This window comes from Micromonospora sp. NPDC049051 (assembly GCF_043197575.1).
In the GTDB taxonomy this organism is placed as follows: domain Bacteria; phylum Actinomycetota; class Actinomycetes; order Mycobacteriales; family Micromonosporaceae; genus Micromonospora.
In genome coordinates this window covers 695,005-752,270 of the sequence record NZ_JBICTL010000004.1, presented here as the reverse complement: position 1 = coordinate 752,270, position 57,266 = coordinate 695,005, and the positions used below count along the sequence as shown (strand labels likewise).

Here is a 57,266-nt window from a genome sequence, read left to right as displayed (position 1 = left end):
GCTGGCCGAGCGCGTTGACCACGCGGCCGAGGAAGGCGTCGCCGACCGGCACGGAGAGCACCCGGCCGGTGCGCTTGACGCGCTGGCCCTCTTCGAGCTTGGCGGAGTCACCGAGAACGACGACACCGATCTCCCGGACGTCGAGGTTCAGCGCCACACCCAGGGTGCCGTCCTCGAACTCCAGGAGCTCGTTGGTCATGGTCGAGGGGAGACCCTCGACGTGGGCGATGCCGTCGCCGGTGTCGGCGACGGTACCGACCTCCTCGCGGGAGAGTTCGGACGAGTAGGAGGAGACGTAGCGCTCCAGGGCGCCGCGGATCTCCTCCGTCGAGATGGTCAGCTCGGCCATCCTCTGCTTCCTTAAGTATCAGGGGCCCGGGATACCTAGTACCGACCGGTCCGAATGGCGTCTATCAGGGCGCTGGGCGGCGGTGCCGCCTCAGCGCTTCGCGAGCGCGTTACGGCTCTCGTTGAGGCGGCGCAGAACGGTGCCGTCGTACAGGTCGGAGCCGACCCGTACGCTCACGCCACCGAGAACCGAGGGGTCCACCGTCTGCTTGACGGAAACCTCTCGACCGTATATCGCGGAGAGGCTGGCACCCAACCGGCGCTCGTCCTCTTCACTCAACGGGGCCGCGGCGGTCACGTACGCCACCTGCCGGTCCCGCCGGTCGGCGGCGAGCTCGACCAGCCGGGTGAGCGCCCCGTTGAAGGAGCGTCCCCCGAACCCGCTCAACGCCACCTCGACGAGGCTGACGGTGACCGGGCGGGCCTTTCCGGCGAGCAGTTCGCGGACCAGGCCGGCCCGCTGCCCGATCGGGGCGATCGGGTCGGCCAGCGCGTTGGAGAGCGCGGGCTGACCGGCGACCACCTGACCGAAGCGGAACAGCTCGTCCTCGACCTCACCGAGGTCGCCGGCGGAGTCGGCGCTGGCCAGCAGCGCCTCCACGCCGATCCGCTCGGCGCCGTCGAGCAGCTCCGACGGCACCGACCAGCGGCCGGACACCAGCGCGGTGACCAGGTCCAGCGCCTCGGCGCCGACCTTGCCACGCAGCAGCTCACCGAGCAGGGCCGCGCGGTCCGCGCCCGAGCGGGCCGGGTCGGAGAGCGCCCGGCGCAGCCGCGGCTCGCGCCGCAGCAGGTCGGCGACGGAGAGGATGTCGGCGGCGGTGGTGGCCACCGCCGACGGCTCCGCGCCGCGGACGTACGCGTCGAGGCGCTCGGCCGCGACCTTGTACGACTCCCGGCTGGCGGCCTGCATCAGCGGGCCCCCGCGCTCTCGAGGTTGCTCAGGAACCGGTCGACGGTGCCCTTGCGACGCGCCTCGTCGGCGAGGGACTCCCCGACGATCTTGCTGGCCAGGTCGACCGCGATCGTGCCGACCTCCGTACGCAGCTCGCGCACGATGGTGGCCCGCTCGGCGGCGAGCTGCTCCTTGCCGGCCGCGATGATCCGGTCGGACTCCTCCCGCGCCTTGGCGAGGATGTCCTGGCGGATGCCCTCGGCGTCGGCCCGGGCGTCGTCCCGGATCCGGGCCGCCTCGGTACGCACCTCGGCGAGCTGGGCGCGGTACTGCTCAAGCACCTGGTTCGCCTCGGCCTGGGCGGCCTCGGCCCGCTTGAGCCCACCCTCGATCGCGTCGACCCGCGCCTGGTACATCGCCTCCATGCGGGGCATGACGAACTTCAGCAGGACGAAGCAGAGCAGGGCGAAGGCGATGGTCCCGACGACCATCTCCTGCCAGATGGGCAGGATCGGGTTGTGCTCCACACCTTCTGCGGCGATGAACATGTCAGACCTCCGGGTCGGGAGAGAACTCTCGTCAGCCGCCGACGGCGAAGGCGAGCACCAGGCCGAACAGCGCGAGGGCCTCGACCAGGGCGAAGCCCAGGATCAGCCAGGTGCGGTTGTAGCCGGCGGACTCCGGCTGACGCGCGCTCGACTGGATGTAGGCCGCGAAGACCAGGGCGACACCGATACCGGGGCCGATGGCGGCGAGGCCGTAGCCGATGGTGTTGACGCTACCGCCGATCTCGGCAAGAACAGTCATTGCGGGTATTCCTCCTGTTCGACGCGTGAGGACTCACGCGTACGCGGGTCGGTACCAGAAGCTTGGTCGGACCGGGTGGCCCGCCGAGCCCGATCAGTGCTCGTCGGCGAGCGAACTTCCGATGTAGTTCGCGCTCAGCGTGACGAAGACGTAGGCCTGCAGGACGGCGACCAGCACCTCGAAGAAGGCCATCACGATCGCCATCAGGAAGGAGAAGACCGAGGTCACCTGGATGAACAGGCTGCTCGAGTTGAGCATCACGAAGCCGCCGATGGTGAAGACCAGCAGCAGCAGGTGGCCGGCGAACAGGTTGGCGAAGAGCCGCAGCGCCAGCGTGACGGGCCGGACGATGAACGTCTGCATGAACTCGATCGGGATCAGCAGAATGTGCATGGGCCACGGCACGTTCGGGATGATCAGGCTCATCTTGAGGTACTTGCCGAGGCCGTGCTTGCGGGCGCCGATGTAGAGGTACATCACGTAGGAGATCGCCGCGAGGACGATCGGGAAGGCGATGTGCGAGTTCGGCGAGATCTGCAACCCGGGCACGATGGCGAAGAGGTTGGTCAGCACGATGAAGCTGAACAGCACCGTGAAGTAGGGCGCGAAGCGGATGCCGGCGTTGCCCATCTGCTCGCGGGCGATGTTGTCCCGGACCAGGCCGTAGACCGACTCCGCGTACCACTGGGCCTTGCTGGGGACCAGCTTGGGCTTCCGGTAGGCCAGCATGAAGAAGATGATCAGCAGCGCCACCGCGAGCCAGACCATGATCCCGAACTTGGTGACCCAGGGGCCAGCCACGTCCGGCGGGTAGAAATCTCCGACGCTGGGGGGCCAGGGAAGCCCCTCTGCGGCGACGAGCTGTCCACTCACCGTGTCATCCTCCGCACTCGACAGACCCGCGCGTGCTGGCACTCAAGCACTGAGCCTCTTCATGATCAGGTAAATCGCTCCGGCCGCGCCGAAGATCATGCCGAGGGCGACCCCGACACCGGTTCGCAGATCGAGGAGTCGCTCCGCCAACCATCCGAGGAAACCCCACACCACGATGCCGGCGAGTAGGTAGCCCAGGACGGCCCCTGCCGCGCCTTCCGACGATGGGTCGTCGGACCTGCGGGGGTGTGGGTCTTCGGCCATGACGTGGCGAACAATATCAGCAGGGACGCGCGGGAGTGTGCGGCACCCCCCACACTGCATCGCAGCGTGCGGGCCGTGGGTGCGGGCGCGAAAGTCGTTGGTCAGGTTACTCCCGTGCGGCCCGCCACGGCAGCCCGAAATGCCGGGCGTGAATCCGACAGCTCGCTCACTCACCACGTCGATGGAAGGTGGGCAGGGGCGAACGCAGGGCCCACGCCAGGTGGGCCCCCGTCCAGACCACCACGGCGGCGATGATCGCGACCCCCATGTCCGGCAGGCCGGGCCAGCCGGTCGCCGCCACGGCGGCCATCGCCACGCCGAGCACCACGATCTTCGTGGCGTAGGTGACCAGTCCCACCGACATGATCATCCGCGGGTTGACGGCGTCGGCCCAGGCCACCGAGACGCCGGAGACCAGGTAGCTGACGATGACCAGCGCGATGCCGGCGGCCACGCCGGCCGCGCCGGTGGCCCCGCGCAGCACCGCCGCGACCGGCACCGCGACCAGCGCGAGCACCGCGCACGCCAGCAGCGGCAGGCGCAGGTGCGGCAGCCGGGACCGGATGGCGCCCGGCTCGCCCGCGCGCGGCTCGCTCATCGGGGGTACGCCGGGAAGGCGGCGACCAGCTCGGCGACCTCGCCCGCGATCCCGGCGAGGGTGTCGGCGCCCCCCGGGGCGGCCGGATCGGCGCGTACGGCGCGGGCGATCAGCGAGGCGACCTGGCGCATCTCCGGCTCGCGCATGCCCTGCGTGGTCACGCTCGGGGTGCCGACCCGGATGCCCGAGGCCACCATCGGCTTCTGCGGGTCGTACGGGATGGCGTTCTTGTTCAGGGTGATGGTGGCGGCGTCGCAGCGCGCCTCGGCGTCCGCGCCGCTCACCCCGACCTCGCGCAGGTCGAGCAGGGCGAGGTGGGTGTCGGTGCCCCCGGAGACGGGACGCATCCCCTCGTCGGCCAGCCCGGCGGCGAGCGCCCGCGCGTTGGCCACCACCCGCTCGGCGTACGTCCGGAACTCGGGCTGGGCGGCCTCGCGCAGCGCGACCGCCTTGGCGGCGACGACGTGCATCAGCGGGCCGCCCTGCGTGAACGGGAAGACCGCCTTGTCGACGCGCTGGGCGAGCGACTCCCGGCAGAGGATCATGCCGCCGCGCGGCCCGCGCAGCACCTTGTGCGTGGTGAAGCAGACGACGTCGGCGTGCGGCACCGGCGACGGCACGGCCTTCCCCGCGACCAGCCCGATGAAGTGCGCGGCGTCGACCATCAGGTACGCCCCGACCTCGTCGGCGATCTCGCGGAACCGCGCGAAGTCGATCAGACGCGGGTACGCGGTCGCCCCGCAGATGATCATCTTGGGCCGGTGGGCGAGGGCGAGATCCCGCACCTCGTCGTAGTCGATCAGCTCGGTGTCCGGCCGGACGGTGTAGCCGACGGTGTGGAACCACCTGCCGGAGAAGTTCACCCGGCTGCCGTGGGTGAGGTGGCCGCCGTGCGGCAGGTCCATGGCGAGCACCGTGTCCCCCGGCTGGACCAGCGCGGCGTACGCGGCCAGGTTGGCGCTCGCGCCCGAGTGCGGCTGGAGGTTGGCGTGCTCGGCGCCGAACAGCTCCTTCGCCCGCGCGATGCCGATCTCCTCGGCCCGGTCGACCTCGGCACAGCCGCCGTAGTAGCGCCGGCCCGGGTAGCCCTCGGCGTACTTGTTGGTCAGCGTCGAGCCGAGCGCGGCCAGCACCGCCGGCGAGGTGAGGTTCTCGCTCGCGATCAGTTGCAGTCCGCCCCGGAGCCGGTCCAGCTCGCCGAGCACCACCCCGGCGATCTCCGGGTCGGTCGCACGGAGCTGGTCGAAGTCCGGCCCCCAGAAGGTGCTCGTCTCAGTAGCCACAGCGCCAAAGTCTATTGGGCCGCACACTGGAGGCCGTGAGATGCCTGGTCACCGGAGCGACGGGTTACATCGGCGGGCGGCTCGCGCCCCGGCTGCTGGCCGAGGGGCACCAGGTGCGCTGCCTGGCCCGCCACGCGGGCCGGCTGCGGGACGTGCCGTGGGCCGCGCGGGCCGAGATCGCCGAGGGCGACCTGCGCCGGCCGGAGACCCTGCCGGCCGCGTTCGCCGGCGTGGACGTCGCGTACTACCTGGTGCACTCGCTCGGCCAGGCCGGTTTCGAGGCCGCCGACCGGGAGGCTGCCATCCGGTTCGCCGACGCCGCGCGGGCCGCCGGCGTACGCCGGATCGTCTACCTCGGCGGACCGGAGCCGGCGGCGGACCGGCAGGTCCCGTCGGCGCACCTGCGCTCGCGGGCCGAGGTGGGGCGGATCCTGCTCGACAGCGGGGTGCCGACGGCCGTGCTGCGGGCCGCGGTGATCATCGGCTCCGGGTCCGCCTCGTTCGAGATGCTGCGCTACCTGACCGAGCGGCTGCCGGCCATGGTCACCCCGCGCTGGGTACGCAACCGGATCCAGCCGATCGCCGTCCGGGACGTGCTGCGCTACCTGGTCGGCTGCGCGAGCCTGCCGCCGGAGGTCAACCGCGCCTTCGACGTCGGCGGGCCGGACGTGCTCACCTTCGAGGACATGATGCAGCGGTACGCGCGGGTGGCCGGGCTGCGCCGACGCGTCGTCCTGCCGGTACGACCGCTGACACCGTCGCTCTCCTCGTACTGGGTGGGGCTCGTCACGCCGGTGCCGAACGCGATCGCCCGGCCCCTGGTGGAAAGCCTGGTCCACGAGGCCGTCGCCCACGAGCACGACATCGCGGAGTACGTCCCCGACCCGCCCGACGGGCTGACCGGCTTCGACGAGGCGGTCGCGGCGGCCCTGACGAAGGTCCGCGACGGCGAGGTGGAGACGCGCTGGTCGAACGCGAGCGGCCCCGACGCGCCCGCCGAGCCGCTGCCCAGCGACCCTCGGTGGTCCGGCGGGACCGCCTACACCGACGTACGCGAGCGGGCGGTGCACGCCCCGCCGGAGGAGCTGTGGCGGGTCGTCGAGGGCGTCGGCGGCGAACACGGCTGGTACTCGTTCCCGCTGGCCTGGTCGGCGCGGGGCTGGCTGGACCGGCTGATCGGCGGGGTGGGGCTGCGCCGGGGCCGGCGCGACCCGCACCGCCTCCAGGTCGGCGAGGCGCTGGACTTCTGGCGGGTCGAGGAGATCGTGCCCGGCGAACTGCTGCGGCTGCGCGCCGAGATGCGGCTGCCGGGCCGTGCCTGGCTGGAGATGCGCGTGGTCCGGGTGGACGGGGAGCGCAGCCGCTACCAGCAGCGGGCGGTGTTCCTGCCCCGCGGGCTGTCCGGGCACGCGTACTGGGGCGGGGTGGCGCCCTTCCACGCGGTGGTGTTCGGCGGGATGGCCCGCAACATCGCCCGCCAGGCCGAGCAGGCCGCCCGCCGGCCCGCCACCCCGGCCCCGCGCCGCTGAGCCGGCCCGCTCCGGCAGCCGGCCCGGTTCACCTGCCGGGGGTTCAGCCGCCGGCCCTACTCACTCGCCGGGACCGGCTCCCGGTAGCCGGGCCGGCTCCGGTTGCCGGCCGATTTCAGTTGCCGGCCGGGTTCGGTTGCCGGGCCGGGTTCAGTTGCCGGTCCGGGTGCCGCTGAACCGGAAGGCCGTGGTCTCGCTGGGCGGCACGAAGTCGCGCACCGGCTCGTCGCGCAGCGCGAAGGCGAGCACCTCACCCACCGCCTCGACCAGCTTCCCCTGCACCCGCTGGCCGACCGCGTCACGCGGATCGTCGGGGTTGGCGGCGATCGAGGCGACCGCCAGCTGCGGGGTGAAGGCGACCACGGTCTCCGTCGCGTACCCGTCCGAGCTGCCCGTCTTGCCCGCCACCGGCCGGCCCACCTGCCGGCGCAGCCCCTCGGCGGTGCCGCGGTCGCACTCCCGGTACATCGACTGGTCGCCGACGGGGCAGCGGGCCGCGTCGGCCGCCGCCCGGGCCACGTCCACGTCCACCGCCTGCCGGCAGTCCGGCCGCCCGGCGGCCACCGGACGGTCGGCCGCGTCGGTGATCGACACGACCGGCAGCGGCGCGCACCACGATCCCTCGGCCGCCACGGCGGCGTACGCGCCGGCCAGGTCGAGCGGGGTCGTGGCGGAGACGCCGAGGGTGAACGGCCCCCACTCGCGTGCGCCGTGGCGGGCCAGCTGCGCGTCGTCCTGGGAGCGGAAGACGATGCCGAGCCGCTCGGCCATCTCCACCACCCGGTCCGCGCCGACCCGCTCGGTCAGCCAGGCGAAGTACGTGTTGACCGACTCGCCGAAGGCGGTCCACATGGTGTGCTCGCCGTCCATCGACTCGCTGGCGTTCCTCGGGCACCAGTACCCGTCGCAGCTCGCCGACCCGGACGCCGAGTAGTTGGTCACGATCCGGTCCGGCGCGTCGAACTCCGTGCTCAGCGGCAGCCCGGACTCCAGTGCGGCCAGCATCGTGAAGAGCTTGAACGTGGAACCGGCCTGGTAACCCTCGATCGCCCCGCCCCCGGCGACCAGCTGGTTGACCGTGTTCGGGTGGTTCTTCTGCCCAGCGGGGTTGTCGGCCACGCCGTAGTTCCGGTTCACCGCCAACGCGAGCACCCGGCCGGTGCCGGGCTGGACCACCGCCGTCGGGGCGGCCCAGCGGTCCTCGACCGAGTAGATCCGGCGGACCTGCTCGGTGGTGGCGCGCTGCACGGCCGGGTCGAGCGAGGAGACGATGGAGAAGCCGCCCCGGCGCAGCAGGAGCTGCCGCTCGTCGACCGTCGCGCCGAACGCCGGCTGGGCGTTCCACCAACGGGTGAACCAGTCGCAGAAGAAGCCCCAGTCGCTGTGCTCCGCCGGCACCCCCGAGCAGTCGTTCGGCGTCTGGCTGGGGCGCAGCTTCAGCTGCTCGGCCTTGGCGCGCTCCGCCGCCTCGGCCGGGACCTGCCCGGACTCCACCAGCCGGTCGAGCACGTACGTCCGGCGGGCGAGCGCCGCGTCGGCGTCGCCGTTGATCGGGTCGTCGGTGTGCGGGGAGCGGACCAGACCGGCCAGCAGTGCCGCCTCGGCCAGGGTGAGCTCCGCCGGCGGCTTCGAGAAGTAGCGCCTGCTCGCGGCGGCCACCCCGTACGCGCCCGCGCCGAAGTAGGCGATGTTGAGGTAGCGGGCGAGGATCTCGTCCTTGGTCAGCTCCCGCTCCAGGGCCAGCGCGTACCGCATCTCCTGGATCTTGCGCGCGGTGGTCAGCTCGGTGGCGGCGGTGCGCTGCCGCTCGCTCAGCCGGGGGTCGTTGCTGAGCACGTTGCGGACGTACTGCATGGTCAGCGTGGACGCGCCCTGCCGGGTCTCCCCGGAGCCCTGGTTGACGGTGAAGGCCCGCACCACGCCGCGCAGGTCGACGCCGCTGTGCTCGTGGAACCGGGCGTCCTCGGCGGCGATGACCGCCTGTGCCATCACCGGCGCCACCTCGGCCAGCGGCACGTCCACCCGGTCCTCCTGGTAGAAGGAGGTGATCAGGGTGGTGCCGTCGTTGGCGTAGAGGTTCGAGCGCTGGGGTGTGGGCGGCGTGCGCAGCGTGTTCGGCAGCTCCGAGTACGGCGCGGCGAGCGTGGAGAACCCGATCCCGAAGACCAGCGCGGCCGGTAGCGCCGCGACCGCGAGCGCCAGCCCCGCCAGCACTCCGGCGAGCAGCACGGTGAACAGTTTGTCGAGGCGTGCCCGGGTCATCAGCTCTCCCCGCAGGAGCCGGTCAGGACCCACCCAGAATGACCCGAAATCTCCTCTCGACCGCCCTTTTCCCCCAAACCCGCAGGAAGCTCACGCGCGGGGGTACCTCGGGTGGGTTACGGCAGGAGCGCGGCGGCGAGGGGGTGCACGGTCTCCTCGATCTCGTCGGCGACCCGGCCGAAGCACTGGTCGCCGCGCCCCCACGGGTCGTCGAGATCGTCGGTGGGCAGCGAGGTGGTGCCCAGGCGGGCGGCGTGGGCGGCCGCCACCACGGCCACGCCGCGCGCGTACACCGCCTCGGGGGTCGCCTCGGCCGGCGGCAGCCCGGCGGCGTCCACCCCGGCGAGCAGCCGGCCGAACTCGCCCAGCACGAACGTGCGCGCCGCGGCGTCGGGGCGCAGCGCCACCACGTACTCCTGCTGGTCGGCGGTGGCGGTGAGCACGAGGTCGGCGGCGTCGATGTGGTCCGAACGCAGCTTGCGCGCGGCGAAGCCGGCCACGCTGCCGCCCCGGGAGAGCACCTGGCGCGACGCCGGCGGGTTCATCTCCTCGCCGGCGTGCCAGCCGCCGGTGCCGGCGCTGTGGCTGTGCAGCAGCTCGTCGGCACGCTCCGGGTCGACGTCGCGGCGGGCCAACCGTTCGCGGACGGCGAGGGCCAGCAGCCGCTCGGCCATCGGGGACCGGCAGATGTTGCCCATGCACACGTGCAGCACGGTGAACGGAGGCACTCAGACCCCCTGGTCGGCGAGGATGTCGGGCACCACGTCGCGGAGCTTCTCCAGCCCGACGGCGCCCTGGCGCAGGACGCGGGGCACCTCGCCGGTCAGGTCCACGATGGTGCTCGGCACCGGATCCGGGCAGGGCCCCGCCTCCAGATAGGCCCGCACCGAGTAGGCGAGCTGGTCGCGGGCCCCCTCGGCGGTGAGGGCCGCCGGCTGGCCGGTCTTGTTGGCCGAGGCGACCGTCATCGGACCCGTCTCGCGCAGCACCTCCAGCGCCACCGGGTGCAGCGGCATCCGTACCGCCACCGTCCCCGAGACGTCGCCGATGTCCCAGCGCAGGCTGGGCGCGTGCGCCACGATGATCGTCAGCGCCCCCGGCCAGAACGCCTCGACGAGGTCCCGGGCCGTCTGGGGCAGCGAGTAGACCAGGCCGTCGAGGGCGTGCCGGGAGCCGATCAGCACGGGCGGCGGTGCCTGAGGGCCGCCCTTGGCGTCCATCAGCGCCTTGACCGCGTACGGGGTGAACGCGTCCGCCCCGATCCCGTAGACCGTGTCGGTCGGCAGCACGACCAGCTCGCCGTTCTTGACGGCTTCAATGGCGGCGGCGATGCCGCGGTCCCGGTCGGCGGGCGACCGGCAGTCGTAGAGCATCACGAGGAGTCAGTCTGCCACGTCGCGCCGGTGGCGGCGTGCCGGCCGTCCGACCGACGGGACGCGGTCGCGAAGCGGGGCCGCCCGGTCAGGTCCGGATGGTCGGCGACCGCCTCGAACCGCCCGTCCCCGGCGAGCAGGTCGGGCACCGCCGTGCCGTGCGAGTCGTCGTGCTCGATGCCGAGCACCCCGCCCGGGCGCAGCAGCGCCGCCGCCCGGGCGATCACCGGGCGGATCACCGCCAGTCCGTCCGCGCCGCCGAAGACCGCGTTCGCCGGGTCGTGCCGGCCGACCTCCGGCGGTACGGCGACGTCCGACGGCACGTACGGCGGGTTGCAGAGCAGCACGTCGACCCGGCCCACCAGGTCGGCGAGCAGGTCGGCGGCGGTGACGTCCGCCGCCACCACCTCGATCGGCCGGTCCCCCGCGGCGGCCCGGTCCGCCGCGTTGCGCCGCAGCCAGGGCAGCGCCGCCGCCGACCGTTCCACCGCGACCACCCGGGCGGCCGGCAGCTCCTGGGCGACCGAGAGGGCGATCGCCCCCGAGCCGCTGCACAGGTCCACCACCAGCCCGGCGCCCATCCGCCGACCCTGGTCGATCCCCCAGCCGGCGAGCAGCTCGGTCTCCGGCCGGGGCACGAAGACGCCCGGCCCGACGGCCAGCTCCAGGTGCCGGAAGCCGGCGCTGCCCGTGAGGTGCTGCAACGGTTCCCGTCCGGCCCGCCGCGCGACCAGCTCGTCGAACCGGGCGAGCTGCTCGGCGGTGAGGTCGTCGGCCAGCGCCAGCCGCCCCCGGGGCACCGCCAGCACGTACGCGGCCAACTGTTCCGCCTCGGCCCGCGCCGAGGCGATCCCGGCGTCGGCGAGGGTGCGGGACGCGCGGGCCAGGGCCACGGAAGGGCGTTGCCGTCTCGTCCCTTCGGACGGGTGTTGCGGCACTGTGGTCACGAGATAATCATGGGGCGTCGCGCTGGACATCACGAGCGGATGCGTCCGGACGCACACCGACAGGAGGTCGCGGTGGGTTGGCTCGACCGGGTCACCGACCAGGTTGACGCCCTGACGCGGGCGCGCACCCTCCAGGAGACCAGCCGGTCCGCCGAGGCGTACGCGATCCTCGACCGGGTCGTCGCCACCACCACCGACCCGTACGCGCGGGCCGACGCCCTGGTGCAGCGCCTCTGCGCCGTGATCAACCTGGGGCGTACGGCGGAGTACACCCGGGCCGTCGAGGAGGCCTCCACCGCCGTCCGCGACCTCGCCGAGCCCTACCTGCTCGGGCACCTCAACGCGCTGGCCGCCCTCGCCGCGCACCACCAGGGCGCGCTGGACCGCTGCGTCACCCACCTGGTGAAGGCCGCGCGGGCGCTGGGCGCCGTGGAGGACCCCGACCGCGACACCGCCTGGGGCTGGCACGACCTGGCGATGGCCTACTCGTACCTCAGCTTCCACGGCTACGCCCTCGGCGCGATCGAGCGCGCCCGGCAGCTCGGCGGCACCGCCGGCATCCCCGAGGAGACCTTCGCCGCCCCCGGCATCCGGCTGCGCAACGCCGTGGCGCTGGACCACAACGGCGACAGCGACGGCTGCCTGCGGGTGCTGCGGGACGTCGCCGCCGACCTCGACCGCTTCCTGCGCAGCGGGCGGGCCGGGAGACTGCGCCCGAGCAGCCTCGCCGCGTACGGCTACGCCGCCGCCCGGCGCTCCGCCCTCGGCGACCGGCTGGACGTCGACACGGACGCCGCCCCGGCCCGGCTGCTCGGCCACGGCGGCGACAGCGCCCGCGCCCGCGACATGCGCCAGCTCGGCCAGGTCTGCCTGGCGGTCGCCGAGGCACGGCCGATCGAGGCCGTCACCCGGCTGGACACCGTCGTGGTCTCCACCGAGACGCTGGGCGCGGCCGAACCGGCCCGGCTACGCAGCATCGCCCTGGCCCGCGCCGGCGACCACGCCGGGGCGCACCGGGCCGACCGGCTGGCGTTCCGGCTGGCCGCCCAGCGCAACGACCGGCTCCGCGACGTCTACATCGACGGCATCGCCGCCCGCATCGACCACGAGGAGATGCGCCGCGAGGCGGCCCGCTTCGAGGGCGAGGCGCTGACCGACCCGCTGACCGGGCTGCCCAACCGGCGGCGGTTGGAGCGCTACATCGCCACCGTCGTCGCCCAGGGCGACCGGGTGGTGATCGGCGTCTGCGACCTGGACGGCTTCAAGGCCGTCAACACACGGCACGGGCACCACTCCGGCGACCTGGTGCTCCAGCGCGTCGCCGGGGTGATCAACCGGGTGATGCGCCGGGGCGACTTCGTGGCCCGCTACGGCGGGGACGAGTTCGTGGTGGTGCTCCCCGGCGCCGGGATGGCCGAGGCGGCCGAGGTGGGCCGCCGGATCGACGCCGCGGTGCGCACCGAGGACTGGGAGTCGCTGGTGCCCGGCACCCCGGTCGGGGTCAGCGTCGGCTTCGCCGAGGTGGGCGCCGCCGGGCCCGGCCTGCGCGACGCCCTCGGCGCCGCCTTCGAGGCCGCCGACCGCGAGATGCTGCGCGCGAAGCACCGCCCACCCGCGTCCTGACCCCGTGCGGGGTCAGCGGCGGGTCAGCTCGGTGTCGCCGGCGAGGCGGGCGGCACGGTCGGCCTCCGCGAGGGCGTCGAGGACCCCGTCCAGGTCGCCCGCGAGCGCCAGGTCCAGGTTGTACGCGGTGTAGCCGATCCGGTGGTCGGTGATCCGGTTCTGCGGGAAGTTGTAGGTGCGGATCCGCTCGGAGCGGTCCACGGTGCGCACCTGCGCCTTGCGGGCGTCCGAGGCGGCCGCGTCGGCCTGCTCCTGGGCCGCCGCCAGCAGTCGGGCACGCAGGATCCGCATCGCCTGCTCCCGGTTCTGCAACTGGGACTTCTCGTTCTGGCAGGAGACCACGATGCCGGTCGGTACGTGCGTGATGCGTACCGCCGAGTCGGTGGTGTTGACCGACTGCCCACCCGGCCCCGACGAGCGGAACACGTCGATCCGCAGCTCGTTCTGGTCGATGGTGACGTCGACGTCCTCGGCCTCGGGCAGCACCAGCACGCCGGCGGCGCTCGTGTGGATGCGGCCCTGCGACTCGGTGACCGGTACGCGCTGCACCCGGTGCACGCCGCCCTCCCACTTGAGCCGCGACCAGACGCCGTTGCCGCCCTCCGGCACGCCCTTGGCCTTGATCGCCAGCGAGACGTCCTTCACCCCGCCCAGGTCCGAGTCCTGGGCGTCGAGCACCTCCGTGAGCCAGCCGCGCCGCTCGGCGTAGCGGGTGTACATCCGCAGCAGGTCACCGGCGAACAGGGCGGACTCCTCGCCGCCCTCACCCGCCTTGATCTCGACGATCACGTCCTTGGCGTCGTGCGGGTCGCGCGGGATCAGCAGCTCCGCCAGCCGCTGCTCCAGCGCCGGCAGCGCCCCCGCGATCGACTCCGCCTCGGCGGCGAAGGACGCGTCCTCGGCGGCCAACTCCCGGGCGGCGGCGAGGTCGGCGCGGGCCTGCTCCAGCTCCCCGGCCGCCTTGTGCAGCGGAACCAGCTCGGCGTACCGGCGGCCGACCCGGCGGGCGGTGCCCTGGTCGGCGTGGATGGCCGGATCCGCCAGCCGCTTCTCCAACTCGGCGTACTCGTCGAGGAGGGCGGCCAGACGCTCGCTGCTCATGCGGGGGAGGCTCCTTCGGCGACGAGGGCGGTGTCAGGGGCAACACGGACGGCGCCCGCGCCCGGCACGAAACCGGACGCGGGCGCCGAACGAGGAGCTACTTGGCCTTCTTCGCCTGAACCTTGGCGTACTTCTGCTGGAACTTCGCCACCCGGCCCGCGGTGTCCAGGACGCGCTGCTTGCCGGTGTAGAACGGGTGGCAGGCGCTGCAGGTCTCGACGTGGATCGAGCCACCCTTGGCGGTGCTGCGGGTGGTGAACGTGTTGCCGCAGGAGCAGCTGACCTCGGTGGTCACGTACTCCGGGTGGATGTTGGACTTCATCTCGCCTCGGTCCTCTCGTGGGTGGTCGCCGGGTCGCCGTCGGTGTCCGTCGCGGGTACGACGGGCTCGGGCGTGAACCGGAACCGGTGGCCGATTGACCAGTGTGCCATGGGCGCGCGCCGCCCCGGCAGTCGGGCCGCACGGCTGGTCCGGCATCGACAACGCGCGCCGTACCTGCCGCATTCCCGGCCCGCCGCCGGGCATTCACCCCGGTACGGCCGCCGCCCGGTCGTGCCCCGCGCGTGGCACGGTGCCGGAGGCGACGGGGAACGCTGAGGACGTAACGACACGGAGGAGCCGATGGCCCGCCTGATCGCCACCCGGGGACTGCCCGCCTCCGGCAAGACCACGTTCGCCCGTACGCTCCAGCCGTCCGTGGTCCGGGTCAACCGGGACGACCTGCGCCGGATGCTGCACGGCGAGCGGCTGTTCACCCAGCGGGCGGAGTGGCAGGTCACCGTCGTGCAGCGGGCCCAGGTCGAGGCGCTGCTGCGGGCCCGGGCCGACGTCTGCGTCGACGACACCAACCTGCGGTCGCGGACCCTGCGCGACTGGGCCGACCTGGCCGCCCGGCACGGTGCCGAGTTCGAGGTGCACGACTTCACCGACGTGCCGCTGGCGGAGTGCCTGCGCCGCGACGCCGCCCGCCCCGAGGCCGACCGGGTCGGCGAGGCGTGGATCCGCCGGCTGCACGAGCGCTACCTCGAGGGTCGTACGCTGCCGCTGCCCGTGCCGCAGGCCCGGCCGGGGCGGCCCGCCACGGTGCACGCCCCGTCGGCCGAGCCGCCGGAGATCGTCCTGGTCGACATCGACGGCACGGTCGCGCTGACCGTCTCGCGCAGCCCGTACGACATGACCCGAGTCGCCGAGGACGAGCCGAACCCGGCGGTGATCGCGGCGGTCCGGGCGATGCACGCCGCCGGGTACGGGGTGGTGTTCTGCTCGGGCCGGGACGCCACCGCCCGCGCCGCCACCGAGGCGTGGCTGGCCCGGCACGTCCGGATCCCCTACCTCGGCCTGCACCTGCGCGCCGTCGGCGACAGCCGGAAGGACTCCGTGGTCAAGCGGGAGATCTACGAACGCGAGATCGCCGGCCGCTACCGGGTGGTCGGCGTCTTCGACGACCGGCAGCAGGTGGTGCGGATGTGGCGCGCCCTCGGCCTCACCGTCTTCCAGGTCGCCGAGGGCGACTTCTGAGGTCGGCACCGGTCGACCCGGTCGGCACCGCTCACCACCGAGGCCCGCACCGGCAACCGGTACGGGCCTCGGGGCGGCGGTGTCAGGCGGCGGGAGCCGCGGCGGCTGCCGCCAGGGTGACCGTCGCCTCGGCGTGCGCGCCGTTGACCGCCACGGCCAGCTTGACCTGCGCGCCGGAACGCAGGGCGGTGAGCTTGCCGGTGGCCGGGTCGAAGTAGGCCACGTGCCAGGGCCGCAGCCCGAGGATCGAGCCGACGTGCACGTTCGGCGAGGCGGACCAGTCCGCGCTCACCGGCGCCGCCACCGGCACCGTACGCCCGCCGGGCTGGGTCACCGCGGCGGCGACCGTCGCCGGGGCGCCGACCGCGACGCTGGCCGGGGCGGTCAGCGTGAGCGCGTCGACGTGCGCGTGGGTCTCGGCGGCGACCCAGCGCGGGCCCTCGACGAAGGGGTTGATGCGGGCCAGCTCCGCCTCGGCCGAGGTCACCGGGTCCACCCCGAACTCCGTCCACCCGGTGAAGCCGCCCTGGTCGGCGGGGGTGGAGGGGTTCTTGCCCGCGTTGCCGTTGATCAGGTACGGCACCCCGTCGACCCGGTCGGCGTGGAAGGTGCCGACGTGCCCGCCGACGAAGGCCGCGCCCTTGCCGGTGCGGTGCTGGAAGTCGGCCAGCCACTGCTCCAGCAGCGCCGCCTCCTTCCGGTCACCGAGCTGGCTGGCCTTGGCCGGGCTCGGGTCGCGCGGCGGGTGGTGGTGCAGCACGACCACCGAGCCGACGGCCGGGTCGCCGGCCGCCGAGTCGAGCGCCTCGCGCAGCATCCGCACCTGGTCGAAGCCGCCGCCGCGCAGGGAGCCGGTCGACGAGTTCAGCGTGACGAACCGGGTGCCCCTGTGGTCGAAGGTCCGCTCGGTGGCGCCGAAGGCGGCCCGGAAGTTGGCGATCGGGGCGCCCATGATCTCGTGGTTGCCGGGCACGTAGTAGTAGGGCAGGTCCCCGCCCAACTCCTCGTCCAGGATCCGCTTGGCCAGCGCGAAGTCGGCCGGGTACGCGGTGTCCACGAAGTCGCCGTTGATCACCAGGAAGTCCGGCTTCGCGGCCTTGACCTCGCGGAGCGTACGGCGGGCCTGGGCGACCAGGTCACTGTCCGGGTTCGCCGCGACAAACTGCGCGTCGGACATGACGGCGAAGCGCCAGGGCGCACCGTCCACCGTGCCGTCGCGCAGCACCACCCGGTCGGTACGCGGCTTCTCGGCCGGCACGTCGACCGTCGGCGGCACCTTCGCCACCAGGTCGTCGATGACCACCTCGCTGCGGTACTGGGCGGCGGCGTTGGTCTCCGCCACGTAGAACCGGCGGATCCGCACCGGGTACTGCACCCCGGCGGGCACGGCCAACTCGACGTACTTCCAGCCCGTCCAGGTGATCAGCGGGCCGCGCAGGACGTGCTGGGTGTCCTGCGCGTCGTGCAGGTGCAGGCTGGGCCACTCCCCCGTGCCGTTGCCGTGGATCCACATGCCGAACGCCTGCGGCTGGCCGGGCACCTCGATCCAGGCGGGCGGGTCCGCGTACGCGGCCCGGGTGCCGGTGGACTGGCTGAAGTCGTACGTCATCTTCAGGCCCGTGCCGGTGCGGCCCGGCGCGGGCGCGACGGCGCCGCTGGCGCGTGCCTGGCTGAACTTCCAGGCCGCCGCGTCGTCGAAGGTGGCCACCGGCACGTCGGTCAGCCCGACGGTGACCGGCAGGACGGTGCTGTTCAGGCCGACGTGGACGGTGACCAGCGCCGAGCCGGTGTCCCGCAGCGCGGTGACGGCGAGGTTGCCGTCGGCCGTCGGGGCGATCTTCAGCAGGTCCTTGTCGTAGTCGAGCTTCAGGTCGTCCGGCTCGATGGGGGCGGTGTTGCCCTCGGCGTCGTAGCCGACCACGCCGAACAGCGCGCTGCCCTGCGCGCCCGTCAGGCCGACCCTGTCCACCGTGGAGTCGATGCGGGCCAGCGGCCCCAGCACGGTCAGGTCGAGGGTGCCACGGGCCTCGTCCCGCGAGGCGGTGACCGTGGTCTTCCCGGGCAACAGGGCGCGGAAGCGGCCCTTGCTGTCGACGACGCCGTGCACCGCCGGGTTGGCCCGCCACGTCGGCGCGCCGGCCGCCGGGCCGTACGTCTCGTCGTAGCCGGCGGCGGTGAGCCGCCGGGTCAGGCCGGGGAAGACGCGGTCGGGACGGCCGCCGCGTACCGGCGCGACGCCGGGGGCGGTGGTCGGGTCGCTGGCGGTCTCCAGCCAGTACCCGGCGAGCCGGCCGCTGCCCTCGGGCGCGAAGATGGCCAGGCCGTTGGGCACGGCGCGCTCGCTGCCGTCGGACGGGCTGTTCTCCACCTGCACGGCCGCCGCGCCCGGCTCCCGGGCGAGCAGCGTCGAGGAGCCGCCGCCGTCGAGGTTGAGCGCGTGGTGCGCGCCGAGTTCGGCCATCATGCGACCCATCTCGGTCAGGGTGACGCCACGGCTGTCGACCTGCCGGCCGTCCACCGTCAACATGATCATCCGGCGGCCGTCGGCGGAGAAGCCGACCGCCGTGCGCGGGGCCAGCGACGGGTCGGCGATGCTCTGCACCACGCCGTCGCGGACCAGCACGTGGCTGCCGCCGATCGCCGCGTGCAGCGCGCTGCCGTCGGCCGGCTTGGGCTGGTAGGCGACCGTCACGGAGTCGCCGGGGCGCAGACCGGCGAGGGCGTCCGCACCGGCGTCGCGACCGAGCAGCACGGTGGTGCCGGCCGGGATCGGCCCGCTTCCGGCCGTGCCGCCGACGGTGGCGACGCGGCCGTCGACCACCGTGACCTCCGTGACGCGGTTGGCGCCGGTGACCGCGCGCTCCCGGGTGTACGACCCCCAGAGCGCGGTGAACACACCGATGCCGTTCGCCTGGATCATGTTGTTGAACTGGGTCAACGTCACCGGACCGGTGGGCAGCGTCGCGGTGCCGTCGAAGTTCACCTCGATGACCCGGCCGAGCCCCTCGGTGGTGATCGCGACGGCGTTGCGGTGCCCGCTGACCGCGGACTGGACCAGCTGGCCGTTGCGGATGCCCACACCCTGGGCGGCGCCGGAGTTGTTGATGTCGAAGAAGTCGCCGTTCACGGCGGCGACCGCCCGAGCGGCGTCGACGGCCCCGCGCAACGGTTCCGCCCGGCTGACCGCGCCGGAGTTGACGTAGTCCACGGTGAGCCCGCCGGCGAGGTCGGCGGTGAGCGCGTCCGCGCGCAGCCACCCGTCGGCGTCGTACCGGTCGAAGGAGGTCAGTTCGAGGCCCGGGGCGACCGGGCGGGTGGTCTTCGCGGTCTCCAGCCCGCCGGCCGGCTCCACGCCGGTAGCGGCCGTGGCGGCGGACGTGCTCGCGGCCGGGTCGCCGGCGAGCGTCACGGAGCCCGTGGAGTACGAGGAGGCACGGGGTGCGTCCTCGGCGGCGGTCAGGGAGGGGTCGGTGGCCGGGGCGGGCGCACCGGCGGTCGCCGGCAAGGTGCCGGCCATGGTGAGCAGCGGCGTCAGCAGCAGGACGCCTGCGAGCCGGGCGGATCGTCTGCGGGTACGCATGGGCGACAGTCAACCGGACGGTGAATAGAAGTTTCAATAGCTGCCGGCCAAAGCGAAGGAAAACTCCGCCCGTTCCCCGCCCCGCACCGATGCGGGCTCGCGCCGACGGGTGCCCCCGTTCGGGATTCGCGGCGGGCGCGCCGGGCTCCACGTCGGGATACACGCCGGGCTCCGTGTCGGGTTTCGCGCCGCATCCAGGCGCCACCCGCATCTACACACGGTTACGGCGCCCGTGTGTCGCCGACCTACCCCATCTCCTCGCTCCGTCCCCTTTGCTCTGCAGCCATATCCGCAACGGACACGTTGGGTAAGTGGTGCGCACGTGGCTGCAGAGCAAAGGGCGCCGGGGGGAACTGGGCGGCGGGATCAGGCCCCACGAAGAAATGCCTGTTCAGAAAGCTTCGGTAGCGACGAGATCGACAGAGGGACCTTGCGCGCGCCCGAATCACGTCACGAAGAGTGACATCGGAGGCGTAGCGAACATCGGTGACACACCGTAGCCGGTTGCGCGGGACAGGGAGGCGGGCTCGGCACAACGGCGCGGAATGAGCCGGCGGCGCGAAGTGAGCCGGCGACGTGGATGTGCCGGCGGAGCGAAACGGGCTGGCGGCGCACCATGGGCCGGCGACATGGAAGGTGCCCGCGACGCGGGACGTGCCCGGATGGTGGAGGTCGGTCGGCCCCAGCGCATCGCCAGAGCGGGGTCGGAGAAGCGGGAAGGGCACGACCGCGTGGCCGTGCCCTTCCCGATCGTCTCACCCGGCGGAGGTCACTCCCCCGGCGTCGACTTGGCGATCTGCATCAGGAACTCGATGTTGGTGCGGGTCTGCTTGAGCTTGTCCAGCAGCAGGTCCAGCGCCGCCTGCGAGTCCAGCGAGTGCAGGACCTTCCGGAGCTTGTGGATGATGGCCAGCTCCTCCGGCGCGAGCAGGATCTCCTCCTTGCGCGTGCCGGACGGGTGGATGTCGATGGCCGGGAAGATGCGCTTGTCAGCGATCTTCCGGTCCAGCTTCAGCTCCGCGTTGCCGGTGCCCTTGAACTCCTCGAAGATGACCGTGTCCGCCATGGATCCGGTCTCCACCAGCGCGGTGGCGAGGATGGTCAGCGAGCCGCCGTTCTCGATGTTGCGGGCCGCGCCCAGGAAGCGCTTCGGCGGGTAGAGCGCGGTGGAGTCGATACCACCCGACATGATCCGGCCGCTGGCCGGCGCCGCCAGGTTGTACGACCGACCGAGGCGGGTCACCGAGTCGAGCAGTACGACCACGTCGTGGCCCAGCTCGACCAGGCGCTTCGCCCGCTCGATCGCCAGCTCGGCCACGGTGGTGTGGTCCTGCGGCGGACGGTCGAACGTCGCCGCGATGACCTCACCCTTCACCGACCGCTGCATGTCGGTGACCTCTTCGGGCCGCTCGTCGACCAGCACCACCATCAGGTGGCACTCCGGGTTGTTGTGCGTGATCGCGTTCGCGATGGCCTGGAGCACCATCGTCTTACCCGCCTTCGGCGGCGACACGATCAGCGCGCGCTGGCCCTTGCCGAGCGGCATGACCAGGTCGATGACCCGGGTGGTGAGGATGTGCGGCTCGGTCTCCAGCCGCAGCCGCTCCTGCGGATAGAGCGGCGTGAGCTTGTAGAACTCCGGCCGGCGCTTCGCCTCGTCCGGCTCCATCCCGTTGATGGTGTCCAGCCGCACCAGCGGGTTGTACTTGTCCCGCCGCTGCTCGCCGTCGCGCGAGGCGCGCACCGCACCGGTGATGGCGTCGCCGCGCCGCAGACCGTACTTCTTGATCTGGGACATGGAGACGTAGACGTCGTTCGGGCCGGCCAGGTAGCCGGTGGTCCGGACGAACGCGTAGTTGTCGAGCACGTCGATGATGCCGGCCACGGGGACGAGCACGTCGTCCTCGCCGACCTGCGGCTCGCGCCCGCCGTCCCGCCCGCCGTCGCCGCCCTCGGCGCGGTCGCCGCGGCCACGGCGGCGGTCCCGGAAACGGCTGCGCCGGCCGCGCCGGCCGCCGCCCTCGTCGTCGTCACCGTCGTTGTCACGCTCGACGCGCTGGCCCCGGTCACCACGCTCGTTGCGGTCGCGGTCACCACGCTCGGCACGCTCGCCCCGCTCGTTGCGGTCGTTACGGTCGCCGCGATCGGCGCGCTCGTTGCGGTCAGCACGGTCACCCCGCTCGGCGCGGTCGCCGCGCTCGGCACGCTCGCCCCGCTCGGCACGCTCGCCCCGCTCGGCACGCTCACCGCGCTCGGCACGCTCACCGCGCTCGGCACGCTCACCGCGCTCGGCACGGTCGGCCCGCTCGGCGCGCTCGGCACGCTCAGCACGGTCGCCGCGCTCACGGCCACGGCCCTCGCCCCGGTCGGCGCGCTCGCCGGCCTCGGCCTCGCCCGTACGCGTCTCCGCCGCAGGGGCCTCCGCCGGACGGGCCTCCGCGGCCCGCGCCTCGGCGGTGGCGGCGCGGCTGCGCCTGGTCCGGGGGCGCGGCTCGGCCTCGACCGCCGCCGGCTCCGCCGGAGCCTGCTCCGCGGCGCGCCGCTCGGGCGCCTGCCGCTCCGTGGCGCCCCGGGCCTCGGCGGGCGCCTCCTCACGGGCAGGAGCGGCAGCGGCGGTGGCCGCGACCTCGGCCCGCGGTCGAGGGGTCCCGGCGGCGCCGCCGCCCTGCCGCTCGGAGATGGCGCTGATCAGCTCGCCCTTGCGCATGCGGGCCGTGCCCGAGATGCCGAGCGAGGCGGCCAGGCTCTGCAGCTCCGGCAGCAGCATCGCTGACAGGCCGGTGCCGCTACGCCGACGACGGGCAGGGGCCGCAGCGGTGGTGGCATCGCCAGCGACGTTGGAAACATCCGACGTCACGTCGGTGGTGTCGCTCAATGGATTCCTTCCCTCGATAGGCCGGGACTGCCCGGAGTCGAAAAACAAGGTGGCCGGGCGGCCTCGGTGCACCCGCCTCGCATGGACGCGTCGCGGGAGTCTGTGACACAGCAGCCGGTCGGTTTCCCGACTCACCAAACGTCGGTGAGCAGGTCTCGCCGCCTGCGGCGACCTGTGGAGACTGCGGTGCGGCGTGGGCCTAGGCAGGGGTGACGGGCTGACCGCCGACAGCTTCGGGGGTGCGCCGACCCGCAGGGAGATCGCATGCTTCGCGGCTGTGCTAAGTCTAGAGCGTAATCAACTCTTCCGACCTGCGGCAACAGGGTCCCGCTCTGCGTGTCCCAGTCTACCCCGGGCAACCTGTGCTCCGCGCCCGTCTGGATCCAACCGCCAGACCTGCCATCCTGTTCCGATGGCGAAGCCCTCAGGTGGCTCCGTCAGGGCCAGCACGGTCGGGCCCGCACCGCTGACCACAGCGGCCACACCGGCCTCACGCAGCACTTTCACCAGCTCCGCGCTGCCCGGCATGCCGTCGGCGCGGTAGTCCTGGTGCAGCCGGTCGACCGTGGCGGGCAGCAGCAGCCCCGGCTCGGCGGTCAGCGCGTGCACCAGCAGGGCGGCCCGGCCGGCGTTGAGCGCGGCGTCGCCGTGGGGCACGGTGGCCGGCAGCGCGGCCCGCGCCGTCGCCGTCAGACCGCGCTCCTCCGGCACGAAGACCGTCGGTCGTACGCCGTCGGCGACCGGCAGCGACACCGCCCGGGCTCCGGACGGTTCCGTCCAGGCCAGGGTGAAACCGCCGAGCAGGCACGGGGCCACGTTGTCGGGATGACCCTCGATGTCGGCGGCGAGGCGCAGCGCGGCGTCGTCGTCGAGGCGGGCCGCCCCGTCGGTGACCAGCGCGCGGGCCAGCAGCACGCCGGCGACGATCGCCGCGGACGAGGAACCCAGCCCACGGGCCTGCGGGATGCGGTTGACGCACTCCACCGCCAACCCGGGCGGCTGCCCGCCCAGCACGTCGAACGCCGCCCGCATGGCGCGTACGACCAGGTGCCGGTCGTCGGTCGGCAACTCGCCGGCTCCCTGCCCGGCCACGGTCACCGTGACTCCCTCCGCCGTCACCTCGGCGGCCACGTCGTCGTGGAGCGACAGGGCGAGCCCCAGGGCGTCGAACCCCGGCCCCAGATTGGCGCTGGTGGCGGGGACACGGACCCGGACCGGGCCGGAGGTGAAGTTCGTCGGCACCGGCTCATGGTAGGGCCGCGTACCGACGAGACGGGTCTCCGTCCGCCGGATGGGACGGGCCGGACCGGCGTGCAGCACGCTCGTGGGTGGCCCACCGTTCCGTTAGCCTGTCCCGACCTACGGCGGGCGGAGGCAGGGATGCACAACTTCGAATACGTGGCGACGACGATCGCCTTCAGGATGCCCACGGTGCTCGTGCTGCTGGCCGGCCTCGTACTGGCCGCGGCGGCCGGGCGACGACTGACCCGTGGGCCCCGGTTGCTGGCGTTGTTCGGGCTCGGGGTGCTGCTGCTCGGCGAGGTGCTCAGCACCGCCTGGATCGTGCTGCTGCCCCGCGTGTTCACCTCCGACTGGGGGCGGTCGAACTTCCAGCTGGTGAACCTGGCCAACAGCGGGTTGCTGGCCCTGGCGTACGCGCTCGGGTTGGGTCTGCTGATCGCGGCGCTGCTGGCCGGGCGGCGGCCCGGCGGCGCGGCGGCCGGGCCCTTCGGCGGCGCCGCACAGGCCGGGCCCCTCGGCGGCGGCGCGCCCGTGTCGAACGGTTGGTCGGCCCCGGCGACCGGCCCGGGATGGCGGCCGGCGGGCGGCGCCGACGTGCCGGCGCAGCGGGACGAGCGCTCCGTGCCGGACGCGCCGACGGGCACCGGGACGGACCAGCCCTGACGGGCGGGCCGGTCAGGAGGCGGCGCTCGGGGCCGGCTGCCCGGCCGGCTCCGTGAGCGAGAGCCGGCGGGTGGCGATCCGCCAGCCGACCGCGTAGAGCACCGTGACGAGACCGCAGCTGGCCAGCACCACCCGCTCGTCCACCGTGTCCACCACGGCGGCAACCGCGAGCTGGCTGACGGAGATGGCGAGGGTCGCCAGCATCATGTCGGTGGCGAAGATGCGGCCCCGCAGCCGGTCCGGCACCTCGCCCTGAAGGGCGAAGTTCGACATCACCCAGTTGCTGCCGCCCGCGAAGTGGGCGACGAAGACCAGGGCCAGCACCAACGGAAACCAGCGGGCGACCGAGGTGCCGAGGTAGGCCAGCCCGTAGAGGGACATGGACAGCGCCAGCCCGGGCAGCAGCCAGGCCCGGTTGGTGAGCACCCGGCGCATCAGGATCGGCCCGACGAGCGCCCCCGCCCCACGGACCGCGAAGAGCAGCCCGGCGCCGACAGGACCCACGCCGTACACCGCCGCGAGCAGCGGGAACACCGTCAGCACGCCGTTGCCGAGGCCGACCGCCGACTTCACGGTGACCAGCGCCAGCACCCTCGGCCGGTGCGCGATGTAGCCGAGGGCCTCGCGGATCGCCGGCCAGGTCCGCTGCGCCGGCAGGTCCGCGTCGCGGTGCGCCTGCAACGGCCGGCGGATGAACGCGGCCAGGCCCGCGGCGGCCACCAGGCCCACCGCCGCCACCCAGAAGCAGGCGTACGGGCCGACGGCGGCGCTCAACACGCCGCCCAGGGAGGCGCCGACGACGGTCATGGTGCCCCAGGCCGAACCCGCGACGGCGTTGCCGGCGGCCAGTTCGTCGGGGTCGAGCACGTTGGGCAGCGCCGCCTGGGCCGCCGGCGAGTAGAAGGCCTTCGCGACGGCCACCACCCCGATGCCGACCATCGCCAACCAGGCGGTCCCGGCGCTGCGCACCCCGAGCAGCAGCAGTACGCCGAGCAGGGCCGCCACGTTCGACACGATCATGATCTTGCGCCGGTCGAACCGGTCGGCCACGGTGCCCGTGTACGGCAGCAGCAACGCCACGATTCCGGTGTCCACGGCGAGCACCAACGCGCCCCACACACCGCTGCCGGTCAGCTCCGGCAACAGCACCAGCAGCGGCACCATGACGAACCAGTCGGCGCCGAAGACCACCAGCTCGGCGAGGAAGAGATTGCGGAAGCTCCGGTTTCGGACGAGAACCGAGACGGTGGACGGCACGTCCGGCACCCTACCGGGCGGCGTACCGCGGGCCCGCCGGACGGCGGGTACCTGTCCACAACGCGAACGCCCCCGGCGGGCAGTACCCGTCGGGGGCGTTCGCGGACGCGTCGCTACTCGGTCGGTGGCAGCGGGGACTGGCGGCTCTTCGGCAGCCGCAGCACCTCGAACTGGTCGGTGCCGTCCACCAGCGCGCCCGACGGCGTGGGCCGGGACGCCTCGGCGTCGGCGGCCTCCGCGCCGGCGCTGGACGGGGCAGGCGTGGCCGCCACCGGGACCGGCTCGGCGGCGGGCTCACCGCCTACGGTCGGCTCGCCGTCACCCTCCCGGTCGGCCGGGGCCGCCCCGCCGGACCGGCGGGCCCGCCGGGACCGGAACGACTCCTTGGTGTTCTCCGCCATCGCGTAGAGCGTCGGCACCAGGATCAGGGTGAGCAGCGTCGAGCTGAGCAGGCCGCCGATCACCACGATGGCCAGCGGCTTGGAGATGAAGCCGCCCTCCCCGGTGAGGCCGAGGGCCATCGGCAACAGGGCGAAGATGGTGGCTACGGCGGTCATCAGGATCGGCCGCAGCCGGCGCCGGCCGCCCTCGACCACCGCCTCCTGCACCCCCATGCCCTGGGCCCGGTACTGGTTGACCAGATCCAGCAGCACGATCGCGTTGGTCACCACGATGCCGACCAGCATGAGCACGCCGATCAGCGCCGGCACACCCATCGGGGTGCCGGTGGCCAGCAGCAGGCCGATCGCGCCGGTCGCCGCGAACGGGATGGAGATCAGCAGGATCAGCGCCTGGACCAGGCTCCGGAACGTCGCCACCATGATCAGGAAGACGATCGCGATGGCGGCGAGCACGGCCAGGCCCAGATCGGCGAAGGCCTCCTCCTGGTCCGCGCTGACCCCACCGATCTCGAAGCTCGCCCCCTGCACGTCGATGGCGTCCAGCTTCTTCTGCAACTCCTGCGTGATGGCGCCGAGGTTCGAGCCGGTGGCCGTACCGGTGACGGAGACGCTGCGCTCGCCGTCGATCCGGCTCACCTGCTGCGGTCCCTCGGTCTGGGCGACCTCGGCGATGTCGTCGAGCTTCACCGGCCCGACCGGCATGGCGCGCAGCTCCGCCACCGTCATCGGCGGCTTGCCGGCGAACCGCAGCACCACGTCGCGCTGCCCGTCGCCGAGCGTGACCTGCCCCAGGGGCGAGCCCCGGAACGCCTGGGCCACCAGCTGGCCCACGGCGGCCTCGGTGAGCCCGACCCGGCCGGCGGCGACCCGGTCGACGGTTACCTCGACGCGCGGGACCCGCGTGGCGAGGCTGGTGGTGACGTCCTCGACGCCCGCCAGCCCGTCCATCGCCGAGCGGACCTCCTCGGCGGCCCGGGTCAGCGCCTCCGGGTCGGTGCCCTGCACGACCACCTCGATCTGGTTGGCCGCCGCGCCGCCCTGACCGGCGCCGAAGCTGACCTCACCGACGCCCGGGCCGAGCGCGTCGAACTCCCGGCGCAGCTTCTCCCGCATCTGCTTGGCGTCGGTCCCGCCGCCGAGGGTCAGCGACCAGGTGGCGAGGTTGTTGCCGCCACCGCCGAACGGGTTTTCCCCGCCGCCTGCCGTCACCTGGTACGTCTCGACGTCCTCGGTACGCTCCAGCACCGCCTCGACCTGGCGGGCCGCCGCGTCGGTGCCGGCCAGCCCGGTGCCCGCCGGCAGCTCCTGCGTGATGCTCAGGGTGTCCTGCCCGGAGTCGTCGATGAAGTTCGTCTCGAGTTGGCTCGACAGGCCGAAGGTGCCGAGCAGGACGAGCATGCCGAGCCCCAGCGTGATCCACCGGGTGCCCCGCTTACGGGTCGCGAACCCGATCACCGGCAGGTACGCCCGCTGCAACGGGTTGCGCAGCTCCTTCTCCTCCGCCTCCCGGCGCACCACGGCGTCGTCCGGCGCACCGGCGGGGGGCTTCAGGAACCAGTACGCGAGCACCGGGATGACGGTCAGCGAGACCAGCAGCGAGGCGAGCAGGGCCACCGTGACGGTGATCGCGAACGGCGCGAAGAGCTGCCCGACGAAGCCCCCCACCAGCGCGATCGGCGCGAAGACCGCCACGGTGGTGAGGGTGGACGCGGTCACCGCACCGGCCACCTCGCGGACGGCGGTGAGGATCGCCTCCCGCTTCGGCTCGCCGTACTCCAGGTGTCTCTTGATGTTCTCCAGCACGACGATCGAGTCGTCGACCACCCGGCCGACCGCGATGGTGAGCGCGCCGAGGGTGAGCAGGTTGAGCGAGTAGTCGCCGATCCAGAGCGCGATCAGGGCGACCATCACCGACAGCGGGATGGAGACCGCGGTGACCACGGTGGAACGCACCGACAGCAGGAAGACCAGGATGACCACGACGGCCATGACCAGGCCCAGCAGGCCCTCGGTGGTCAGGCTCTCGATCGACTTCTCGACGAACGGCGCCTGGTCGAAGACGACCGTCAGCTCGGCGCCGGAGGTGCCCCGCAGGTCGGCGAGCCGGTCCCGGATCTCGTGGGAGATCTCCACGGCGTTGCCGTCCGGGGAGGCCGTGACCATGATGCCCAGGCTGTCCTTGCCGTTCGTACGGGTGATCGCCGTGGCCGGGGCGAGCTGCTGCTCGACGGTGGCCACGTCGCCGAGGCGGACCGGGACCGTCCCCCGGCCCGTCGCCGGCGCCACCACGACGCCACGCAGGTCGTCCAGGGTGACGAGCCGGGTGCCGACCTGCACCGGCAGCGCGCGGGTGCCGTCGGTCACCGCGCCGGCCGGCACCGTCACGCCGTTGGTCTTCAACGCCGCGCCGAGGGCGGCCGGCTGGAGCTTCGCCGCCGCCAGCTTGGCCGGGTCGGGGGTGACCACCACGACGTCGTCGCGCGCGCCGGTCAGGTCGACCGTACGGACCCCCTCGATCGCCTCCAGCTCCGGCACCACCGTGGCGCGCAGCTTCTCCGCGAGGACGCGCTGGTCGTCACCGCCGGAGGCGGCGAGCACCACGGCCGGCAGGTCGTCGGTGCTGCCCGCGATGACCTGCGGATCGACCCCCTCCGGCAACTGCGCGTCGATCCGGTTGAGCGCGGTCTGCATCTTGTTGACGACGTCGTCCAGGTCGATGCCGAACTCGTACTGGACCTGGACGGTCGCGGATCCCTCGCGGGAGGTCGAGGTGACCTGGTCCAGCCCGGGGATGCCCTGGAGGGCGTTCTCGATGGGCTCGGTGACCTGCGACTCGACCACCTCGGGACCGGCGCCGGGGTAGACCGCCACGATGAACGCGGCGGGGAACTCCAGCGACGGCAGGAGCTGCTGCTTCAGGGACGGTACGGCGAACGCCCCGAACAGCGTGGTCACCACCGCGACGAGGGCGATCAGCCCTCGGTTGGCGAGGCTGAATCTGGCGAGCAGCGACATCGGCGTGACTCACTCCTGAAAAGGCGATTGGCGGGGGTACGAATTCTCCCCCACCGTGCCCGACCGACCCCGGTCGGCCCCTGCCCCCGGTCCGATGCACAGGACTCGCGCCACCGCGCCGCAGCCAGCCCGCCGCCGCAGCCAGACCCGCCGCGGCGCGGATGACCGGCTGCGGCGGTGGTGGCTCAGGCCACGTCCCGCAGGCTCAGGCCAGGTCGAGACAGCGGGCGGCGACCAGGGGGTCGTTGGCGATGGTGATGGGCACGGGCGCGGTGGAGATCGCCCACTCCGGGTCCTTCAGGCCGTGGCCGGTGACCGTGCAGACCACCGTCGAGCCGGCCGGGACCCGACCGGCGGCGGCCTGCTGGAGCAGGCCGGCCACGCTGGCCGCGCTGCCCAGCTCGACGAAGACCCCGACCTCGCGGGCCAGCAGCCGGTACGCGGCCAGGATCTCCCGGTCGGTGACGGCGGCGATCAGGCCCCCCGAGGAGTCCCGGGCGTCCAGCGCCCTGGTCCAGCTCGCCGGGTTGCCGATCCGGATGGCGGTGGCGATCGTGGAGGGCTCGCGGACCACCTCGCCGCTGACGATCGGGGCGGCGCCGGCGGCCTGGAAGCCGTACATCTTCGGGGCGCGGGTGGCGTTGCCGTCCCGCAGTTCCTCCGAGTAGCCCAGCCAGTAGGCGGAGACGTTCCCGGCGTTGCCGACCGGCAGGCAGTGGATGTCGGGGGCCTCGCCCAGCGCCTCGACGATCTCGAACGCGGCCGTCTTCTGGCCGTGCAGCCGGTCGATGTTGACCGAGTTGACCAGGGCGACCGGGTAGTCTTGGGCGAGCTTGGCGGCCAGCGACAGGCAGTCGTCGAAGTTGCCCTGCACCTGGAGCAGCTTCGCCCCGTGCACGAGCGCCTGGGCCAGCTTGCCCAGCGCGATCTTGCCCTGCGGCACGAGCACCGCGCAGGTCAGGCCGGCACGGGCCGCGTACGCCGCCGCGGAGGCGCTGGTGTTGCCGGTGGAGGCGCAGATGATCGCCTTGTTGCCGGCCTCGACCGCCTTGGAGACCGCGAGCGTCATCCCCCGGTCCTTGAACGAGCCGGTCGGGTTGGCGCCCTCCACCTTGAGGTACACGTCACAGCCGAGCCGGGCGGAGAGCACCGGCGCGGGCAGCAGCGGGGTGTTCCCCTCGTGCAGGGTCACGACCGGGGTGGCGTCGGTGACCGGCAGCCGGTCCCGGTACGCGTCGATCAGGCCCCGCCACATGTCGTTCTCCCTCGCCTCTAAGACGTCCCGCCCCGCGCCGGGTACGCCTCCAGCCTGGACCAGCGTCGCCGGGTCGCCGCCGGCGCACCCGCAGTTAACCACCAGGCGAGACGCGCAGGCGCCCGCCCCGCCGAGGCTGTGGGTCAGCCGGTCAGAGCCCGCCCTCGACGCGCAGCACGCTCGCCACCGAGCGGACGATGTCCAGCCCGCGCAGCTCGCGCACGGTGGCGGCGAGCGCCGCGTCCGGCGCGACGTGGGTGACGATGACCAGGTCGGCGTCGTCGCCCCGGCCGGCCGCGCCGCCGCCCGCGGGGCCCTGCCGCACGGTGGCGATCGACACGTCGTGCCGGGCGAACACGCCCGCGACCGCCGCCAGCACGCCCGGCCGGTCGGCCACGTCGAGGCTGATGTGGTAGCGGGTCAGCGCCTCCCCCATCGGCCGCACGGGCAGGTCGGCGTACGCGCTCTCGCTGGCCGACCGCACCCCGGCGAGCCGGTTGCGGGAGACCGCCACGACGTCGCCCAGCACCGCGCTGGCGGTCGGCGCGCCGCCCGCGCCCCGGCCGTAGAACATCAGCGGCCCGGCCGCCTCGGCCTCGACGAAGACGGCGTTGAACGCGTCGCCGACGCTGGCCAGCGGGTGGCTCAGCGGGATCATCGCCGGGTGCACCCGCACGCTGACCGTCTCCCGGCCGGCGGCGTCGGTGCCCCGGGCGGCGATGCAGAGCAGCTTGATCGTGCACCCCATCGCCTTGGCGCTGGCCATGTCGGCGGCGGTGACCTCGGTGATGCCCTCCCGGTGCACGTCGGCCGCGCCCACCCGGGTGTGGAACGCCAGCGAGGCGAGGATGGCCGCCTTCGCCGCCGCGTCGAAGCCCTCCACGTCGGCGGTCGGGTCGGCCTCGGCGTAGCCCAGCTCGGTCGCCTCCTCCAGCGCCTCGGCGAAGCCGGCGCCGGTGGCGTCCATGGCGGAGAGGATGAAGTTGGTGGTGCCGTTGACGATGCCCGTGACCTGGTTGATCCGGTCGCCGTGCAGCGACTCGCGCAGCGGGCGCAGCAGCGGGATCGCCCCCGCGACGGACGCCTCGTAGTAGAGGTCGCCGCCGCCCTCGGCCGCCGCGTCGTGCAGGGCGGCGCCGTCCTCGGCGAGCAGCGCCTTGTTGGCCGTGACCACGCTCTTGCCGGCCCGCAGCGCCTCCACCAGCCAGCCCCGCGCCGGCTCGATGCCGCCGACCACCTCGACGACCACGTCCACGTCGTCGCGCTTGATCAGCCCCAGCGCGTCGGTGGTGAACAGGGTCGGGTCGACCGGCAGGTCGCCCCGGTCGCGGCCGAGACGGCGTACGGCGATGCCGGCGATCTCCAGCGGAGCGCCGATCCGGGCGGCGAGGTCGGCCGCCTGCTCGTGCAGCAGCCGGACCACCTCGCTACCGACCGTGCCGCAGCCGAGCAGCGCCAGGCGCACAGGTGACGTCATCCCACATCCAATGCGAGCAGGTCCTCTTCGGTTTCCCGCCGGACGATCAGCCGCGCCTCGCCGCCGCGTACGGCGACGACCGGGGGGCGGGGCACGTGGTTGTAGTTGCTGGCCATGCTCCGGCAGTAGGCACCGGTGCCGGGCACCGCGACAAGATCTCCGGGCTGCACGTCGGCGGGCAGGAATTCATCCTTCACCACGATGTCCCCGGACTCACAATGCTTTCCCACCACGCGGGCGAGCATCGGCTCGGCGGCCGACGCCCGGGACGCCAGCGTCGCGGAGTAGGACGCGTCGTAGAGGGCCGTACGGATGTTGTCGCTCATCCCGCCGTCGACGCTCACGTACGTCCGGATCCCATCCACGTCCTTGACCGTGCCGACCTCGTAGAGGGTGAACACGGCCGGCCCCACGATCGCCCGGCCCGGCTCGATCGACAGGTGCGGCACCGTCAGCCGCTCGGCGGCGCACTCCGCCTCGACGATCCGGCGCAGCCGCTTCGCCAGGTCCTGCGGGGCGGCCGGATCGTCCTGGGTCGTGTACGCGATGCCGAAGCCACCGCCGAGGTCCAGCTCGGGCAGCTGCACCCCGCGCGCGTCGCGGATCTGCCCCTGGAGGCCGAGCACCCGGCGGGCGGACACCTCGAAGCCGCTGGCGTCGAAGATCTGCGAGCCGATGTGCGAGTGCAGGCCGCGCAGCTCCAGCACGTCGTCGTCGAGCACCCGGAAGGCCGCCTCGGCCGCCGCCCCGCCCGCGAGGGAGAAGCCGAACTTCTGGTCCTCGTGGGCGGTGGCGATGAACTCGTGGGTGTGCGCCTCGACGCCGACCGTGACCCGGATCAGCACCCGGGGGCGCACGCCCCGCTCGCGGGCCAGCGCGGTGAGCCGGTCGATCTCGTCGAACGAGTCGAGGATGATCCGGCCGACCCCGGCGTCGAGCGCCCGGGTCAGCTCGGCCACCGACTTGTTGTTGCCGTGGAAGCCGATCCGCTCGGGCGGCATCCCGGCCGACAGCGCGGTGGCCAGCTCGCCCCCGGTGCACACGTCGAGGTGCAGGCCCTCCTCGGCGATCATCCGGACCACGGCCCGGCAGAGGAACGCCTTGCCGGCGTAGTAGACGTCGACGCCGTCGAACGCGTCGCGGAAGTCGCGGCAGCGCGAGCGCAGGTCGTCCTCGTCGAGGACGTACACCGGGGTGCCGAACTCGGCCGCGATGTCGCGGACGCCGAGCCCGGCCACGGCCAGCACGCCGTCGCCGCCGCGCGTCACGTTGCGCGGCCACAGCGCCGGCACCAGGGCGTTGACGTCGACCGGCGTACGCAGCCACGCCGGTCCCCGGCTGCCGATGTCGCCGTGCAGCGCACCGGCCTCGTGAGCACGCATTACCGCTCGTCCCTTCGCGCCTGCGGGGCTCGCAAGCTCACTCCTCGCGCTCGCATGGGCGAGCTACATCCTTTCCGGGGCCGAGACGCCGAGCAGGCGCAGGCCGTTGGCGATCACGGTGCGGGTCGCGTCGTTGAGCCAGAGCCGGGCCCGGTGCCCGTCGGTGACCTTCTCGTCGCCGCGCGGCAGGATCCGGCAGCTCGGCTCGTCGTAGAACCGGTGGTAGGCGCCGGCCAGCTCCTCCAGGTAGCGGGCCACCCGGTGCGGGCCCCGCAGCTCGGCCGCCGCCGCCACCACGGCGGGGAACTCGGCGAGCGCCTTGAGCAGCTCGTTCTCCTTCTCGTGGCCGAGCAGCTCCGGACGGAACGCCTCGGCGTCGCCCCGGGTCAGCCCCACCTCGGCGGCGTTGCGGCCCACGCTGGCCGTCCGGGCCGCCACGTACTGCACGTAGTAGACCGGGTTGTCGCGGGTGGCCCGGGTCCACAGCTCCACGTCGATGTCGATCGGGGAGTCGCTGGAGTAGCGGGCCAGCGCGTAGCGGGCGGCGTCAACGCCGATGGCGTCGACCAGGTCCTCCAGGGTCACCACGGTGCCGGCCCGCTTGCTCATCCGGACCGGCGCGCCGTCACGGACCAGGTTGACCAGCTGGCCGATCAGGATCTCCAGGCTGCGCTCCGGGTCGTCGCCGAAGCACGCGGCCATCGCCTTCATCCGGCCGATGTAGCCGTGGTGGTCGGCGCCCAGCATGATCACGACCCGGTCGAAGCCCCGCTCCCGCTTGTCCAGGTAGTAGGCGCAGTCGGCGGCGAAGTAGGTCCACTCGCCGTTGGACTTGCGCAGCACCCGGTCCTTGTCGTCGCCGAAGTCGGTGGTGCGCAGCCAGGTCGCGCCGTCGGACTCGAACACCCGGCCCTGCTCGCGCAGCCGCTGCAGCGCCAGGTCCAGCTCGCCCCGGTCGTGCAGGTCCTTCTCGTTGAAGTAGGTGTCGAACTCGACCCCGAAGCCGCGCAGCGAGGACTTGATCTCGGCGAACATGAGCTGCACGCCCTCGACCCGGAAGACCTCCTGGGCGGCGGCGTCGTCCAGCTCCAGCACGTCGGGCCGGATGCCGCGCACGGCGTCGGCGATCTCGTTGATGTACGCCCCGGCGTAGCCGTCCTCGGGGGCCGGCTCACCCTTGGCGGCGGCGAGCAGGGAGCGGGCGAACCGGTCGATCTGGGAGCCCGCGTCGTTGAAGTAGTACTCCGTGCCGACCTCGGCGCCGGTGGCGCGCAGGAGCCGGCTCAGGGCGTCGCCGACGGCCGCCCACCGGACGCCGCCGATGTGCACCGGGCCGGTCGGGTTCGCCGAGACGAACTCCAGGTTCATCCGCTGGCCGGCGAGCCGGTCGCTGCGCCCGTACTCCTCGCCCGCCTCGACGATCACGCGGGCGAGCTGGCCGGCGGCGGCCGCGTCGAGCCGGATGTTGAGGAAGCCCGGACCGGCGATCTCCACGGACTTGACCCCCGGGGCCCGGCCGAGCTGGTCGGCGAGGGCCGTGGCCAGCTCGCGCGGCGCGACGCCCACCTTCTTGCTGAGCTGGAGGGCCAGCGTCGAGGCGTAGTCGCCGTGCTCGGGGTTGCGGGGTCGCTCGACCACCGTCCGCTCCGGCAGAGCGGAGCGATCCAGGCCACGCTCGGTGAAGACGGCGTGGGCTGCGGAGAGGACGACCTCGGCGAGTTCTGCGGGAGTCACCGATCCATGTTATCGGGGGTAGACTCGGCAGCCGCGGCGGCGACCCAGTGTGTGGGACCGGCCCGCCGGATCCCCTGACCGACCGACCTGACGAGGCACGATGAGCATCAGCACACCGGGTGGCAGCCCCGAGCGCCGTCCGTCCGTGGTCAGCACCGGCAAGAAGCCGGCAGCGGGCCGGCCGGCCGCCGGCGCCAAGGCCGGGTCCGGCGGCGCGAAGACCGGCTCCGGCGCCAAGACCGGGTCCGGCAAGCCGACCGGCACCCGCCCCGGCGCCGGGGGCAAGGGCCGCAAGCCCATCGCCCCGGTGAAGGTGAGCCAGGGCCGCTCCTGGGGCCCGATCGCGCTCTTCGTCGCCGTGGGTGTGCTCGCTGTCTCCATCATCGGCTACGGCGCCTGGGCCACGTTCCAGGGCGCCAAGCCGTGGGAGGACCGGGCCGACGCGATCGAGGGCATCGTCAACTACCGCGAGAAGGACAAGGACCTCGTCTCGGGCGGTAACCACAAGGCGGGGCCCATCACCTACACGGTGCTGCCGCCGGTGGCCGGCCCGCACAACGCGGCCTGGCAGAACTGCATGGGCGACGTCTACCCGGCCCAGATCGCCAACGAGCACGCGGTGCACAGCCTGGAGCACGGCACGGTGTGGATCACCTACCGCCCCGACCTGCCGGCCGACCAGGTGACGAAGCTCGCCGACAAGGTGCGGGGCAAGGAGAAGCTGATGCTCAGCCCGTTCGAGGGGCTGGACAAGCCGATCTCGCTCCAGGCGTGGGGCTACCAGCTCAAGGTCGACAACGCCGACGACAGCCGGATCGACGAGTTCATCAAGACGCTGAAGGTCAACGCCTCGATCGAGGGCCCGACCGCGCTGTGCAGCCAGGGCATCACCGCCACCGGCACCACCCCGCGTGACGACGCCCCGCAGATGCCGCAGGGCTGAGGAGAGCGATGAGCATCCCGACCATGACCGAGACCAGCGAGCCGGCCGCCCCGGCTCCGGAGGAGCGGCGGCCGCCGGTTCGCTGGGGCACGGCCGCGCTGGCCCTGGCCGTCGTGGTCGGGCTGCTCCTCGGGTACGCGGGCGGCATGCTGACGCCCCGGCTGACCCGACCCGGTGACGCCTCGGCCGAGGCGGGCTTCGCCCGGGACATGATGACCCACCACGCGCAGGCGGTGGAGATGGGCCTGGTCGCCTTCGACAAGGGCAGCGACCCGGAGGTCCGCAGCATCGGCGGCGACATCGCCACCGCCCAGCAGGGCGAGATCGGCACCATGCACACGTGGTTGCGTTCGTGGGGGCTCGACCCGGCGGGCAGCAAGCCGCCGATGTCCTGGATGTCCGACGGCGCCGGCCTGGTCAAGAACGGGTTGATGCCGGGCATGGCCACTCCCGAGGAGATGGCGAAGCTGCACGCGGCGGAGGGCCGGGAGCTGGACGTCCTCTTCCTGCAACTGATGATCAAGCATCATCTGGGCGGCATTCACATGATCGACGGAATCCTCGAGGTCAGCGACGAGACCGACGTGGTCAGGACCGCGCAGACCATGAAGAACACCCAGCGCAACGACCTCACCAACCTCCAGAACGCACTGCAGCGCCTGGGCGGCTGACCCCGCCCGCCGACCAGCCCGGAAGGCGCCCACGTCGCCTGCCGACACCGCTGCCAACCGAGAGGCCCACGTCGACCGCCGGTCCGATCCGGCTCGACGTGGGCCTCTCGCCGTCGCACGGCAGCCCGGACGGTGGCGGCTGCGGGCGGGTGCGGCCCGGCAGCGCCCGAGGCCCGCAGTGCCCGAGGCCGGCAGCGCGAAGCCGGTAGTGCCCGAAGCCGGCGGTGCCCGAGGCCGGCGATGCCCGAGGCAGGGTGCCCGAGGCCGCTGGTGCCCGAGGCCGGCAGGGCCGAGGCCGGCAGGGCCTCCTGGTCGTCGCGATCCGCCTCGCTGCCGGAGGAGCCCGCCATCTCACCAGTGTCCGTTTTGCGCACTAGAGAACATGATGCGCCTTGCGACCGACTTCGACACTAAGAGTGTTTTCTCCACACATATCGTGACCAGTAGCGATTCGGGCTCGTTGCGCAGGACGTGGGGGTTGCACTGAGAGACGCACGGCGTTCGGTCACCAGCTGGTGCCGGCGCCACACCATCGGCGGTGACGGGGCGGTGGCAGCCGTCCGTCGCGGACAGCGGCAGGGCGAGCCGGGAACGCTCAGCCGCGAACAGGAGCTAGAACTCATCGACGTCCTGCGGGGCGTCTACCCCGACGAGCTGGGCCTGGGCGAGGAGCTGTGGACGCGGCAGAGCCTGCACGCCCTCATCCAGCGCCGCTTCGAGGCGTCCATGGACGCCGGGGCGGTCGGGGCGTACCTGCGGGCCTGGGGGCTGGGCCCACGGGAGCCCCGGGAGCGCGCCTGCGGCCTCTGCGTCGGCGCGGTGGAACGCTGGGTCCGCAGCGACTACCCGATCATCACCCGGGCGGCCCAGGAGCACCTCGCCGATGTCTACTGGATCGGCCGGGTACGCCTGCGCGGCACGATGCCGGCGGCGGACGTCATCTCCGCCGTCTCGGCGCGCGGCCGGGTGCGCTTCATGATCACCACACCGTCGGTCGATCCGCCGCTCCCCCGCGACTTCGTACTGCGGCTCAGCGGCGAGGAGCAGCGGACCGTGCACCTGATCGTGGACGGCTCCTGGCCCCGCAACGAGTGGCCCCGGCGCCTGCCCCGGCGTATCGTGCTGCACCCGCTGCCCAGCTGCGGTCGCGCCGTCGCCGCCTGACCGCTCCCGCCCGGGTGACCACACCACGTCCCCGGGCACCGGAACGCACCGGACGGCTCCGAAGGCGGGCTACCAGCATCCGGCAGTCCCGAGGCGGCCAACGGCCCCGGCGGCCCTCGTCCCAGGCCCGAACGAGGGCACGCACCGGGCGGCCCCGTCGTGCCGGCCGGCACAGTCGTCGGTGTGGCCGCCGATCACATCGGCGAGTGGAACGTCAGGGGTGCATCCGGCGCCCGGAGACAACCGTGAGGTTCCACTCGTTGCCAGCCGAGCGCCTTCTCCTGGCGGCGGTAGGCGCAGGTGGAACGGGCAGGGGCGACACGAGGGCGAGGACCGGATACCGATTCGGCGTTCCGGGGAGGCGTTTGCTAGTCTTCTCCAGTCGCTGAGCCCCCGTAGCTCAGGGGATAGAGCACCGCCCTCCGGAGGCGGGGGCGCAGGTTCGAATCCTGCCGGGGGCACACACAACAAAACATGCGCCACCTACGCTAAGGCCACTGACCAGCAACAACACCGGTCAGTGGCCTTCATCGTCGGTCCGGCCCGCATCCGACCGTCACCCGCTCTCCCCGGCCCGCAGCTTCAGACTTCGCAGCACGTGGCACGACCGCCTCGGCCCGCAGCTTCAGGTTCGCGGCACGAGGACGACGGCCTCCGTCCGCAGCACGGGGGTGGACACCGTGACCGACCGAGGCATCGCCGCCGCCGTCTGATGACCCGGGTCACAGCCCTTGCCTCTGACGCCAACGTCAGGTCCTAGCGTCGTTTTCGCGAGGCCGGCCACACCGGGTGGGCGGTCACCGCGTGGAGGAACACGATGCAGTACCCCGATTTCACCGCGTTGCGGATCACCGATGCCGACGGCGTCGCCTGGGTGACCCTGTCCCACCCGCCACTGAACCTGCTCGACGCGACACTGGTGCCCGAACTGAAGCGTTTCGTGCGTGCCGTCGGCGATGACACCGACGTGCGGGTCGTCGTCGTGCAGAGCGACGTACCGGAGTTCTTCTCCGCCCACGTCGACGCGCGTTTCGCCGCCGACCCCGCCGGGTTCATGGCCCTGGGCGCCGACGACACGGGCACTGCGCAGCTCAACCCGATGCAGCACCTGATGCTGTCGATCCGGTCCCTGCCGCAGGTGACGATCGCGAAGCTGTCCGGACGGCTCCGCGGGGGCGGCAACGAACTCGCCACCGCCATGGACATGCGTTTCGCCGCCGCCGGACGCACCTGGATGTCGCAGTTGGAGACCCGGCTGGGCATCATTCCCGGTGGTGGCGGCACCCAGCTGCTGTCCTCGCTGATCGGCCGGCCGCGCGCGCTGGAGGCGATCCTGGGCGCCGGGCTGTACGACACCGACACCGCCGAGCGCTACGGCTGGATCAACCGGGCCGTTCCCGCCGGCGAACTCGACGCCTTCGTCGCCGACCTGGCCCGACGCATAGCCGCACTCACCCCGCAGCAGATCGCCGCCGCGAAAGCCGCGGTGAACGCCGCGACCGGCGGCGACCGGCTCGAGGAGGGCCTGACCCGCGAGGCGCAAGCCCTCGGCCTCGTGTACCCCTCACCGCAGGCGGCACTCGACCGCACCGCCCGCTACCTCGACGCCGGGATGCAGACCCGGGCGGGCGAGCTGGACCTCGAAGCCGTCATGGACCGCGCCGCCTGAACCCGGCTCCAGCCCCGGCGGGCTCCGTCCCCACCGGAGCCCGCAGCGGACCGCCCGCGGTCGCCAGGACTCCGCCTCGGCGACCTCACCGCGGCGGCCGGCCGTCGATGGCGCCGTCCGGCCGACGTAGCGCCTTCAGCGCCCCAACCAGCTCGGGCCGCCACTGGGCGTGCACCGCTGACGCCTGTAGCCGGACGTAGGCTGACCCGGCCGGGACCTGATCAGCCACGAGGAGGACATCGTGCGCATCGGCGAGCTGGCCGCCGTGTCCGGGGTGAGCGTGCGCGCCTTGCGCTACTACGAGGAGCAGCGCATCCTCGCCGCCCACCGCAGCCCCAGCGGGCAACGGCACTACCCCGCCACCGCCGTCGACCGCGTCCGGCTCATCCAGCAGCTGTACGCCGCCGGGCTGTCCAGCACCGCCATCCGTGACCTGCTGCCCTGCGTGGACACCGGGATCAGCACCCCCGAGTCGCTGGCCCGCCTCGTCACCGAACACGACCGCATCAGCCGCCAGATCGTCGACCTCATCGACACCCGGGACCGGCTGCAAGCAGTCATCGACGAGGCGCTCGCGTCCCGCGCAAGCGAGCCGGACGCGCTCACGCGGTGACGGCCGCAGGGCGGGTCATGCAGGACGCCGGGCGTCCACCCGTTCGCTCGTCCGCGTCAGGTCCGAGGCGCCGTCGCCCAGCGCAGCAGCGCGGTGAACGCCAACGCTGCCGTCACCGCCCCGCCCACCAGGCGCACCCGGTGCCCGGCGACGAACTCGGCCGCGACCTGGCGCAGGTACTCCGGGGAGTGCGTGCCGACCGGGTCGACGAACATGATCTCGTTGCGCGGCCAGAAGAAGAACACCGAGAACAGGAACTCGCAGGCGACGAAGACCACGGCCGCGCCGGCGATCCACCAGCGCAGCCGGCGGTCGCGCCAGGTGAGCACCGCCGCCACGAGACTGGCGAGCACGACGGTCGCGCCGAGCGGCGGGAAGTAGTCGCTCGGGCCGCCCGCTACCAGGAACTCGCGGGCGCGGTCCAGCGACGCCGGCGGGTCCCCGAAGATGTTCGGGTAGAGCATCACCGTTTCGGCGGCGACGCCGCCGAACGACATCATGGCCGCCCATACGAGAGCGACGAGCACCGCCCAGGTCAACCTGCTGCGGGTCATGGTTCCTCCTGCCGATCCGCCGACGCCGTCCGCCGCCGGGTCGTCCCGACGCCGTCCGCCGGGTCGTCGTCGACGCTAGGTCGGCCGCCGTCGCCCGTCTGCCGCCCGGGAGCGCCATGACGGCGTCGCCTCCGGGCGTACGGCGGCACGGATCGGTCGCCCGTCCGCGCAGTCGGGGATCGCTCCCCGCCGTAGCGCGGGATGGTCGACAGCAGCAGGAAGGGCGGCGAGCAGGGTCGGCGCGGCGCGGCTGGTGGGCGTACGTCAGCCGGCGGCGCGGCGGGCGCGGGCCCGGCGCTTGCCCTCGTGCATGGCCTGCACCCGGGCGATCGGGATGGTGTGCCCCTCCGCGACCAGGTCCGCCGGGAGCCGCTGCGGCGCGGGCAGCCGCTCGGTCCACGGGTCGCGGTCGGCGACCAGCGCCGGGACGGTACGGATCGTGAAGTCGGCCGGGGTGACGTCGCCCAGGTCGGCCCAGTCGACCGGGAAGGAGACCGGCACGCCCGGCCGCAGCCGGGGGCTGTAGGCGGCCACCACGGTCGCCCCGCCGGCGCGGGTCGAGTCGACGAACACCTTGCCGCCCCGGTCCTCGCGGATGAAGGCGGTGGTGGCCAGCGCCGGGTCGAGCCGTTCGGCGCGGGCCGCCACCGCCCGCGTCGCGGCGGCCATGTCCTCGACCGTGGCGCCCCGCGCCACCGGCACGAAGACGTGCACGCCCTTGGCCCCGCTGGTCTTGACCGCCCCGGTGAGCCCGGCGTCGGCGAGCGCCTGCCGGACCAGCAGGGCGGCGGCGACCGCCAGCGCGAACGAGTCCCCCTCCGGCGGGTCGAGGTCGAGCACCAGGTGGGTGGGGCGGTGCAGGTCCTCGACGGTGGCGAGGGTGGGGTGGTACTCGACGGCGCGCTGGTTGGCGAACCAGAGCAGGGTGCGCCGGTCGTCGCAGAGCGCGTACGAGATCTCGCGGTGCGACGCCTCGGCCCAGACCGGCGTGCGGGCCACCCAGTCCGGGGTGTACTTCGGCAGGTTCTTCTGCATGAACGGCGGCTGCCCCGGCCGGACGCGGATCACCGACAGCGGCCGGCCGCGCAGCTGCGGCAGGATCCGCTCGTGCACGGCGTCGAGGTAGTCGACCAGGTCCCGCTTGGTCGCGCCGGCGGTGTCGGACAGCGGCTGGTCGAGGTTGGTCAGCGACACCCCGTCCCGGCTTTCGTCAGCGCCACTCATCCGACCACCTTCGCGGGCCGGAGGCCGGCGGTCAACCGGACGCGGCGGGGTGAACACGCCCGGTGTCGACTGACCGGCCCCCTTCAGCGTCGACCACCCAGGTCAGGCCGGTCGCGGCGACTCTGTGACCATGGGGGCAGAGCGAGGGAGGCACCTTCATGGCCCAGGGGAACGGCGAGGCGACCGCCGGCCGGGCGGCGCGGGCGTGCGGGGCGGTCGCACCCGGTCAGGCCGAGGCGTGCACCGTCCGCGAGGTGCTGGACCGGGTGGGCGGCAAGTGGAGCATCGGCATCCTGGTCGCCGCCTCCCGGGGCCCGGTGCGCTTCACCGAGCTGGAGCGCCGCGTGGAGGGCATCAGCCGCCGGATGCTCACCCTGACCCTGCGTAACCTGGAGCGCGACGGGCTGCTGCGCCGTACGGTCCATCCGACCGTCCCGCCGAAGGTGGAGTACACGGCCACGCCGATGGCGCTGGAGCTCTACGAGTCGCTGGTCGCCCTGACCCGTTGGGCGGAACGGCACCGGAGCGCGATCGCCGACGCCCGGGCCGCGTACGACCGGGCACACGGCGCGGCCGACCAGGCGGGCGGGACTCCCGCCCGAACCGGCGACGGCCTCGTCGGACGGCCGGCGGAGCCGTAAACCTCGGCCGTCTGTGGGAAACGCCACGTCACTCATCTGACCGATCGGTCAGGGTCTGACCGATCGGTCAGGCATGCTGGTCGGGGAGGTGGACCGGCATGGCGCGGATGGTTCCGGAGACGCACGACGAGATCCTTGCGGCGGCGGCTCGACGGTTCGCGACGACCGGTTACCGGGGCACCTCGTTGCAGGACATCGCCCGCGAGGTCGGCTGTTCCAAGGCGGCGGTGCTCTACCACTTCGCCAACAAGGAGGCCATCCTCACCGAGCTGATGGCCCCGGCGATCGGCGTCCTCCACGCGCTCGACGAGCGGATCCGCGCGCATCGCGGCGCGACCGCCCAACGGGTCGCCGCCGAGGGCTTCGTCGACCTCGCGGTCCGCTTCCGGCGCGAGATCGCCCTGCTCCGGGGTGAGTTCCCGGAGCTGCTCCAGCAGCCCGCCTTCGCGCACATCCAGCGGATCTCCGAGCGGCTGGTCGACGCGCTCGCCGGGCACCCGGAACGCCCGTCGGCCCGGATCGCCGCGCTCGTGCTGCTCGCCGGCATCTCCGAGACCTGCGGGGAGTTCGGCGACGTGCCCGACGAGGAGTTGCGCGCCGCCCTGCTGGCACTCGCCCGGCGGGCGCTGGAGCCCGTCGACTGATCTGTTTCCACCCATTCCACGACCGAGGACAAGGAACTCATGGCCACCCTCCTCTACCGGCTCGGCCGGGGCTCGATGCGCCGGCGGCGACTCGTCGCGGCCATCTGGCTCGTCGTACTCGTCGGTCTCGGCCTCGCCGCCGGGACCCTGCGCGGCCAGTTGGCCGACAACTTCACCATGCCGGGCACCGAGTCGCAGCGCGCCCTGGACTTGCTCGCCGAGCAGTTCCCGGCGGCCAGCGGCGCGACCGGCACGATCGCGGTCAAGGCCCCGGCCGACGGCGCGCTCGCCAGCCCGGAGGGGCAGGCCGTGGTGAAGGAGCTCATCCAGGAGGCCGGGACGCTGCCCGGCGTGGTCGGCGCCGTCGACCCGTTCCAGGTGGGAGCGGTCTCCCCGGAAGGCCGGTACGCGCTGATCCAGGTCCAGTTCGCCACGGGCGCCGACGAGGTGACCGACGACCAGCGTGACGCGTACGAGAAGGTCGGCGAGCGCGTCGAGGCCCAGGGTTGGGAGGTCGCGCCCGGCGGCGAGGTGCTCAGCAGCGTGCCGGAGGTCGGCTCCACCGAGGTGATCGGTGTGGCGGTCGCCGCGCTCGTCCTGGTGGTCACGTTCGGCTCGCTCGTGGCGGCCGGGATGACCATGCTCAACGCGCTGATCGGCGTGGGCGTCGGCATGGCGGGCCTGTTCACCATCAGCAGCGTGGTCGACCTGAGCACCACCGCGCCGATCCTCGCCCTGATGCTGGGCCTCGCGGTCGGCATCGACTACTCGCTCTTCATCACCTCCCGCTACCGGCAGAACCTGCTGGAGGGGCTGTCGCCGGACGAGGCGGTGGGCCGGGCCGTGGGCACGGCCGGGTCGGCCGTGGTCTTCGCCGGCGCCACCGTGGTCATCGCGCTGGCCGGGCTGGCCGTCGTGAACATCCCGTTCCTCACGGTGATGGGTCTGGCCGCCGCCGCCACGGTCACCGTCGCGGTGCTGGTCGCGATCACGCTCCAGCCGGCGCTGCTCGGCTTCGCCGGCCGCCGGGTGCTGCCCCGCAAGCTGCGCACCACCGTGCCGGCCGGGGACGGGGCGGTCGACGCCGCCGCTCCGGTGACCCCGCCCGCCGAGGACCGTTCGGGCTTCGGGTTCCGCTGGGCGCGTCTCGCCACCCGGTTCCGGGTGCCGGTCATCCTGGTCGGGGTGCTCGGGCTGGGGCTGCTCGCCCTGCCCACGCCGGACATGCGGCTGTCGCTGCCCGACGCCGGCACCGCGCCGGTCGGCTCGCCGGCCCGGGAGTCGAACGATCTCATCGTCGAGGGCTTCGGACCGGGCTTCACCGGCCGGCTCGCGGTGGTGGTCGCCGGGGACGACCCGCAGGAGACCGCGGCCGCCATCCCGCAGGTCACCGCGCTGGTCCAGCGCACCGAGAACGTCCTCGCGGTGGCTCCGCCGCAGCTCAGCCCGGACGGCCGTACCGCGCTGCTCGGGGTGGTGCCGAAGACGGGTCCGACCGACGAGGCCACCGAGACGCTCGTCAACGACGTACGCGCGGCGGTGGGCGACTTCCGCGACGTCGACGTGCTGCTGACCGGGGCGACCGCGATCGGCATCGACGTCTCCGAGAAGCTCTCCGACGCCCTGCCGGTGTACCTGCTGCTGGTGGTGGGGCTCTCGGTGCTGCTGCTGATGCTGGTCTTCCGTTCGGTGCTGGTGCCGGTCAAGGCCGCGCTGGGCTTCCTGCTCACGGTCGCCGCCACGTTCGGCATCACCGTGGCGGTGTTCCAGCAGGGCCACCTCGCCGACCTGGTCGGCCTGGACACGCCCGGCCCGCTGGTCAGCTTCCTGCCCATCCTGCTGATCGGCATCCTGTTCGGCCTGGCGATGGACTACGAGGTGTTCCTGGTCTCCCGGATGCGGGAGGACTTCGTGCACGGCGACACCGCGCAGCAGGCGACCATCAACGGCATGGGGCACGGCGCCCGGGTGGTCACCGCCGCCGCGCTGATCATGATCTCGGTGTTCGGCGGCTTCGTCTTCCTCGACGACCCGGTCATCAAGTCGATGGGCTTCGCGCTCGCCATCGGCGTCGCCATCGACGCGTTCGTGGTCCGGATGACCATCGTGCCGGCCGTGATGTCGCTGCTCGACAAGCGCGCCTGGTGGCTGCCGCGTTGGCTGGACAAGATCCTGCCCAACGTCGACATCGAGGGCGAGGGCCTGCGCGCCCACCTGGACGAGAAGGCCCCGGCCCGCGCCTGACCCGCCTGGGTCGATCATGCAGTTGTGGTGCCCCGCACAACCGGCGAAGCCGGCTGGAACGGGCACCACAACTGCATGATCAGCGGGAGCGGGAGGGGTCAGACCCCGGCCGGGTAGGTCTCCATCTCGCCCGGGGTGCTCAGGGCGGGGAGGGGGTGCAGGGCCGTCGTCTCGTCGCACCAGACGAAGGCGTCGTAGCGCTCCCCCAGGCGGGTCGGCACGTAGTTGCCCCACGCCTCGAAGGACGGGTCGTAGACCACCCCGATCGCCCGGTGGTCGGCGGGTCCGGTGACCCAGCCGGGCTGGTCGTCGCCGCCGAAGACGAGCACCGCCCGCTCGGGCATCAGCTCGTGCAGCCGGTGTTCCACCGATCCGGGGCGGGCCGGCGGCACGATCATCGCCTCGGCCGGCGAGCCCCAGCGCGGCGCGGCGATTGTCGTGCCCCGGTAGCCGCCGAAGCCGACCAGGACCACCTGGTCGGCCCCGTGCCGCTCGCGGGCCAACTGGCCGACGTTGACCATCCCGTCGGCGGCCATGTCGGTGGCGCGGGCGTCGCCGACGTGCGTGTTGTGCGCCCAGACGATGCCCCGCGCGCCCGGGCCGTAGCGCTCCAGCAGCCGGTCCAGGGTGTCCGCCATGTGCGTGTCCCGGATGTTCCACGACTCCGGCCCGCCGCGCACCATCGCCCGGTAGTAGCGCTCCGCGCCGGCCACCACCTCCGCGTTCTGCCAGGCCGAGAAGCTGTCCGGGCCGTCCCCGGCGGCCTGTTCGCGGGTACGCGCCAGCAGCCGTACGACCTCCTCCTCGCAGCGGGCGGAGACGAACCGGCTCGCCGCGCCGTACTCCTCGATCCGCTTGCCGTACGGCTCGAAGCAGCGGTACGCCTCCTGCGCCGCTTCCAGCGAGCCCGGGTCCTCCTCGCCGAGGTAGTCGAAGATCGCCTGCATGGACTCCCAGAGGCTGTAGACGTCCAGGCCGTGGAAGCCGGCCCGGGCGTCCTCGGGCCGCTCCACGTTCCACGCCCGCAGCCAGGAGCAGAAGCGGGCCACCTCGGCGTTCGCCCACATCCAGGTCGGCCAGCGCTCGAAGCGTTCCAGCGCGGTACGCGGGTCGGCGGCCCCGCCCGGGGCGGCGGTCACCGAGCGGTGCACCCGGTCGCAGTCGGGCCAGTCCCCCTCCACGGCCACGAACGAGAACCCGCACTCGGAGATCAGCCGGCGGGTGAGCTGTTCGCGCAGCCGGTAGTAGTCGTAGCTGCCGTGCGTCGCCTCGCCGATCATCACGATCCGGGCGTCCCGGACGCGCTCCAGCAACGGGTCGAAGTCGCTCGGCGCGCCGAGCCGCTGAACCAGCATGCGGGCGGCTACCCGGCGCGCCGCCGGGCAAACCGATCACGCCCCGGCCACGGCCGACGCCCGGTGGCGGTGATCTCGTGCCGCGCACCCGGTCGTCCGGCGCCGGGAGCACGCACGGCGCGGAGCGGGGCGGAAACCGTGTGCCGGCGGGCTGAGCGGGTAGCCCGCCGGCATGACCGTCACCGGCGCGCAGTTGCAGGAGTACCTGGCCGGGCTCGACTATCCGGTCTCCCGGGAGGACCTGGTCCGCTGGGCCCAGGAGAACGGGGTGAGCACGGAGATGCTCCAGACGCTGCGGGCCCTGCCGGCGGAGGAGTTCGACTCCCCCGCCGAGCTGGGCGAGGCCCTGAACACGCTGGCCTGAGCCGGGCCCGGCTCACCCCACGTGGTCCCACCGGCCGCCTGCCCACCACTGGCGCGCGGCGGCAGACGCGGCACGACGACCGGTCAGCGGGCGTGCAGCAGCCGGAACAGCACCAGCCACTGCTCGGGCCAGACGTGCCCGACCGGGATGGTCGGGTCGAGCCGGGTCGCCCGCAGCGCCGCCGACAGCCGCGCCCGCGGGTGGTGCCGGGCGAGCGAGGCCGCGAGCGAGCCGCCGACCCCGTCGAAGCCGATCTCCACCATCCGGCGATACGCGGGCAGCGCCGCCGCGGCCAGCAGCGGCTCCGGTCGCCGCTCGACGCGCAGGATGCCGGCGTCCACCCTCGGCACCGGGCGGAACGCCGTACGGGGCACCCGCCCGGCGAGCCGCCAACCGTACTCCGGCCAGGTCAGCACGGTCAGCCTGGTCCACCGGCCGTAGTCGCCGCTGCGGCGGCGGGCGTACTCGAGCTGGGTGAGCAGGGTGGCCGCGCGCAGGCCGGGCGCGGACAGGCACCAGCGCACCACGGCCGAGGTCAGCGACCAGGGAATGTTGCCGACCACGTCGAACTCCTCGGGCGGCGGCGCGGCGGTGAGGAAGTCGGCCTGCCGGTGCGTCACGTTCGGCAGGGCCGCGCAGACGCGGGCCAGCTCCGCACCGGCGGCCGGGTCCACCTCGTACGCCGTCAGGTGCCGGCAGCGGGCGGCGAGCGGCCGGGTGAGCTGGCCCCGGCCGGCGCCCACCTCCAGCAGGAGTCGGTCGGGCCGGGGGCGGGCGGCGTGCACCAGCCGGGCGATCGCGGCCGGGTCGGCGAGGAAGTTCTGGGACAGTACGCGACGGGACCGGTCGCGTTCGGTTGCTCGGGTACGGCGGGGCGCCACGGGTCGTCGTCCTGTCTGTCGCCGTGCGGCGACGGAGCGGACAGGCAGCCGGGAACGGGGGCCTGTCCGGAGAGTTCAGGGGACTCGGACGGCCCTGTGCGTGGCGCGGAAGCGGGATCGGCGGCGCACGGCGGAGCGCCACGCGAGGTGCGGGCGGCACCTGCCCGGGACGGTGCCCGGGGGGCGTGGCGGGACGGCGCGGCGCCCGGGCTCGCCGGGCGGTGGCGTCGTCTGTGCGGTGCGGGTCAGTCGCGGATCGCGCCGGACAGGGCCGGACGCCGGACTCGCGGGCGGGCCACCAGCAGCGGCCCGAGTGCGGCCGGCGTGCCGACCGCCTCGATCAGAGCGTGCGCGAACATGCCGCGACCCTAGCCACGCCCCCGCCGGAAGGCGACCGCTTTTCCGCCTCGTCGGCGGGTCAGCCCGACAGGTCGACGGTGCGGCCCTCGGCGCGGGCGGTCTCGGCGGCGGCGAGCACGGCGACGACCTCGCGGCCGAAGCGCACGTCGCAGTGGTGGTCGCGGGTGCCCGACCCGATCTCCTCCAGCAACTGGTCGACCGCCACCCCGAACGCGGTCGCCGAGTCACCCTCGCCGGCCGGAACGGTCTCGACGCCGTTCTCGCCGTAGAAGACGAACTCCCGGCTCACCGCCTCCGGCGGGGCGTCCAGGGTCAGCGAGACGGTGCTGGTCGCGCCCCCGTCGTGGGTGAGCAGCAGGTGGACTAGCCCGCGCGGCCCGTCCATCGCGGCGACGCGGGTGACCCGGCCGAGCACCGGCAGGAGGAGCGACAGCGCGTGCGGCCCGACGTCCCACAGCGCGCCGTGCTCCCGGCGCCAGGGCGAGGCGCCGTACGGGCTGCCCGGCTGGAAGATGGACCCGAACCGGACCGCCTTGGCGGTGTGCCACCCGCCGACGGCGGCCGTCGAGGCGAGGAAGGCGGCCACGTCGGGCTGGTAGCGGCCGGTGAAGAAGACCACCGAGGCGACGCCCGCCGCCTGCGCGGCGTCGACCACCCGGTCGGCGTCGGCCACGCTCAAGGCGAGCGGCTTGTCCAGCAGCAGGTGCCGGCCGGCGGTGGCCGCGCGGACCGCGATGTCGGCCTGGACGTCCGGCGGGAGGGCCACGGTGACCGCGTCGCAGGCGTCGACGAGCGCGTCGACGTCGTCGAACGCCGGCACCCCGTAGCGCTCGGCCAGGGCCGCCGCCTTGCGCGGGTACCGGCCCCAGACGCCGGCGAACGCGACCCCGGGGTGCGTGTCCAGCGCCCCGCCGTGCGTCTCGGCTGCCCAGTGACCGGTGCCGAACAACCCGAACCGCACCACGAGAACCTCCACCCGTCGTCGTCCCACCACGGTACCCGCGGCCGGTACCCACGCCGGGGGCCGTGTCGGAAGTCGTCGCGGCGTCCCGCCCCGGTCCACCACCGGTGTCGGGTCCGGGGTGGACGCGGCACCGGTGGCGGACCGCCGCTCGTCTACGCCTCAGGCCCCCAGGGCGGCGGTCAACCGGGTCGCGGCGAGCTGTGCCGCGTCGGTGCGTACGACGGCGGCGAACGCGCGGGCACGGGCGGCCACCTCGGGGCGCAGCGCGGCGCCGAGCGCCTCGGTCAGCGACTCGACGGTCGGCACCGCGCCGGGGTGTGCGGTGCCGATGCCGAGCGCGGACACCCGCCGCGCGAAGTAGTGCTGGTCGTAGACCTGCGGTATGACGACCTGCGGCGTGCCGGCCCGCGCGGCGGTGGTCGTGGTGCCCGAGCCGCCGTGGTGGACCACTGCGGCCACCTCCTTGAACAGCGCCTGCTGGTTGACCTCGCCGACGACCAGACAGTCGGACGCCCGGTCAGTCCGCGACAATGGCGCCCAGCCCCTGGAGACGACCAACCGGCAGCCGACCGCGCGTACCGCCTGGACAGCCGTCTCCAGCAGTCCCGGTGGCGCGGCGACGCTGCCGAATCCGACGTAGACGCACGGTCCGCCGGCGTCCAGGAAGGCCCTCAGCTCGGCGGGCAGCGGCCGCTCGTCCGGCAGGAGCCAGGCGCCCGGCTGGTAGACGGCCGTGTCGGCGGCGTCCGGCCAGGGTGCCAGCGTCGGATCCGTGGCCAGCCACGGCTGGTCGGTGTGGATGTGGTCGCTGACGTCGTCGACCGGGACCAGTCCCACCGCCGACCGCAGTGCGTTGAGCGGCACGCCGAAGGTGTCGTTGACGTGCCGCAGGTTGGCGGCCCACAGTTCGCCGTTGTCGGCCGACTCGGGTGCCGGTCTCTCCCCGAGGAGGGGCAGCGGCAGCGGCGGATGGTGCGGTGAGGGAAGGGCCGCCGGGCAGAGCGCCGCGTAGACGTACGGGATGCCCCGCTTCTCCGCGACCGTGCGGGCGGCGACCTGGAGGCCGGTCGACGCGACGAGGACGTCGCAGTCCCGGGCCGCCGCCGACAGCACCTCGTACTGGATGCCGATGGAGGACTCGGCCAACTTGCGGACCTGTGCGGGCGAGGGCCGGGGCACGGCGGCGCGCGGCCCGGGCGCCGCCGACCTGCGCCAGGGCGGGCCGACGGGCACGAAGGGGATCTTGAAGGTACTCACCCAGCGGGCGAAGTCCGGCGGGGCGCAGAGGCGCACGTGCAGGCCGAGAGCCTTCAACCGCGACGCCAGCGCCACCAGTGGTTGGACATCACCCCGCGACCCGAGAGTCGACAGCAGTACGCGCATGTGCTCGCCTTTCCGTCTCTAGCCGCGGATCCGGGCGCGGTGGAACGGGCCCGACACCCTTGTCGGGCCCGGCTGCACCGTCGATCCGCTATCCCCGCGTCGGGGTGCGCCCCGGCGCCAGTGCCGTGGGTCGCGTCCGGGCGGCGGTCTGTGCGGGCATCCGGCGCACGGCACGGGGCACCGGCCGGCGGGCCCGCAGGGTCAACACGTGGCCGAGCCCTTCGACGGCGCGCAGTTCAGCCGTGCACTGGGCGGCCTGCGCCTGGCGCAGGTAGTCCAGCGTCTGTGGGTCGGCGGCGCACATCCCCGGCGTCGAGTCGGCGGTGGCGACCAGGTGCACCTCACCACTCAGCGCCAGCGAGGCGGAGATGAACTGGCAGAGCTCCGGCCACAGCAGGTACCGCCAGAAGTCGACGCTGACCACCGCGTCCAGGCTGCCCGGCGGCATGGGTGGGGCGAGGCCGAGCAGGTGGAAGTTGGCCGGCCCGATGGGTGCGGCGTAGTCGAAGGTCGGCGCCGAGGCCGGCAGCCCCGACTCGGCGCGGCCGGTGCCGATCCAGAGGGTCCGGGGCCCCCGCAACTGGCCGCCGAGCCGGGCGGCGGCGGGCCCGATGGCACAGGCCGACTGCTCGACGCACTCGTCGACGAGGGCCCGGTAGTGCAGGATCCGCCGGATCGCCTCGTATCCCATGACGGCGCTGAGGAGTTCCCACTCGATGCAGGGATAGAGCTTGGCGGCCTGCTGGAAGTTGGCCTTCAACTCCATGAAGTCGCGGTTGATGTTCTTGTAGTGCGGCAGGTGGACGACCCGGGCCTCGTCGTCGTAGCCGAAGTTGACGCCGCCCGGCAGGCTCCGGTCCACGCGGTAGAACAGCTCGACGTCCTCCATGCCGTAGCTCAGCCCGAACGCCTCGCGGTAGCCACCGACCTGTGTGAAGAGCGAACGGGAGAGCGAGACGTTGTGCGTGTAGGCGATCACCCAGCCGGCCCGGAGCCAGTCGCCGCCGTCGTCCGGAAGCCCCGTCCCGAACCGCAGGTCGCCGCCGCGCGGGAAGGCGCGCGCGATCGAGTCCGACTCTCCGGCCAGCACGGCGGGCAGGTCTGCCAGCCCGATCTCGTCCCGCCGACCGATCAGCACCGCCGCGCTGCCGGGGGTGCCGTGCCACGTCAGGTGCCGCTCCAGCAGTTCGGGCACGGCCCACGAGTCGGCGTCAAGGAAGACCAGAAGGGGCGCGGCGGCTCGCCGCACCCCTTCGTTGCGGGCGACCGAGCGACCCCTGCGTTCGGCGAGCTCCAGTACGCGCAGGCGCAGGCCGGCACCTTCGACGAGGGCCTCCGCGTATCCGTCGGGCGAGCCACCGTCCCGGACCACGATCACCTCGAAGCGTTCCGGCGACAGCGTCTGTCGGGTCAGTGCCTTGAGGGTCAGCGCGAGGCACTGCGGATCCTGGTAGGTCGGGATCACCACGCTCAGCGCCGGGGGAATGGTGGGCAACGACATGGTGGTCCTCTCCGTCAGACGAACGTGCCGTCGGAGTCGCGTGACGTCATCAGAGACTAACGCTGCGCAACCGTGCCCCTGCTCGCGAATAGGGGTCGATAGGGGTTCGACCGTCCTTTCGCGACAGTCAACCCCTCGGCCGGACCCGCATCCGCCCCGCCGGGCGCCGGGCGCCAGGCGTCGGATCGGACCGGGCGCCGGACGGCTCGCGGGTGACGGAGCGCTGCGGCGGGGCGGCGGGTGACGGGGTGTACTACGTGGGTTAGTAGGCTGTGCCGGTGACCGAACCGCACTCCGGATGGCCCCGGTGACCAGCGCAGCGTCGGCGTCATCGCCGGTGGACGGGCTCCTCGCGACCGCCTCGATCGTGTTGTCGCTCCTCATCGCCGCGTGGGCGCTGGTCGCCACGCTGCGCCACCGCGCACCGGACCGGGTGCAGTTCGCCGGCCTGGCCGTGCTGGAGGTGGCGCTGCTCGCGCTCGCGGCGGTGGCGCTGGTCGCCCTCGCCGGCGGCGAGCGGCCGGGCGAGCCGGGCGCCTTCTTCGGGTATGTCGCCACGGTGGTCTGCCTGCCGCCGCTGGCCTGGGTGCTGGCCCGGATGGAGCCGACGCGCTGGGGCTCGGCGATCGTCTGCGCGGTCTGCCTGGTCACGCCGGTGGTCGTCGTACGGCTCCAGCAGACCTGGGAGGTGCTGGGTGGCTGACGTACGCGCCCCGGAGGCGAAGCGGACCAACGCCGGGCCGGGCCGGCTGCTGATCGCGGTCTACCTGATCTTCGCGATCGCCGCGACGAGCCGCGCCGGCCTGCAGATCGCCACGAAGTTCGACGAGGCGCCCGTGGCGTACCTGCTCTCGGCCCTCGCGGCGGCCATCTACATCGTCGCGGCGGTGGGTCTGGCCCGCGCCGGCGCCGCCGGCCGCCGCGTCGCCCTGGCCTGCTGCGCCGTGGAGCTGGCCGGGGTGCTCGGCGTCGGCGCCCTCAGCCTCGTCGAGCCGGAGCTCTTCCCCGACGAGACGGTCTGGTCGCAGTTCGGCAGCGGGTACGGCTACGTCCCGCTGGTCCTGCCGGTGCTCGGCCTGCTCTGGCTCTGGCGCACCCGCCCCGCCCCGGCGGCCTGATCCCCGGCGGGCGGGTGCCCGCCGGGGCGTACGCGGGGGCTCAGTCCTTCGGGCCGCCGGCCACGTAGATCACCTGGCCGGAGACGAAGGAGGCGCCCTCGCTGGCCAGGAACGAGATGGTGTGTGCGACGTCCTCGGGGCGGCCGACCCGGCGCACCGCGATCTCCGACTCGGCGTGCTTCTGGAGCGCCTCGAAGTCGACCTTCATCCGGGCGGCGGTGGCGGCGGTCATGTCGGTGACGATGAAGCCGGGCGCGACCGCGTTGACGGTCACCCCGAACGGGCCCAGCTCGATGGCGAGGGTCTTGGTGAAGCCCTGGAGGCCGGCCTTCGCCGCCGAGTAGTTCGCCTGGCCCCGGTTGCCGAGCGCCGAGGTGCTGGACAGGTTGACGATGCGGCCCCACTTGGCCTCGACCATGTGCTTCTGGGCGGCCTGGCTGAACAGGAACGCGCCGCGCAGGTGCACGCCCATGACTGTGTCCCAGTCGGCGTCGGTCATCTTGAACAGCAGGTTGTCGCGGAGCACGCCGGCGTTGTTGACCAGCACCGTCGGGGCGCCCAGCTCGACGGCGATCCGTTCCACGGCCGCCTCGACCTGGGCCCGGTCGGACACGTCCGCGCCGACGCCGAGCGCCCGGCCGCCGGCCGCCGCGACGGCGTCCACGGTCTCCTTGGTCGCGGACTCGTCGATGTCGACCACCGCGACCGCGAGGCCGTCGGCCGCCAGCCGCCGGGCGGTCGCCGCCCCGATCCCCCGCGCCGCCCCCGTGACGATGGCGACCCGCTGCTCCTCCGACATGCCTACCTCCCGGTAACCTGCAATCGATCGAAGGAGCTTAACCCAGCCGTACGCCGTGGCGGCCCGGCGCGGAACGCCGGTGCGAGCACCGCCCTACTACTCTCGCCGCCGTGAGGGCAGTGGAGATCGAAGCACCCGTCGTCGGCGTCACCGTCTACCCGGACCGGGCCCGGGTCACCCGCCGGGGCCGCACCCGGCTGGCCGCCGGTGAGCACCGGGTACGCATCGCACCGTTGCCGCTGGGCGTACGGCGGGACTCGCTGCGCGTCGGCGGCCGGGGCGCGGCCACCGTGCTCGGCGTGGACGTCACGACGTGGCGGCAGGCGCGCAGCGCCGACGGGCAGGTCCGCGAGCTGGAGCAGCGCAGCCGGGAGCTGGCCGACGAGCTGGCCGAGATCGACGACGCGGACGAGGTCGAGGCGCAGCGGGGGCAGTTCCTCACCCGGCTGGCCGACCGGGCCGGCGGCACGTACGCCCGCGCGCTGGCCGCCGGCGACGCCGCCCCGACCGACGTGGCCGCCTTCGCCGACTCGGTGGCCGGCCAGCTCGCCGACTCGCAGGGCCGCCGGCGTGGCCTGACCCGGCGGCGTACCGACCTGACCGAGGAGTTGGCGGCCGTCCGGCGGGAGCTGGACGCCGCGAGCGGCAAACGGGAACCGGACCGGCTGGCCGCCGAGGTGACCGTGGCGGTGGACGCCGACGACGACGAGCTGGACCTGGAGCTGAGCTACCTGATCGACGGGGCCCGCTGGCAGCCCTCCTACGACCTGCGGCTGGTCGACGACACCATGACCGTCACCTGGTTCGGGCTGGTCAGCCAGGACACCGGCGAGGACTGGCCGGAGTGCGTACTCGAACTCTCGACGGCCCGGCCGGCGGCGGCGACCCGCGTACCCGAGCTGACGCCCTGGTATCTCGACCGGCTCCGGCCGGTGCCGCCGCCGATGCCGAGGGCGGCCAGCTTCGGCGCGATGCCGGCCCCCGCGGCGCCCGGCGGTCCGCCCGCCGGGGCCGTGGCCCGGTCCGGCGCGCCGCGCCCCGAGATGCGCGAGAGCGTGGCCACCGTCGAGCAGGGGGTCACGGCGGCCACCTACCGGCCGGCCCGCCCGGTCGCGGTGCCGGCGGACGGCAGCGCCCACCGGGCGACCATCGCCGTGCTGGAGCTGCCGGCCCGGCTGGACCACGTGACCGTGCCGGTCCGCGCGGCCGAGGCGCACCTGCGCGCGACGGTCCGCAACACCTCGCCGCACACGCTGCTCCCCGGCCCGGCGGCGGTCTTCCACGGGGCCGACTTCGTCGCGGCCACCCGGCTGCCGATGTGGGCACCCGGTGAGGAGACCGAGCTGGCGCTCGGCGTGGACGACCGGGTCCGGGTGGAGCGGAAACTCAGCCGACGCGCCGACACCCGGGCCACGCTCGGCTCGACCCGGCGGCGGGACGTGGAATACCGGATCAGCGTGGCCAACCACACGTCCCGGCCGGCGACGGTGGAGGTACGCGACCAACTGCCGGTGTCCCGCGACGAGGCGGTCCTCGTCCGCGATGCCACCCTCGTCCCGCCCCCGGCCGAGCGCACCGAGCTGGGCGAGCTGACCTGGCAGTTGCGGCTCGGTCCGGGAGACAGTGGTGAGATCACCCTGGGCTTCCGCGTCGAACTCGCCAAGGGCGTCGAACTGGCCGGCTGGCGGGAGTGACCGGCCGCCCCCGCCTCGGCGGGAGCGGCCGGTGTTCGGCGTGGCGACCGGGTCAGAGGCCGCGGCCCCGGCAGAGGCGGATCCACCGGTAGCCGTAGCCGGCCACCTTGAGCCGGTCCAGCTTGCCGACGTCGCCGTAGTTGCGGTCGGAGAGGACGTCGACGGGCAGGTCCGCCTCCGGTTCCAGCATGCTGAGGTCCACCTCGGCGTCGGTGGTGCCGAGGTTGTGCACGAAGACCATCGTGCCGGTGCGGCCGTCGGCCCGGTGCGCCAGCACGCCCGGCGGCATCGCCACGTCGATGTGGGTGGTGGAGCCCGAGCCCACCTCGGGGGCCTCGCGCAGCGTACGGATCATCCGCTCGAACCAGGCGAGCAGCGACTTCTGGTCGCTGCGCTGGGCGGTCACGTTGACCTTCTCGTACGAGTACTCGCCCTTGTCGATGACCGGGCGGATCAGCTTCTCCGGGTCGGCCGTGGAGAAGCCGGCGTTCGGCTGGAACGACCACTGCATCGGGGTACGGATCGCCTCCCGGCCGGGCAGCGACAGGTCCTCCCCCATGCCGATCTCCTCGCCGTAGCGCAGCACCGGCGTGCCGCGCAGCGAGAACTGCAACGAGTACGCCAGCTCGATGCGGCGACGGTCGTTGCCGAGCATCGGGGCGAGCCGGCGGCGGATGCCCCGGTCGTAGATGCGCATGTTCTCGTCCGGGCCGAACTGCTCGTACACCTGGTTGCGCTGCTCGGCGGTGAGCCGGGAGAGGTCGATCTCGTCGTGGTTGCGCAGGAAGGTGGCCCACTGCCCGCCCTCGGGCAGCGCCGGGGTATCCCGCAGCGCCTCGATGATCGGCTCGGGATCCTGCCGGGCCAGGGCCAGCATCAGCCGCCCGTTGAGCATGAAGTCGAAGAGCATGTGCAGCCGGTTCGCCGAGCCGCCGACGTCGGTGAAGAAGGTGGGCAGTTCGTCGGGCTCGACGTTGGCCTCGGCGAGCAGGACGGCGTCGCCCCGGCGCCACTGCACGTGCTGGCGCAGCTCGCTGAGGAACTCGAAGTCCTTCGGCGAGTCCGGGTTGCCCGGTTCGGTCAGCTCGATGATGAACGGCACCGCGTCCATCCGGAAGCCGGAGACGCCGAGCTGGAGCCAGAACGAGACGATCTTCTTGATCTCGGCCCGGACGGCGGGGTTCGTGAAGTTCAGGTCCGGCTGGAACTTGTAGAACCGGTGGTAGTACCAGGCCTTGGCGGTCCGGTCGTAGGTCCACGTCTCGTGCTGCTCGCCGGGGAAGACCATGCCCTGGTGCCGGTCGCTCGGCTCGTGGTCGGCCCAGACGTACCAGTCGCGGTACGGCGAGTCGGGCGACGAGCGGGCGGACTGGAACCACGGGTGCTCGTTCGAGGTGTGGTTCACCACCAGGTCGATGATCACCCGGATGCCACGGTTCTGCGCCTGGTGCAGCAGGTCCGCGAAGTCGCCGAGGGTGCCGAAGCGCGGGTCGACGTTGTAGAAGTCGGTCGCGTCGTAGCCGTCGTCGCGGTTGGGTGACGGGTGGATGGGGTGCAGCCAGAGGCAGGTCACGCCCAGCCGGGCGAGGTAGTCCAGCCGCCCGATGAGCCCCCGGATGTCACCGACCCCGTCGCCGTCGGAGTCCGCGTACGTGTCGATGTCGAGGCAGTAGACGACCGCCTCCGAGTACCACCTGTCAGCCATGCCGGGGTTATGTCTCCGATCCCGCGCCCCCGCAAACCCCGGGCCTGGGGTTCCGTGGTCGGGACGGGCGGTGGGCACTGCGTCGTCCGCACCGCCCGTCGGCGGGGGCGGGCGCTCAGGTGGCGATGTCGACGTCGCCGACCTGCCCGCCGCCGGCCATCGTGAGCCACCCGGCGTAGACGCCCTGCTTGGCGAAGAAGTTCCCGCCGCCGACGAACGCGAACCAGTCGTCGCCGCCGATCGCGACGTCGCTGACCTGCCCGCCCTCGGCCAGGGTGAGCCACCCGCCCTGGATGCCTTCCTTGGCGTAGAAGTTGCCGCCCTGCACCCAGCCGATCCGGTTGCCGGTCAGTACCACCCTCGTCGCCCCGCCGGAATTGACCGCCTGCCACGACGAGTACAGGCCGTCCTTCGCGTACAACACACCCGCCGAATTCACGAACGCGAACCGATCACCACTCACCGCGATGTC

The 57,266-nt window shown here is 73.4% G+C and carries 48 protein-coding genes, 1 tRNA gene and 1 pseudogene (1 of these 50 running past the window's edge); 17 read left to right on the top strand and 33 right to left on the bottom strand.

The genetic code is table 11. The annotated features are described in order from the left end of the window. From atpA to glyA, 8 genes are all read right to left on the bottom strand, one after another. Window positions 1–349: the 5' portion of a F0F1 ATP synthase subunit alpha gene (atpA, locus tag ACGFIR_RS20265; protein ID WP_392999013.1), read on the bottom strand. It extends 1,307 nt beyond the left edge of the window; 349 of the gene's 1,656 nt are visible here — the first part of the coding sequence; its start codon is at window positions 347–349; its stop codon lies off the left edge, out of view. A gap of 90 nt (window positions 350–439) precedes the next feature. Beyond that, on the bottom strand, window positions 440–1,261 hold the full coding sequence (locus tag ACGFIR_RS20260) for a F0F1 ATP synthase subunit delta (protein WP_392999011.1): 822 nt from the start codon (window positions 1,259–1,261) through the stop codon (window positions 440–442). Then, window positions 1,261–1,791 (bottom strand): F0F1 ATP synthase subunit B, encoded by a 531-nt coding sequence (locus tag ACGFIR_RS20255; protein ID WP_088998661.1) that lies wholly within the window; start codon window positions 1,789–1,791, stop codon window positions 1,261–1,263. The genes ACGFIR_RS20260 and ACGFIR_RS20255 overlap by 1 nt, the downstream gene beginning before the upstream one ends. A gap of 31 nt (window positions 1,792–1,822) precedes the next feature. Continuing rightward, on the bottom strand, window positions 1,823–2,050 hold the full coding sequence (gene atpE, locus ACGFIR_RS20250) for an ATP synthase F0 subunit C (protein ID WP_088998660.1): 228 nt from the start codon (window positions 2,048–2,050) through the stop codon (window positions 1,823–1,825). Window positions 2,051–2,143: 93 nt separating this feature from the next. Then, window positions 2,144–2,965 (bottom strand): F0F1 ATP synthase subunit A, encoded by an 822-nt coding sequence (gene atpB / locus ACGFIR_RS20245; protein WP_392999009.1) that lies wholly within the window; start codon window positions 2,963–2,965, stop codon window positions 2,144–2,146. Continuing rightward, entirely contained in the window at window positions 2,966–3,187 is a 222-nt protein-coding gene (locus ACGFIR_RS20240) for a hypothetical protein (protein ID WP_088998658.1), read from the bottom strand. Window positions 3,188–3,353: 166 nt separating this feature from the next. Further along, the gene (locus tag ACGFIR_RS20235) at window positions 3,354–3,785 is read right to left on the bottom strand and encodes a hypothetical protein (RefSeq protein WP_393146442.1); all 432 of its coding nucleotides are present in this window, start codon (window positions 3,783–3,785) and stop codon (window positions 3,354–3,356) included. Further along, entirely contained in the window at window positions 3,782–5,068 is a 1,287-nt protein-coding gene (glyA, locus tag ACGFIR_RS20230; protein WP_393146440.1) for a serine hydroxymethyltransferase, read from the bottom strand. The genes ACGFIR_RS20235 and glyA overlap by 4 nt, the downstream gene beginning before the upstream one ends. A 35-nt stretch (window positions 5,069–5,103) precedes the next feature. On the opposite strand from glyA, the gene ACGFIR_RS20225 reads away from it, so the two are divergent. Beyond that, the gene (locus tag ACGFIR_RS20225) at window positions 5,104–6,597 is read left to right on the top strand and encodes an SDR family oxidoreductase (protein WP_393146438.1); all 1,494 of its coding nucleotides are present in this window, start codon (window positions 5,104–5,106) and stop codon (window positions 6,595–6,597) included. Between the two features lie 150 nt (window positions 6,598–6,747). On the opposite strand, the gene ACGFIR_RS20220 is transcribed toward ACGFIR_RS20225, so the two are convergent. The 4 genes from ACGFIR_RS20220 to prmC all read right to left on the bottom strand — a co-directional run bounded on the left by ACGFIR_RS20220 (window position 6,748) and on the right by prmC (window position 11,170). Further along, the gene (locus ACGFIR_RS20220; protein WP_393146436.1) at window positions 6,748–8,859 is read right to left on the bottom strand and encodes a transglycosylase domain-containing protein; all 2,112 of its coding nucleotides are present in this window, start codon (window positions 8,857–8,859) and stop codon (window positions 6,748–6,750) included. 116 nt (window positions 8,860–8,975) lie between these two features. Beyond that, the gene (locus tag ACGFIR_RS20215) at window positions 8,976–9,587 is read right to left on the bottom strand and encodes a phosphotyrosine protein phosphatase (protein ID WP_392998999.1); all 612 of its coding nucleotides are present in this window, start codon (window positions 9,585–9,587) and stop codon (window positions 8,976–8,978) included. Beyond that, the gene (locus ACGFIR_RS20210) at window positions 9,588–10,232 is read right to left on the bottom strand and encodes an L-threonylcarbamoyladenylate synthase (protein WP_392999440.1); all 645 of its coding nucleotides are present in this window, start codon (window positions 10,230–10,232) and stop codon (window positions 9,588–9,590) included. Beyond that, window positions 10,232–11,170 (bottom strand): peptide chain release factor N(5)-glutamine methyltransferase, encoded by a 939-nt coding sequence (gene prmC, locus ACGFIR_RS20205; RefSeq protein ID WP_392999438.1) that lies wholly within the window; start codon window positions 11,168–11,170, stop codon window positions 10,232–10,234. The genes ACGFIR_RS20210 and prmC overlap by 1 nt, the downstream gene beginning before the upstream one ends. A gap of 81 nt (window positions 11,171–11,251) precedes the next feature. Here prmC and ACGFIR_RS20200 point away from each other — a divergent pair, with 81 nt between their 5' ends. Next, window positions 11,252–12,802 (top strand): GGDEF domain-containing protein, encoded by a 1,551-nt coding sequence (locus ACGFIR_RS20200; protein WP_392999436.1) that lies wholly within the window; start codon window positions 11,252–11,254, stop codon window positions 12,800–12,802. Between the two features lie 12 nt (window positions 12,803–12,814). On the opposite strand, the gene prfA is transcribed toward ACGFIR_RS20200, so the two are convergent. Both prfA and rpmE read right to left on the bottom strand, forming a co-directional pair. After that, window positions 12,815–13,903, bottom strand: coding sequence for a peptide chain release factor 1 (gene prfA, locus ACGFIR_RS20195; RefSeq protein WP_392998997.1), 1,089 nt, complete (start codon window positions 13,901–13,903; stop codon window positions 12,815–12,817). Window positions 13,904–14,000: 97 nt separating this feature from the next. Beyond that, window positions 14,001–14,225 (bottom strand): 50S ribosomal protein L31, encoded by a 225-nt coding sequence (gene rpmE, locus ACGFIR_RS20190; protein ID WP_088998650.1) that lies wholly within the window; start codon window positions 14,223–14,225, stop codon window positions 14,001–14,003. Between the two features lie 300 nt (window positions 14,226–14,525). Here rpmE and ACGFIR_RS20185 point away from each other — a divergent pair, with 300 nt between their 5' ends. Continuing rightward, window positions 14,526–15,422: an AAA family ATPase gene (locus ACGFIR_RS20185; RefSeq protein ID WP_393146434.1), complete on the top strand. Its 897-nt coding sequence runs from the start codon at window positions 14,526–14,528 to the stop codon at window positions 15,420–15,422. Window positions 15,423–15,504: 82 nt separating this feature from the next. Here ACGFIR_RS20185 and ACGFIR_RS20180 read toward each other — a convergent pair whose 3' ends face one another. The 3 genes from ACGFIR_RS20180 to thrB form a co-directional block, all read right to left on the bottom strand. After that, window positions 15,505–19,002, bottom strand: coding sequence for a phosphodiester glycosidase family protein (locus tag ACGFIR_RS20180; protein ID WP_393146432.1), 3,498 nt, complete (start codon window positions 19,000–19,002; stop codon window positions 15,505–15,507). Between the two features lie 769 nt (window positions 19,003–19,771). After that, window positions 19,772–21,877 carry a transcription termination factor Rho gene (gene rho, locus ACGFIR_RS20175; RefSeq protein ID WP_393146429.1) on the bottom strand — a complete coding sequence of 702 codons (2,106 nt, stop codon included), beginning with the start codon at window positions 21,875–21,877 and terminating at the stop codon, window positions 19,772–19,774. 297 nt (window positions 21,878–22,174) lie between these two features. Then, a complete protein-coding gene (gene thrB, locus ACGFIR_RS20170; RefSeq protein WP_393146427.1) occupies window positions 22,175–23,119 on the bottom strand; it encodes a homoserine kinase in 945 nt (314 codons plus the stop codon). 138 nt (window positions 23,120–23,257) lie between these two features. Between thrB and ACGFIR_RS20165 the strand changes: the two genes are divergently transcribed. Next, on the top strand, window positions 23,258–23,782 hold the full coding sequence (locus ACGFIR_RS20165; protein WP_393146425.1) for a hypothetical protein: 525 nt from the start codon (window positions 23,258–23,260) through the stop codon (window positions 23,780–23,782). Between the two features lie 12 nt (window positions 23,783–23,794). Here ACGFIR_RS20165 and ACGFIR_RS20160 read toward each other — a convergent pair whose 3' ends face one another. The 6 genes from ACGFIR_RS20160 to argS all read right to left on the bottom strand — a co-directional run bounded on the left by ACGFIR_RS20160 (window position 23,795) and on the right by argS (window position 34,303). Beyond that, the gene (locus ACGFIR_RS20160; protein WP_393146423.1) at window positions 23,795–25,039 is read right to left on the bottom strand and encodes an MFS transporter; all 1,245 of its coding nucleotides are present in this window, start codon (window positions 25,037–25,039) and stop codon (window positions 23,795–23,797) included. Between the two features lie 113 nt (window positions 25,040–25,152). Beyond that, window positions 25,153–28,455 (bottom strand): efflux RND transporter permease subunit, encoded by a 3,303-nt coding sequence (locus tag ACGFIR_RS20155; protein ID WP_393146421.1) that lies wholly within the window; start codon window positions 28,453–28,455, stop codon window positions 25,153–25,155. Window positions 28,456–28,660: 205 nt separating this feature from the next. Further along, window positions 28,661–29,710 (bottom strand): threonine synthase, encoded by a 1,050-nt coding sequence (thrC, locus tag ACGFIR_RS20150; protein ID WP_392998981.1) that lies wholly within the window; start codon window positions 29,708–29,710, stop codon window positions 28,661–28,663. 151 nt (window positions 29,711–29,861) lie between these two features. Continuing rightward, window positions 29,862–31,175, bottom strand: a complete 1,314-nt coding sequence (locus ACGFIR_RS20145) for a homoserine dehydrogenase (RefSeq protein WP_392999434.1) — start codon at window positions 31,173–31,175, stop codon at window positions 29,862–29,864. 8 nt (window positions 31,176–31,183) lie between these two features. After that, window positions 31,184–32,569, bottom strand: a complete 1,386-nt coding sequence (gene lysA, locus ACGFIR_RS20140) for a diaminopimelate decarboxylase (protein ID WP_392998979.1) — start codon at window positions 32,567–32,569, stop codon at window positions 31,184–31,186. A gap of 63 nt (window positions 32,570–32,632) precedes the next feature. Continuing rightward, window positions 32,633–34,303, bottom strand: a complete 1,671-nt coding sequence (gene argS, locus ACGFIR_RS20135) for an arginine--tRNA ligase (RefSeq protein ID WP_393146419.1) — start codon at window positions 34,301–34,303, stop codon at window positions 32,633–32,635. 100 nt (window positions 34,304–34,403) lie between these two features. Between argS and ACGFIR_RS20130 the strand changes: the two genes are divergently transcribed. The 6 genes from ACGFIR_RS20130 to ACGFIR_RS20105 all read left to right on the top strand — a co-directional run bounded on the left by ACGFIR_RS20130 (window position 34,404) and on the right by ACGFIR_RS20105 (window position 39,363). Then, window positions 34,404–35,246, top strand: coding sequence for a DUF3105 domain-containing protein (locus ACGFIR_RS20130; RefSeq protein ID WP_392998975.1), 843 nt, complete (start codon window positions 34,404–34,406; stop codon window positions 35,244–35,246). 8 nt (window positions 35,247–35,254) lie between these two features. Continuing rightward, entirely contained in the window at window positions 35,255–35,917 is a 663-nt protein-coding gene (locus ACGFIR_RS20125) for a DUF305 domain-containing protein (RefSeq protein WP_392998973.1), read from the top strand. 471 nt (window positions 35,918–36,388) lie between these two features. Continuing rightward, window positions 36,389–37,081, top strand: a complete 693-nt coding sequence (locus ACGFIR_RS20120) for a winged helix-turn-helix domain-containing protein (protein WP_393146417.1) — start codon at window positions 36,389–36,391, stop codon at window positions 37,079–37,081. A 389-nt stretch (window positions 37,082–37,470) separates the two neighbouring features. After that, window positions 37,471–37,542 (top strand) — tRNA-Arg (locus ACGFIR_RS20115). Between the two features lie 356 nt (window positions 37,543–37,898). Further along, the gene (locus tag ACGFIR_RS20110) at window positions 37,899–38,750 is read left to right on the top strand and encodes an enoyl-CoA hydratase/isomerase family protein (protein WP_393146415.1); all 852 of its coding nucleotides are present in this window, start codon (window positions 37,899–37,901) and stop codon (window positions 38,748–38,750) included. Window positions 38,751–38,991: 241 nt separating this feature from the next. Continuing rightward, window positions 38,992–39,363, top strand: coding sequence for a MerR family transcriptional regulator (locus ACGFIR_RS20105; protein WP_392998967.1), 372 nt, complete (start codon window positions 38,992–38,994; stop codon window positions 39,361–39,363). A 56-nt stretch (window positions 39,364–39,419) separates the two neighbouring features. Here the strand turns inward: ACGFIR_RS20105 and ACGFIR_RS20100 are convergent, their stop codons facing one another. Together ACGFIR_RS20100 and ligD are read right to left on the bottom strand one after the other, a co-directional pair. Next, window positions 39,420–39,917 carry an anthrone oxygenase family protein gene (locus ACGFIR_RS20100; RefSeq protein WP_392998965.1) on the bottom strand — a complete coding sequence of 166 codons (498 nt, stop codon included), beginning with the start codon at window positions 39,915–39,917 and terminating at the stop codon, window positions 39,420–39,422. A gap of 264 nt (window positions 39,918–40,181) precedes the next feature. Then, complete coding sequence (ligD, locus tag ACGFIR_RS20095; RefSeq protein ID WP_392998963.1) at window positions 40,182–41,141, bottom strand: non-homologous end-joining DNA ligase; 960 nt, start codon at window positions 41,139–41,141, stop codon at window positions 40,182–40,184. Window positions 41,142–41,299: 158 nt separating this feature from the next. On the opposite strand from ligD, the gene ACGFIR_RS20090 reads away from it, so the two are divergent. The 3 genes from ACGFIR_RS20090 to ACGFIR_RS20080 all read left to right on the top strand — a co-directional run bounded on the left by ACGFIR_RS20090 (window position 41,300) and on the right by ACGFIR_RS20080 (window position 44,670). Next, window positions 41,300–41,782, top strand: coding sequence for a winged helix-turn-helix transcriptional regulator (locus ACGFIR_RS20090; protein WP_392998961.1), 483 nt, complete (start codon window positions 41,300–41,302; stop codon window positions 41,780–41,782). 98 nt (window positions 41,783–41,880) lie between these two features. Further along, on the top strand, window positions 41,881–42,426 hold the full coding sequence (locus ACGFIR_RS20085) for a TetR/AcrR family transcriptional regulator (RefSeq protein ID WP_392998959.1): 546 nt from the start codon (window positions 41,881–41,883) through the stop codon (window positions 42,424–42,426). A gap of 39 nt (window positions 42,427–42,465) precedes the next feature. Continuing rightward, window positions 42,466–44,670 (top strand): MMPL family transporter, encoded by a 2,205-nt coding sequence (locus tag ACGFIR_RS20080; RefSeq protein WP_392998956.1) that lies wholly within the window; start codon window positions 42,466–42,468, stop codon window positions 44,668–44,670. A gap of 98 nt (window positions 44,671–44,768) precedes the next feature. Here ACGFIR_RS20080 and ACGFIR_RS20075 read toward each other — a convergent pair whose 3' ends face one another. Beyond that, window positions 44,769–46,025 (bottom strand): erythromycin esterase family protein, encoded by a 1,257-nt coding sequence (locus ACGFIR_RS20075; protein ID WP_393146413.1) that lies wholly within the window; start codon window positions 46,023–46,025, stop codon window positions 44,769–44,771. A 172-nt stretch (window positions 46,026–46,197) separates the two neighbouring features. Between ACGFIR_RS20075 and ACGFIR_RS20070 the strand changes: the two genes are divergently transcribed. Beyond that, on the top strand, window positions 46,198–46,389 hold the full coding sequence (locus ACGFIR_RS20070) for a DUF2795 domain-containing protein (RefSeq protein ID WP_392998952.1): 192 nt from the start codon (window positions 46,198–46,200) through the stop codon (window positions 46,387–46,389). Between the two features lie 83 nt (window positions 46,390–46,472). On the opposite strand, the gene erm is transcribed toward ACGFIR_RS20070, so the two are convergent. From erm to ACGFIR_RS20050, 4 genes are all read right to left on the bottom strand, one after another. Then, entirely contained in the window at window positions 46,473–47,270 is a 798-nt protein-coding gene (gene erm, locus ACGFIR_RS20065; protein ID WP_393146411.1) for an ErmE/ErmH/ErmO/ErmR family 23S rRNA (adenine(2058)-N(6))-methyltransferase, read from the bottom strand. 418 nt (window positions 47,271–47,688) lie between these two features. After that, a complete protein-coding gene (locus tag ACGFIR_RS20060) occupies window positions 47,689–48,594 on the bottom strand; it encodes a Gfo/Idh/MocA family protein (protein ID WP_393146618.1) in 906 nt (301 codons plus the stop codon). A gap of 159 nt (window positions 48,595–48,753) precedes the next feature. After that, on the bottom strand, window positions 48,754–49,977 hold the full coding sequence (locus ACGFIR_RS20055) for a glycosyltransferase (protein WP_393146409.1): 1,224 nt from the start codon (window positions 49,975–49,977) through the stop codon (window positions 48,754–48,756). Window positions 49,978–50,065: 88 nt separating this feature from the next. Then, the gene (locus ACGFIR_RS20050; RefSeq protein WP_393146407.1) at window positions 50,066–51,478 is read right to left on the bottom strand and encodes a glycosyltransferase family 2 protein; all 1,413 of its coding nucleotides are present in this window, start codon (window positions 51,476–51,478) and stop codon (window positions 50,066–50,068) included. Window positions 51,479–51,776: 298 nt separating this feature from the next. Here ACGFIR_RS20050 and ACGFIR_RS20045 point away from each other — a divergent pair, with 298 nt between their 5' ends. Both ACGFIR_RS20045 and ACGFIR_RS20040 read left to right on the top strand, forming a co-directional pair. Continuing rightward, complete coding sequence (locus tag ACGFIR_RS20045) at window positions 51,777–52,181, top strand: hypothetical protein (protein WP_392998944.1); 405 nt, start codon at window positions 51,777–51,779, stop codon at window positions 52,179–52,181. Further along, window positions 52,174–52,664, top strand: a pseudogene (locus ACGFIR_RS20040) (hypothetical protein). The gene ACGFIR_RS20045 and the pseudogene ACGFIR_RS20040 overlap by 8 nt, the downstream one beginning before the upstream one ends. Here the strand turns inward: ACGFIR_RS20040 and fabG are convergent. Further along, a complete protein-coding gene (gene fabG / locus ACGFIR_RS20035; protein WP_393146405.1) occupies window positions 52,637–53,395 on the bottom strand; it encodes a 3-oxoacyl-ACP reductase FabG in 759 nt (252 codons plus the stop codon). The pseudogene ACGFIR_RS20040 and the gene fabG sit on opposite strands and share 28 nt — an antisense overlap. Window positions 53,396–53,514: 119 nt before the next feature. On the opposite strand from fabG, the gene ACGFIR_RS20030 reads away from it, so the two are divergent. Beyond that, on the top strand, window positions 53,515–55,089 hold the full coding sequence (locus tag ACGFIR_RS20030) for a DUF4139 domain-containing protein (protein WP_393146617.1): 1,575 nt from the start codon (window positions 53,515–53,517) through the stop codon (window positions 55,087–55,089). A 52-nt stretch (window positions 55,090–55,141) separates the two neighbouring features. Here the strand turns inward: ACGFIR_RS20030 and ACGFIR_RS20025 are convergent, their stop codons facing one another. After that, on the bottom strand, window positions 55,142–56,794 hold the full coding sequence (locus ACGFIR_RS20025) for an alpha-amylase family protein (RefSeq protein ID WP_393146403.1): 1,653 nt from the start codon (window positions 56,792–56,794) through the stop codon (window positions 55,142–55,144). Window positions 56,795–56,909: 115 nt separating this feature from the next. Next, window positions 56,910–57,266 (bottom strand): hypothetical protein (locus tag ACGFIR_RS20020; protein ID WP_393146401.1); only part of this gene is annotated, 357 nt, incomplete at its 5' end.

Bases quoted from the DNA above. Each gene is read 5' to 3' on its own strand.
- ACGFIR_RS20260 (WP_392999011.1), bottom strand. From the start codon at position 1,261: ATGCAGGCCGCCAGCCGGGAGTCGTACAAGGTCGCGGCCGAGCGCCTC.
- ACGFIR_RS20255 (WP_088998661.1), bottom strand. From the start codon at position 1,791: ATGTTCATCGCCGCAGAAGGTGTGGAGCACAACCCGATCCTGCCCATC.
- atpE (WP_088998660.1), bottom strand. From the start codon at position 2,050: ATGACTGTTCTTGCCGAGATCGGCGGTAGCGTCAACACCATCGGCTAC.
- ACGFIR_RS20240 (WP_088998658.1), bottom strand. From the start codon at position 3,187: ATGGCCGAAGACCCACACCCCCGCAGGTCCGACGACCCATCGTCGGAA.
- ACGFIR_RS20235 (WP_393146442.1), bottom strand. From the start codon at position 3,785: ATGAGCGAGCCGCGCGCGGGCGAGCCGGGCGCCATCCGGTCCCGGCTG.
- ACGFIR_RS20220 (WP_393146436.1), bottom strand. From the start codon at position 8,859: ATGACCCGGGCACGCCTCGACAAACTGTTCACCGTGCTGCTCGCCGGA.
- ACGFIR_RS20210 (WP_392999440.1), bottom strand. From the start codon at position 10,232: ATGCTCTACGACTGCCGGTCGCCCGCCGACCGGGACCGCGGCATCGCC.
- prfA (WP_392998997.1), bottom strand. From the start codon at position 13,903: ATGAGCAGCGAGCGTCTGGCCGCCCTCCTCGACGAGTACGCCGAGTTG.
- rpmE (WP_088998650.1), bottom strand. From the start codon at position 14,225: ATGAAGTCCAACATCCACCCGGAGTACGTGACCACCGAGGTCAGCTGC.
- ACGFIR_RS20185 (WP_393146434.1), top strand. From the start codon at position 14,526: ATGGCCCGCCTGATCGCCACCCGGGGACTGCCCGCCTCCGGCAAGACC.
- ACGFIR_RS20180 (WP_393146432.1), bottom strand. From the start codon at position 19,002: ATGCGTACCCGCAGACGATCCGCCCGGCTCGCAGGCGTCCTGCTGCTG.
- ACGFIR_RS20165 (WP_393146425.1), top strand. From the start codon at position 23,258: ATGCACAACTTCGAATACGTGGCGACGACGATCGCCTTCAGGATGCCC.
- ACGFIR_RS20155 (WP_393146421.1), bottom strand. From the start codon at position 28,455: ATGTCGCTGCTCGCCAGATTCAGCCTCGCCAACCGAGGGCTGATCGCC.
- thrC (WP_392998981.1), bottom strand. From the start codon at position 29,710: ATGTGGCGGGGCCTGATCGACGCGTACCGGGACCGGCTGCCGGTCACC.
- lysA (WP_392998979.1), bottom strand. From the start codon at position 32,569: ATGCGTGCTCACGAGGCCGGTGCGCTGCACGGCGACATCGGCAGCCGG.
- ACGFIR_RS20130 (WP_392998975.1), top strand. From the start codon at position 34,404: ATGAGCATCAGCACACCGGGTGGCAGCCCCGAGCGCCGTCCGTCCGTG.
- ACGFIR_RS20125 (WP_392998973.1), top strand. From the start codon at position 35,255: ATGAGCATCCCGACCATGACCGAGACCAGCGAGCCGGCCGCCCCGGCT.
- ACGFIR_RS20110 (WP_393146415.1), top strand. From the start codon at position 37,899: ATGCAGTACCCCGATTTCACCGCGTTGCGGATCACCGATGCCGACGGC.
- ACGFIR_RS20100 (WP_392998965.1), bottom strand. From the start codon at position 39,917: ATGACCCGCAGCAGGTTGACCTGGGCGGTGCTCGTCGCTCTCGTATGG.
- ligD (WP_392998963.1), bottom strand. From the start codon at position 41,141: ATGAGTGGCGCTGACGAAAGCCGGGACGGGGTGTCGCTGACCAACCTC.
- ACGFIR_RS20090 (WP_392998961.1), top strand. From the start codon at position 41,300: ATGGCCCAGGGGAACGGCGAGGCGACCGCCGGCCGGGCGGCGCGGGCG.
- ACGFIR_RS20085 (WP_392998959.1), top strand. From the start codon at position 41,881: ATGGCGCGGATGGTTCCGGAGACGCACGACGAGATCCTTGCGGCGGCG.
- ACGFIR_RS20080 (WP_392998956.1), top strand. From the start codon at position 42,466: ATGGCCACCCTCCTCTACCGGCTCGGCCGGGGCTCGATGCGCCGGCGG.
- ACGFIR_RS20075 (WP_393146413.1), bottom strand. From the start codon at position 46,025: ATGCTGGTTCAGCGGCTCGGCGCGCCGAGCGACTTCGACCCGTTGCTG.
- ACGFIR_RS20070 (WP_392998952.1), top strand. From the start codon at position 46,198: ATGACCGTCACCGGCGCGCAGTTGCAGGAGTACCTGGCCGGGCTCGAC.
- ACGFIR_RS20055 (WP_393146409.1), bottom strand. From the start codon at position 49,977: ATGCGCGTACTGCTGTCGACTCTCGGGTCGCGGGGTGATGTCCAACCA.
- ACGFIR_RS20050 (WP_393146407.1), bottom strand. From the start codon at position 51,478: ATGTCGTTGCCCACCATTCCCCCGGCGCTGAGCGTGGTGATCCCGACC.
- ACGFIR_RS20045 (WP_392998944.1), top strand. From the start codon at position 51,777: ATGGCCCCGGTGACCAGCGCAGCGTCGGCGTCATCGCCGGTGGACGGG.
- fabG (WP_393146405.1), bottom strand. From the start codon at position 53,395: ATGTCGGAGGAGCAGCGGGTCGCCATCGTCACGGGGGCGGCGCGGGGG.
- ACGFIR_RS20025 (WP_393146403.1), bottom strand. From the start codon at position 56,794: ATGGCTGACAGGTGGTACTCGGAGGCGGTCGTCTACTGCCTCGACATC.